The organism is Glycomyces niveus (assembly GCF_017592475.1).
In the GTDB taxonomy this organism is placed as follows: domain Bacteria; phylum Actinomycetota; class Actinomycetes; order Mycobacteriales; family Micromonosporaceae; genus Glycomyces; species Glycomyces niveus.
This window is the reverse complement of the sequence record NZ_JAGFNP010000005.1, coordinates 1-55362: the sequence shown is the minus strand read 5'-3', so window position 1 is coordinate 55362 and position 55362 is coordinate 1. Positions and strand designations below refer to the sequence as shown.

The following is a 55362-nucleotide window of genomic DNA, read 5'->3' as shown; positions in this document are numbered from 1 at the left end:
CGACTTCCTCGCCGCGCACCCGCGGCTCGTGCGGGAGGTCCCGTGCCCGGGCGACCCGCTCGACGTCGACACGCCCGAGGACCTGGCCGCGCTCATCCGTCCCACGTCACCGCCGAACCTGGTGGGCCGCAGCTGATCCCGTAAGAACTCCGTGCCGCTGCCAGCGTCGTCAGCGGCGCGGTCCTAAGACGCGAACCAGAGGTCGATCTCGCGCTTCGCGGATTCCTCCGAGTCCGAGGCGTGGATGAGGTTCTGCTGGTTCGACACGGAGAAGTCGCCGCGGATCGTGCCGGGCTCGGCCTTGCGCCCGTCGGTCGCGCCCGCCAGCTTCCGCACCACCGGGATCGCCTCGTCGCCCGAGACGACCAGGGACACCAGCGGCCCCGAGGTCATGAACGTCTTCAGCCCGTCGTAGTACTCGCGGCCCACGTGCTCGGCGTAGTGCGCGTCCGAGAGGGCCGCGTCCATCGTCCGCAGCCGCAGCTCCTCGACGCGCAGCCCCTTGCGCTCCAGGCGGGACAGGACCTCGCCGATGAGCCCGCGCCGGACGGCGTCGGGTTTGATCAGGACGAGCGTGCGCTGTTCGGCCACGGGAGGACTCCTCGAAAGTCTCGGTCGGATTCTGGCTGTCATCGTAAGGGATGTTGTGTCCGTTGCCTCACCCACGTACGATTCACGTTGCAACCCGGTTCTCCCAGTTGTGGATGAGGTGTCCCCGATGGCACGTGGCGGTAGCCAACCCCCGAGGCCGGCCCCGCGGCCTTCCAAGTCGCCCAGCAGGGGCGGCGCGAAAGGCGGGGCCGCGCGCGGCGGCGCGAAGGGCGGCGCCAAGGGCGCCGTCCCCAAGAAGGGCGCGCAGCCGGGCGCCCGCAAGGCCGCACCCGGCAAGGCGATGCCCCGCACCGGACGCCAGCCGACCGCCCGGGGCATGACCGCCGAGCAGCTCCGGCAGCAGCGGCTCCTGCTCGACCAGCAGCGCCGCTCCCGCGAAGCGCGCTGGTGGGCGATCAACCAGCACGCCATGAAGGACCTCCACGCCCGCCAGCACCACTCGGCCGGCGGCGAGGCGATCGGCACGACCCTCAACGGCGACAGGCGGATGCGGTGGCGCACCTCCCACGCGGTCGGCGCGATCACTTTACTGGTCGTCTCGCTCTTCCTGGCCTCCATGGCGGTCGGGGCGCAGAGCATCGTCATCGCCGTGTTCGCGTTCGCCTGCTTCGCGGGCTGCATCGCGTTCGTCACCGTCGAGCACTCGGCGCGGCGCTTCCCGCAACCGGTCCCGGTCCCGCCGCTCATCGGGCAGCACCGGCTCGAGGACCTCATCGTCGAAGACGACCCGCCGCGCCCCGCCGCGGTCAAGGAACAGGCGCCCGGCTCGCTGGACGACCTGTTCGAGCCGTCGCGCCCCGAGACCGCCCCCACGGCGACCGCGACCGCGCCGGTGGAGGAAGCGCTGAAGGTGCCGGCGCCGCAGCCCGAGCCGGTGCGCCCCCCCGAGCCGCCGCCCGCCGTCGTCATCGTCGAACCCGTTGAGCTCCAATCGGACACGGTCATCGCGGCCGCTCCTGGGCGGACGCTCATCACCGAACCGGTCGACGCCGAACTCATCGAGGAAGAGGAGGAGCCGCCGACCTCCGCGCCGCTCGCCGAGTCCGCGCCGCTGCCGAGCCCGCCGCCGAGCAGCCTGCCCGCCGGGGCGTTCACGCTCCCCAGCGAGCTGATCGGCGGCGACGCCAAGGGCGGCAACGGGAACGGCGGCACCGAGACCGCCGCCGCGCCGCCCGCGCCCGAACCGAGCCCCCCCAAGGGGCCGATCGCCGAAGCCGTCACGAAGCTGAAGGCCCCGACGCCGCCGCGCCAGCGCACCTCGGAGGAAGGCAGCAGCCTCGCCCAGGACCTGGCCGGCCTGCTCCTCTCCGAGCAGCGCATCAACGGCACCGACGTCACCGACGTGGCCGCCACGCTCGTCGTCGCCGACCTGCAGCGGTCCGTCGAGTTCTACACGGACGCTTTGGGACTCCACATCGCCGACCGCACCGACGAGGCCGCCGTCCTCGACGCCGGGTTCGGCAAGATCCTCCTGTGGGAGCGGCCCGACGCGCCGCCCGGCGAGACCGGGGTCATGCACCTGACCTTCGAGGTCGGCGACATCGACGCGACGTTCGCGGAGATGAACGAGGCCGGCGTCGAGTTCCTGCACCTGCCGCGCACCGCGCTGCTGGGCCAGAACTACCAGATGCGGGCCGCGGCCTTCCGCGACCCGGACGGCCACGGCCTCGCCATCACCGAACACCGGGAGCGCGACTAGCGAGAGCCTTCCCGCCCAATACGAACGGAGCGACCGCCCATGCTCGTCGTCGGCGAGATCCACACCGCCCTGCTGCCGCACTCGCGCCCGCTCACGCCCGAGGAGGCCCGCGCGGCCCTCTCGCTCGCGGTCGGCGAGAGCGTCGTCCAATGGGCGCGCCCCGTCCCGCACACCGCCTCCCCGGTGCTCCTGCACGGCGTCGACTGCCGGTTCCCGCTGGGCCCCAAGCCCGACAGCCAGCAGGGGGAAGCGGACGACCGCAACGGGTCGCTCCGCGCCGTCGGCTCCGTCGCCTCGCGCGCGGTCCTCACCGGCGGGCAGCTCCTCCAAGGGTCGGCGTGGGCGTCCGTGTCGCTCTCGCAGCACCCCCGCCGCATGCCCTGGTCGTACTACCTGTCGAAGCCCGGCACGCTCGAGACCATCGGGAAGTTCGACGCGCACCGCCTCGCCGAGGGGTACCTCATCGCCGAGCAGCGCGCCGACCGCGGCAAGCTCCTCGACACCGCCGCGGTCGCCCGGCACTCGATCCACGACGTGCTCGCCCGGCCCATGTTCGACCAGCGCCCGCCGATCAAGACCGGGTCCACCCGGCTGCGCTGGGCCGCGATCACCGACCCGTCGAAAGGCGAGACGGTGGCGTTCCGGCTGGCGGGCAACGACAGGCGGCGGCTGCGCATCGTCACCGGCCCGGTGGACCCCGAGCAGGTGGCGGCCGCCGCCGAGGACCTGGCCGTCCACGACTGGCTGCTCACCGCCGTCGCCGCGCGGGTCGCGCTCGCGAAGATCGGCGAGGACTCGCGGCACACGCTGCGCACGCTCCGGCCCGTCGTCGACCACCTCCTGCACCTGTGGTCGGCGGGCGCCCGCACCGCCCCGGAACTCGAGTTCGTTTGGGACGCACTGGAACGGCGGCCGGGCCTGACGCGGCAGTGGACGACGATGACCGAGCGCGTGCGCTCGCAGATCGACTACGGCGCGGCCGACCTCGCCGCGCAGATCCTCGACCTCATGGAGCAGCGGCAGCGGCAAGCGGGCGGCTCCGGCGGCGCGTACCGCTGAGATCTAAAGGGGCCCTTGGAAGATGTAGGAGAGGCGGTCGGTGATCTCGGCGGGGAGAACCAGGCCCTCCCGCTCCGCGGACTTGCGGATGATCTCGACCGCGCTCGCCTCGGGCCGCACCGAACCGCAGATGACCCGCACCGCGTGCTCGACCTCCAGGTAGTTCACCGAGAGGATCGAGACGGTCCGGTAGGCGGGGAACGGGAACGCCGTCGGCTCCAGCTGCAGGATCGGCGGCATCGCCTCCCACGTCTCGGGGAAGCGCGCCCGCGCGGGCCGGTCCGGGTCGTGGCCGTGCTCGTCGGGGACGACCGCTTCGACCGCCTCGGGCACGCCGATGCGGCGGCCCTGGTTGCGCAGCACGCCCAGGCGCAGCAGCTGCCACACCGCGGCGAGCATCGGGCAGGACCAGCGCCGGCCCTCCGCGCTGTCGCTCCACAGCTCGACGTCGAGGAACACCGAGTGGTCGCGTTTCGCGTTCTGGCTCGGCGGCTTCCACTCCCCCGGGCCGACCATCGCCACGCCCTTCGGCTTCGGGCTCGGCACGCCGTTGCACAGCCAGCCCGAGCGGGCCACGCTCGGCCGGGAGCCGTTCGCGCCCGGCGGCGGCTCGAACACGATCCGGTCGGCCACGAGCCCGGCGAGCTGGAGCGGGCCCATGGTGGCGCACGCGGACTCGCGGGCGAGGTAGTCGATGCGCAGCCCCGCGTCGGCGGCGGCCTCGGTGATGACGGCGATGAGCTCCTCGGGCGGGGGCATGCCCTGCTGGCTGTAGTCGTCGACGAGGTAGCAGGTGCTCACGCGCGGGCGGCGCCCGCCGAGCCGCTTCGAGAGGGCCTCGGTGGTGCCGTGGACCCAGGCGGCGGTCGAGGCCATCTCGGCCTTGAGCGTGTCGGGCCGGGCGAGGTCGTCGGCGTAGAGGTGGCCGACCTCGATCGACAGGTGCGACATGCCGAACCGCTCGGTCCGCTGCTTCGCGCTGGTCTCTTCGTACGTCATGGGTCCACTCAATCGATGCCGCGGGCGATGGCCTCGAGGCCGGGCACGAACAGCTCCTCGGCGGAGCGCACGGCCAGCTCTGAGAAGGCCCTGACGGTCTCCTGGTTGGCGATGTCGAGCGTGACGGTGTCGGCGTCGGTGATGATCTGCTCGCGCCATTGCAGGACCGGGTCGAGCGGGACCGACCCGAGCAGGTTCATGCGGCCCAGCTTGAGGCGGGCGGCCATCTGGTGCAGGTCGGCGTCGATCTTGCGCAGCCAGCGCACCTGGGTGGGCTTGAGGCCGGAGAGGTCGGCGCCGTCGGGGTCGACGACGGCGGTGCGCACGTAGCGGATCGAGGCGAGGAGCTTGCGCTGGTAGTCCTCGCCGAGGGCCTTGCCGGTCTCGACGAGGCCGCGTTCGCCGTAGACGAGGGAGTGGGCGGCGATCACGTGCTGCTTGGTCCAGCGGTGGTAGACGATCCAGCGCCAGGGGAGGTTGGCGAGCTCGGGGCGGGCGGTGGCGGCCATGACCATCTCGGTGGCGTGGGAGCGGCCCGCGGAGAGGTCGACGATGACGAGGTCGAATTCGCGCGAGAGCTCTTGGAGGAGGTTGACGCAGCGGTCGATCGTGGTCTCGTCGCCGGGGAACTCGGAGCCGTCGGCGTCGCCGGGGCAGAGGACGAGTTCGCCCGCGCCGTCGGGCCGGGCCCGGAGCTCGGCGCGGTCGCTGGTGGCCCATACGGAGTGGCGCTCGGGCTCGGAGGCGATGTCCTGGAGGTATTCGTGGATGCCGGCGCCGGGGGTGCCGTGCTCGAGGTCGTCGATGGCGAAGATCGCGCCCGCGGTCGGTGATCCGAAGTCGAAGTCCACATAGCATACGTTCGCGCCTTGGAGGGCGCGGCGGTAGGCCAGGTTGGAGGAGGAGACCGAGCGTCCGGTGCCGCCCTTGTCCGAGGTCGCGAACAGCAGCATCGTCACACTCCGGTCTCGGCGTCGCGCCCGGCGGCGATGAGCCGGTCGAGGTCGATGAGGGCCTTGACGCCGAGCGCGAACGCGGTGCCGGGGCGCTCGTCGACCACGTCCTTGGCGTGGCGGATGGTCAGGCCGACCGAGCGGATCTCCTGTGCGAGTGCGGGTCCGGCGGCGCCCGAGCCGCGCAGCAGCTCCTGGTCGTAGACGTGCTCGGCCTCGACGAGGAGTTCGTGCGCCAGGTCCTCCAGGCCGCGCGAGCGGGCGGGCTCGGAGGTCGCGAACTGGGCCGCGAGCACCATGGCCTCGACGACGCGGATGGTGAAGTGCCAGGAGGGGTCCTCGAACCAGTTGCCGAGCTCGCCGTAGACCTGCTTCGGCTGGTCCCACAGGCGGGCGGCCGCGCCTTCGCGGATGCGCCTGCGTGCCAGGTGGTCCCAGACGAGGTCGGCGACTTCGAGGAGTTCGGCGCGGGCCTCGATCGTCACGAGCAGGCTCGCGGCGTGGTAGAGGCGCTTGAGCAGCAGCGGCGCGAAGTCGACCATGTTCCAGACCATGGCCGGGCCGTCGAGCTTCTCGATGCCGGCGAGTTCGGCCTTCACGCCGGGGTAGTGCATCTCGATGGCGCGGTCCTCCCGGAGGGCGCGGCGGGTGATGCGGCCGCGGTTGCCGAGTTCGACGAGGACGTCGCCGAGGCGGATGAGGTCGTCGTCGCCGCCGCGGGAGGCCCCGAAGGTGTCGGTGGCGACCGCGCACACCAGCAGCGAGTAGTAGTCGTACTCGAGGGCGTCGGTGGTGCGCCAGGGGACGTCTTCGAGCGGCCACTTCGAGCCGCCGCCGAAGGAGGCGACCATGGCCCAGTAGCGGCGGGTGACGTCCATGCGCAGCTGCAGCGACTGCGCGAGGCGCTGCTCCTCCTCGGTGAGGAGGTTGCGGCGCATGACCCTGGCCGAGAACAGGGTCTGGATGGCCTCGAGGGCGACCACGGTGAAGTAGAGGTACGGGGCGTCCTCGGCGCGGCCGACGCGCTGCGTCGAGGTGTCGGATACGTCGGGGATGTCGGGGGCCTTCTCCACGACCGACCAGGACCAGCCGATCTCGAAGAGCTTCGTGGGCGCCTCGACGCCCGCCGTTCCGCCCGAGCCGACGGTGATGGTGCGCAAGGTGGCGATGATGTCGTCGGCGCTCTCGCGGAAGCGGCGCACGATCTTGCGGTCGGCCTGGCCGTCGACGTTGATGAGGGCGAGAAGCTGCTTGCCGAAGTCGTCGTCGGCGTCGAAGGTGGACACCGCGAAGGAGCGCAGCAGGCCGGTGATCGCGCCGAGGAGGCGCCGGTGGATGGCCTCCTGCACCTGCTCGAGCTCGCGGCCGAGGTCGCCGCGGCCCATGCGGTCCACCGTGGGCTGGAAGTCGGCGAGGAAGGAGAGGGAGGTCAGGCACAGCGGGATCGCGAGCGCGAAGCCTTCCGTGACGTCGATGGCGCGCTGCTCGGGGTTGGCCTTCTTGGTGCGGTCCTTGCGGTGCATGTTGGAGCCGCCGGAGTAGACGGGGACGCCCTCGGCGTCGACGTGCTTCTCCATGTACTCCTTGACCAGGCGCATGATCCGGATCGGGATCTCGACGGCGTCGCCGAGCCCGGCGAGGGCCTCGAGGACGGCGTCGCCGGTCGCGTCGGGGTCGGCGTAGTTGAGCTCGGGGAGCTCCTGGGCGGGGAAGAGCAGGCACAGCAGCTGCTGGGCGTCGCCCACGGCGTCGGACTGGTTGCGGCCGCCCCAGTGCCAGAACTTGCGCTTGCCGCCGTCCTCGGGCAGCCGCCAGCTGTAGGCCACCTGAGCACGCCAGATGTCGAGGAGCTGTTGCCGAGGCTGCATCTTCACAGGGGATCACCGCCGAGCGCTCGCAAGGGCCGAATCGGACAGGTCCACTATCGCACGCCCATGTGACGCGAATAGCCTCGCAGAACGCGTTTTGTCGCTTACCCGACAGATCCCGGGCGTCCGCTGGAGCGGCTTCGAGCGTCCTATGAGTAGGGTCGGCAAACCGGGCGTACCGGTACCCTTCAGGCGCAAGGAGTCGCGATGGTCGAACTGGTCCTGGCAGGCGTCATCGTCGCCACCGTCGGCGCCGCGGCCCTCATGACGGGTGTCCGCGACGCCCGCCGCCGCCGGGCCGAGCGCCTGGCGGCCGCAGCGGACCGCGAACGGCGCGGAGAGCCGATCCCCGGCGGCTGGCCCGGCAGCGGCGGCGCGGGGGCCCCGCCGGTGGCGCCGCGCCGCTAGCCTGGAGTTTCGCCCCCCACACCCCCAAGGAGGACCGATGAGCGGGTTCGCGGTGTTCATCATCGTCGTCGGCGTCATCGCGCTCGTGGCCGGGTTGGCCTCGGCCGGCGGCAGGTCGCACGACCCGGCGGTGCAGGCGTCCCGCCGCGCCGCACGCCAGCAGCGCGGCCGACGGCTCGACGCAGGCGGCCACGGCATGGGCTGGAGCAACAGCTCCTACAGCACGCCCGACGGCGGTACGAGCGGCTCCAACGACTGCGGTCCCAGCGGCGGCGATTCGGGCGGCGGGTTCAGCGGCTTCGGCGGAGGCGACTCCGGCGGCGGCTTCAGCGGCGGGGACTCCGGCGGCGGCTCGAGCTGCTAGAGCGGCGCCTTGAGTTCGTAGACGCTGCAAGGGACCTCGAAGCCCGGGACCACGGTCTCGCGCTCGAGGCTCATGCCCAGCTTCTCGGCGACGCGGACCGAGGCGGCGTTCTCGGTGTGGATGCAGGAGACGACGCGGTCGAGTCCGAGTTCGCCGAACGCGAAGCCGACGACGGCCCGCGCGGCCTCGGGCGCGTAGCCGCGGCCCCACCGGTCGCGGCCGATGCGCCAGCCGACCTCGGTCGCGGGCAGGATCTCCGGCAGGAACGACGGCGTCGCGAGGATGCCCAGGCCCACCAGATCGCCCGTGTCCCGCTCGCGCACCGCGAACGCGCCCCAGCCGTGCGCGTCCCAGTGCGCGGCCACCTTCGCCACGAGCGCTTCGGTCTGCGCGAGGTCGCGGGCCCCGCCGTTGCCGATGTAGCGCATGACCTCCGGGTCGGCGTTGATCGCGGCGAGCTCGACGGTGTCGCCGGTCGCCAAGGGGCGCAAAAGGAGCCGTTCGGTCTCGAGTTCGAGGGTCATCGTTTCGGCGGCTTCCCCAGGGCGATCTTGACGTACCAGCAGTAGGCCCACACGAGTCCGAAGACGACCCCGGCCACGCCGAGCGCCCAGTGGATCGGCCAGCACGCGATCACCGCGACCTGCAGCACCGCGCCGGCCTGCCACACCCACGGGCGCTTCGCCATGCCCGCCAGGACGATGCAGGCGAGCACCAGGACGAGGATCGCGACGATCGCGAACGTGCTGTCGTCCAGGATCATCCGCATCGGGACGATCGCCAGCAGCAGCGCCAGCGCCTCGAAGCTGAGCGCCATCGCCGCGAGGCTGCGGGCCGCGCGGGCGGGGTCCTTCAAGCCGGACCGGTCGTCCTGCGGTTCGGTCCAAGGGGCCTCGGCCTCTTCGCCGTGCTCGGGGTGCTCGTGCTCGGCCGGCTCAGCCACGGCGGCCCACCAGGAGTTTGCGGGCGTCGGCGACGGTGAAGACCGAGCCGGTGACGAGGACGCCGCCGCCGGACTCGTACAGGTCGTCGGCCTCCTCGGCGAGCTCGATGCCGCGCGCGAGCGCGTCGGTCAAGTGCGGGAGGACGGTGACGCGCTCCTCGCCGAAGACCTCCTTGGCGATCCTCGCGAGCGTCGCGGCGGGCATCGCCCGGTCCGAAGAGGACTTCGTGATGACGATCTCGTCGAGCAGCGGTTCGAGGAGTTCGAGCATGTGGTCGGTCTCCTTGTCCGCGAGCATGCCGACGACGCCGACGAGCTTGCGGAAGTTGAACTCCTCTTCGACGGCCTTGACCATGGCCTCCATGCCCGCCGGGTTGTGCGCGGCGTCGAGGATGACCGCCGGGGCGCTGCGCACGACCTCGAGGCGGCCGGGCGAGGTGAACTCGGCGAACGCCTGGCCGACCACTTCGGCGTCGAGGGCCTTCGGCTCGCCCGCGCCGAGGAGGACTTCGACCGCGGCGAGCGCGAGGGCGGCGTTGTGGGCCTGGTATTCGCCGTGGAGCGGCAGGAACAGGTCCTGGTAGCGGGCGGCGCGGGTCTCGATGGTGATGAGCTGCCCGCCCACGGCCACTTCGCGGGCGGTGACCTCGAAGCCGCGGCCCTCGGGCACGAGCTTCGCGCCGACGGCGTTGGCGCGGCGCAGCAGCGGCTCCATCGCGGAGCGCTCCTGCACGGCGGTGACGAGGGTCGAGCCCTCGTGGACGATCCCGGCCTTCATCGTGGCGATCTCGGCGAGGGTCTCGCCGAGCCACTTGGTGTGGTCGATGCCGATGGGGGTGATGACCGCGACCTCGGCGTTGAGGACGTTCGTGGAGTCGGTCTCGCCGCCGAGGCCGACTTCGACGACGCCGACGTCGATCGGCGTGTCGGCGAACGCGCCCATGGCGATCGCGACGGTCATCTCGAAGTAGGTGAGCGGCTCGGAGGCCTCGCGGTCGACGAGCTCGGCGAGCGGCGCGATCTCGTAGTACTGGGCGGCGAGCTTGTCGGGGGCGATGGGCTCGCCGTCGATCGAGATGCGCTCGTTGACGCTGTTGAGGTGCGGCGAGGTGAACAGGCCGGTGCGCAAACCGTGCCCGCGCAGCAGCCGCTCGATCATCCGCGAGGTCGAGGTCTTGCCGTTGGTGCCCGTGATGTGCACGGAGCGGAAGGACCGCTGCGGGTCGCCCATCATGTCGAGCAGCTGTTTGATGCGGTCGAGCGTGAAGTCCCAGCGGGAGAACCCGCGGGCTTCGAGGAGCGCTTCGACTTGCGCCAGTTCGGCGTTCAATTCATCCCCCTACTCGGCGACGCCTGCGCACGCACGCGGGCGCCGGTGCCGCGGCCGCCTTCGAGCGGCCGCGGCCTACCGTATTACGCCAGTCGTTCGAGCTGCGCGGTGATGCGCGCGATGTCCGCTTCGGCGGTCGCCTTGCGCGCTTTGATCTTGTCGACCACGTTGTCGGGCGCCTTGGCGAGGAACGCCTCGTTGCCGAGCTTCCCGTTCGCGCCGGCCAGCTCCTTCTCGGCGGCCTTGAGGGCCTTGTCGAGGCGGGCCCGCTCGGCGTCCACGTCGATCGAACCGGACGTGTCGAGCGCGACCGACAGCTGGTCGGAGACCGCGAGTTCGGCGGTGGGCGCGAAGCCCTCGCCCGCGGGCTCGAGCTTCACCAGGCCGCGGATGAACGGCTCCTCGTCGGCGAGGCCGACCGCGTCGAGGCCCGACAGGCGGGCCGGGAGCGGCAGGCTCTGCTTGAGGTCCTGGTCGGAGCGGAAGCGGCGCACCTCGGTGACGAGGTGCTGGAGGGCGGCCACGGCCCGCTCGGCGTCCTCGTCGGTCCCGGCCGAGGTCGGCCAGGCGGCGACGGTGAGCGAGTCCCCGCGCTCCTCCCCGCCGGTGAGGGTGAGCCACAGCTCCTCCGTCACGAACGGGATCACCGGGTGCAGCAGGCGGAGCAGCTGGTCGAAGACGTGGCCGATCACGCGGCGGGTGTCCTCCGCCCGCTGGCCGCCCGCGGCGAGCACCGGCTTCGTCAACTCCAGGTACCAGTCGAAGACGTCGTCCTTCGCGAAGTGGAAGAGCACGTCGATCGTCTTCGCGAACTCGTACTGCTCCAGGTACGCGTCGGTGGCCTCGATCGTCTTCGACAGGCGCGAGAGCACCCACCGGTCGATGAGCGAGAGATCGGTGGGCAGGTCGCCTTCGACGGTGGCGCCGCTCATGAGCGCGAACCGGGTCCCGTTCCACAGCTTGTTGCAGAAGTTCCGGGAGAGCTCGGTCAGCTCGATCGAGGCGATGCCGTCGGCGCCCGGGTTGGCCTCGCGCGCCAGCATGAACCGCAGCGCGTCCGCCCCGTACTGGTCGACCACCTCGAGCGGGTCGATGCCGTTGCCCAGGGTCTTCGACATCTTCACGCCGTTCTTGTCCCGGAGCAGCCCGTGCAGGACCACCTCCGAGAACGGCGCCTTGCCCATGGCGTAGGTCCCGAACATCATCATCCGGACCACCCAGAAGAAGATGATGTCCCAGCCGGTGATGAGCGCGGCCGTCGGATAGAACTTCTCCAGCGCCGGGGTCTCCTCCGGCCAGCCGAACGTGGAGAACGGCCACAGCCCCGAGGAGAACCACGTGTCGAGCACGTCCGGGTCCTGCACGTACCCCTCGGGCGCTTCCTCGCCCGGGCCCACGCAGACCTCTTCCCCGTTGGGGCCGTACCAGATCGGGATGCGGTGGCCCCACCACAGCTGGCGCGAGATGCACCAGTCGAGCAGGTTGTCCACCCACGAGAAGTAGCGCTTCTCCATCTCCGGCGGGTAGATCTTCGTCTCGCCGTTGCGCACCGCGTCACCGGCCGTCTTGGCCATGCGCTCGACCTTCACGAACCACTGCAGCGACAGGCGCGGCTCCACCGTGGTGTCGCACCGGTCGCAGTGGCCGACGGCGTGCACGTACGGGCGCTTCTCGGCCACGATCCGGCCCTCGGCGCGCAGCGCGGCGGCGATCGCCGAGCGGGCCTCGAACCGGTCGAGCCCCTGGAACGGTCCGTGCGCGGTGATCACGCCGCGCTCGTCCATGATGAGGATCGAGTCCAGGTGGTGGCGCTGGCCGATCGCGAAGTCGTTCGGGTCGTGCGCCGGGGTCACCTTCACCGCGCCGGTCCCGAACTCGGGGTCGACGTGCGCGTCGGCCACGATCGGGATGCGGCGGCCCGTGAACGGCACCTCCACAGTGGCGCCCAGCAGGTGCCGGTAGCGCTCGTCGTCGGGGTGGACGGCCACGGCCGTGTCGCCCAGCATCGTCTCGAGCCGGGTCGTGGCGACCACGATCGACTCGTCCCCGTCGCCGTACCGCATCGACACGAGCTCGCCCGCGTCGTCCTGGTGCTCCACCTCGGCGTCCGAGAGCGCGGTCATGCAGCGCGGGCACCAGTTGATGATGCGCTCGGCGCGGTAGATCATGCCGTCGTCGTACATGCGCTTGAACATCGTCTGCACCGCGCTCGACAGGCCCTCGTCGAGCGTGAACCGCTCGCGGTCCCAGTCGACGCCGTCGCCGATCTTCTTCATCTGCGAGGTGATGCGCTCGTGGTAGGCGTCCTTCCACTCCCACACCTTCGCCACGAACGCCTCGCGGCCCAGGTCGTGGCGGGACAGGCCCTCCTTGTCGGCGAGCTGGCGCTCCACCGCGTTCTGCGTCGAGATGCCCGCGTGGTCGGTGCCCGGCAGGAACAGGGCCTCCTTGCCGCGCATGCGCTCGCGGCGCACCATCCAGTCGATCAGGGTGTGGTTGAGCGCGTGGCCCAGGTGCAGCTGGCCGGTCACGTTCGGCGGCGGGATCACGATCGCGTAAGGGTCGCGGTCCGAGTCGTCGGCAGCCTTGAAGCGACCGTCGGCTACCCACTTCGCGTAGCGTCGCGCCTCTACCTCTACGGGCGCGTACGTCTTCGGCAGATGGGTTTCCATGTCCGGTGTCTTCTTCGCTGCGTCTGTCACCAGTCAAGTGTAAGGAGGGCGCGGGCAGGCACGCGAAGCGGTTTACGCGGTGTCGCCCAGAACCCTCCGGGCCGCGCTCGCCACATCCGTCTCACCGTTCGCCACCGCCTCCGCCAGCGCCTCCGGCACGGCGAACCGGGCGCGGAGCTCGGCGTCGACGCGGGCGCGGATCTCCGCCGCGGCGCGGCGGCGGCGCTGCTCGGCGAGGTGGTCGCCGCCCGCGAGCCAGTCGCGGTGCTTGCCGATCGCGGCCACCAGGTCGTCGATCCCCTTCGCCTCGGAGGCGACGGTGGTGCAGATCGGCTGCCGCCACTCGCCGGGCTCGCGGCGCACGAGGCTCATGAGCGCGCGAAGGTCCCGCACCGTGCCGTCCGCGCCGGGCCGGTCGGCCTTGTTGACCACGTACACGTCGGCGATCTCCACGACCCCGGCCTTGACGGCCTGGATGCCGTCGCCCATGCCGGGCGCGAGGAGCAGCAGGGTGGTGTCCGCGAGCGCCGCGATCTCGACCTCGGCCTGGCCGACGCCGACGGTCTCGACGATGACCACGTCGAAGCCGACGCCCTCGAGGACGCGCACCGCCGCGCCGGTGGTGGCCGCGAGGCCGCCGAGGTGCCCGCGGGTGGCGATGGAGCGGATGTAGACGCCCGGGTCGAGGGCGTGGTCGGCCATGCGGACGCGGTCGCCGAGGATCGCGCCGCCGCTGAACGGGCTCGAGGGGTCCACGGCGAGCACGCCCACGCGCAGGCCCTGCTCGCGCCAGGCGGCGATGAGCGCCGACACGAGCGTGGACTTGCCGACGCCGGGCGAGCCGGTGACGCCGACGACCGTGGAGTCGCCGCCCTTGACCAGGCGCGCGACCTCAGGGGCGGCGGGGGTGCCGTTCTCGACGGCCGTGATGAGGCGGGCGGTGGCCCGGCGGTCGCCCGCCCGGGCCGCCGCCACCAGGTCGGCGACCGACATCAGGCTCCCTTGAGGACGATCGCGTCGCCCTGCCCGCCGCCGCCGCACAGGCCCGCCGCACCCAGCCGGCCCGGGCCGAGCTGGCGGGCGAGCGTCTGGACCAGGCGCGCCCCCGAGGCCCCGATCGGGTGACCGAGCGCGATCGCGCCGCCGTCGGGGTTGACGAGTTCGAGGTCCACGCCGAGCGTCTCGGCCGAGGCGAGCACGACGGCCGCGAACGCCTCGTTCATCTCGACCGCGTCGAGGTCGGCGGCGGCGACGCCGGCCGCCGCGAGCGCCTTCGCGATCGCGTTGGCGGGCTGCTCGAGCAGCGAGTTGTCGGGCCCGGCGACCGTGGCGTACGCCAGGATCTCGGCGGTCCAGGACCAGCCGTTCGCGATCGCCGTGGACTTCTTGGCGAGCACGAGCGCAGAGGCGCCGTCGGAGATCTGCGAGGCGCTGGCCGCGGTGATCGTGCCGTTCTCGGCGAACGCGGGGCGCAGCTGCGCCAGACCGGCCGCGGTGGAGTCGGGCCGGACGCCCTCGTCGGCGGTCACGAGGCCTTTGCGGGTCTCGACGGAGGTGATCTCCTCGGCGAGCCGGTCGGCGGCCTTGGCGGCACGCTGGTGCGAGTAGGCGGCGAAGGCGTCCTGGTCCTCGCGGGTGATCGAGCGGCCCTTGAGGTGGCGCTCGGTGGACTCGCCCATCGAGATGCCGTCGTAGGCGTCGGTGAGGCCGTCGTAGGCGAGGTGGTCGAGGAGCACGGCCTCGCCGTACTTGAAGCCGCGGCGCGAACCGGGCAGCAGGTGCGGGGCGCGGCTCATGGACTCCATGCCGCCGGCGACGATGACGTCGGCCGCGCCGCCGCGCAGGAGCTGGTCGGCCAGGCCGACGGCGGTGAGGCCCGAGAGGCAGACCTTGTTGACCGACAGGGACGGGACGCTCATCGGCAGCCCGGCCGCGACGGCGGCCTGGCGGGCGGGGTTCTGGCCGCATCCGGCGGGCAGGACCTGGCCCAGGATCACCTGGTCCACGCGCTCGGGGGCGACCCCGGCGCGTTCGAGGGCGGCTCTGATCGCGGTCCCGGCCAGGTCGGTGGCGGGGATGTCGGCCAGCGCGCCGTTGAAGCGCCCGATGGGTGTCCGGGCACTGGCGAGGATGACGGTGTTGTCGTCGTTCATGGGAGACCTCCGTTGGTCGATACCCTGATCGTATGACGTTCACTGAGGGAATCGGCTTGCGGCGCATCGATCACGTCGGGATCGCGGTCCCGGACCTGGATGCGGCCTTGGAGTGGTATGCGGGGACGCTCGGCGGGACCGAGGTCCACCGCGAGGTGAACGAGGCGCAGGGCGTGGTCGAGGCGATGGTGGCCTGGCCCGAGGGCGGCGCGCAGGTCCAGCTCCTCGCGCCCCACGGGCACGGCTCGCCGATCGCGAAGTTCATCGACACGAAAGGGCCGGGGCTGCAGCAGCTGGCGTTCACGGTCGAGGACGTGGAGGCGGCCGCCGCGGCTCTGCGGGCAAAGGGGTGCCATCTGCTGTATGACGAAGCACGCCAAGGGACCGCGGGCGCCAAGATCAACTTCGTGCACCCGCGGGACGCGGGCGGCGTCCTGGTCGAGCTCGTCGAACCCGCCTAGGCACCAGGGGAAGTGGCCGGGAGTGTCGGATAGGTGACGCCGTTCGGGTGACACCTGGAGGACACTGAAACTTCACCGCGCACGAGTTCCGTGTCGTTTCAAGGATTTCGACCGTTTTGCGGCTAGTGTTGCGGGTGGTTCGCCCTCCACAAACCCCTGACCTTGCTGTCGACATTCCCAGTCGCGTCTGCGAGTATTGGTCCATGTCGCAGCAGCCCTCCAGCAGTACCTTTTTCGACAACGACCAATCGGTGCCGGAATTCCCCGTCCAGCTGCGGGGTTACGACCGGCACCAGGTGGATGAGTTCATCCAGAAGAACCTCGGCAAGCTGAAGCAGACCGAGTCGCAGCGCACCGAGGCCGAGCAGCGGATGACGGACGCCCAGCGTCGTCTGCGCCAGGCCGAGCAGCGCATCCAGGGTCTCGAGCAGCGCCTCGCGGAGCAGCAGAAGCAGCTCGAGGAGAACACCCGCCCGACGCTCTCCGGGCTCGGCACCCGGGTCGAGCAGATCCTGCGGCTCGCCGAGGAGCAGGCCAACGAGCACCGCGCCGAGGCCAAGCGCGAGACCGAGGGCATCCTCTCGGCCGCCCGCCTCGAGTCCCGCGAGATCACCGACGCCGCCCGCGGCGAGGCCGGCTCCCTGAAGCAGAACGCCGAGCGCGAGGCGAACACCCTCCGCACCCAGGTCGAGCGCGAGGTCGCCGAGCTGCGGACCAACGCCCGCCGCGAGTGCGAGACCCTGCGCGCCGACGCCGAGCGCGAGACCAAGCAGCTGCGCACCGCAACCGGCCACGAGGTCGCCGAGCTCAAGGCGTCCGTCGAGCGCGAGGTCGCGACCCTCCGCGCCACGGCGGACCGCGAGATCACCCAGCTGCGCGCCAAGGCCGCCCGCGAGGCCGAGGAGAAGCGCGCCGAGGCCGCGAAGCTCTTCGCCGAGGCGAAGGAGAAGCGCGACAAGGACCTCCAGGCCCTCGACCTCGAGCTCGCCGAGCGCAAGGAGAAGGCCGAGCGCGAGGAGTCCGACCGCCACACCCGCGCGGTCGCCGAGACCCAGAAGCTCGTCTCCGACGCCGAGAACCGCGCCCGCGACGCCGAAGAGCGCGCCAAGGCCGCGGAGACCCGCGGCGAGGAGAAGCGCTCCGAGGCCGACAACTACGCGCAGGAGACCACCTCCAAGGCGAAGAAGGACGCGCAGAAGCTCGTCGCCGACGCCAAGGCCGAGGCCGAGCGGCTGCTCGCCGACGCCAAGTCGGACGCCGAGCGCGTCACGACCGACGCCGAAACCAAGGTGGCCGAGCTCACCGCGAAGCGGGACCAGGTGCAGGAGACCCTGCGGAACCTCAGCGGTCTGGTCAGCGGCGCCCTCGGCGGTGCCCTTGGGCAGCAGGGCGACGACAAGTAGAAAAACAGGACGACAAGTAAACCTGGCGAATCCGCGTTACCGTCGAAGTCTGCGACAGTGAAGAATGATCGCAGGCGTCGGTCGACGGTGGAGGAACCACAGCTTCGGCCGCGTCCCGTCACATCCGGTCCCTTGCCGGGTGCGGCGGGGCGCGGCTTACGTGAGGATGAGGGTATGGCGCGTGAAGACAGACTGGACGACTCGGAACTGCTGACCGGATTCAACGAGGGTGGACCCGTCGAGTACGAGTTCGAGACCGCCTTGCGCGGATACGACAAGGGACAGGTCAAGCGGTTCCTGCAGCAGATGCAGCTCCAGATGGACACCCTCGCCGGCGAGCGGGCCGAGGCGGTCGCCCAGATCGACCGGCTGGTGATCCAGATCCAGCAGCTCCAGGCCCAGATCCAGGAGCTGCGGCGGCGCAGCGCCGCCGGCGACAAGGCCTCCTACCGGCATCTCGGCGTGCGCATCGAGCACATGCTGACCCTCGCCGAGGAACAGGCCGAGGAGATCAAGGCCAACGCGCACGCGCAGACCCAGCACCTGCACCACCACGCGGACAACCGCCTCCGCGAGGCCGAGGCCCAGATCGAGCAGGCCCGCAAGGACTTCGAGACCACGTTGAAGGCGCGGCGGGCCGCCGCCGAGAAGGCCGAGGCCGACCGGCGCGCGATCATCGACGCCGAGATCAACAAGCGGGCCCGCGAGGCGCAGGCCATGGTGGACCAGGCGAAGGAGCGCTCGGCCGCCCTCGTGGCCGAGGCCGAGCAGGACGCCGAGAACAAGCGCGCCGCCGCTGACGAGCAGACCCGGCAGCTGGTCGCTCACGTCGAACGCCTGCGCGCCGAGGCGCAGCAGCTCAAGGACGACGCCGCCCTCGCGGCCGAGCAGGCCGTCACCGAGGCCCGCGAGAAGGCCGACCGGATCATGGCCGAAGCCGAGGCCGAGGCCGAGCGCAAGCGCGCCGAGCACGAGGCGGAACTGCGGGACCTGCGCACCGAGGCCGTCGAGAACCTCGAGAAGTTCAAGCAGGAGACCGAGACCTTCGCCCAGACCGTGCGCACCGACGCCGAGAACGAGGCCACCCGCCTGCGGGCCGAGGCCGCGGACAACGCGACCCTGACGCGCACCGAGGCCGCCGACGAGGCCAAGCGGCTCCGTCTGGACGCCCAGCGGCGCCTGGAGGAGGCCGAGGCCGAGGCGCAGCGGCTCACCGCCGAGACCGACGAGAAGGTCGCGAAGCTCACCGCAGAGGCCGCCGAGGCCGCGCGCCTGGAACGGGAGGCCGCCGAGGCCAGCGCCCTGCGCATGGCCGAGGAGACCGAGCGCGAGACGCAGCGCCTGCGCGAGGAGGCCGCCGACGCGTCCCGTCAAGAACGCGAGGCCGCCGAGGCCGCCGCCCGGAAGCTGACCGAGGAGACCGCCGCCGAGGTGCAGCGCCTGCGCGAGCAGGCCGCCGCCGAAGCCGAGCGTGTCACCGCGGAGGCGGCCGCTGAGGCCGCGAAGCTGCGCGAGAACGCCGACAGGGCGCGCGTGGAGGCCGAAGCCGAGGTCGAGCGCGCCCGCGCCGAGGTGGCCGAGATCGAGGCCGAGCGCGAGCGGCTGCTCGCCGACGCCAAAGCCGAGGCCGCCCGCATCCTCGAGCAGGCCGGCCTGGAGGCCGAGCAGATCCGGGCCGAGCGCGACCAGTACGTGTCCGAGGCCGAGAAGAAGGCCGAGAACGCCAAGCGCCGCGCCGAGGAGCTCTCGAAGAGCGCCAAGCAGACCGCGCGTCGCGACTCCGAGGCGATCCTCGCGACCGCCCGCGCGCAGGCCAAGAAGCTCGTCGAGGAGGCCCGCGCGGGCCGCGCCGAGGAGCAGCCCGCCCAGCCCGAGCCGGCCGCCAAGACCGAGCAGGCCGCCCAAGAGGGCGCGCCCGCATCGGACGCCTCCGCGGTCGACAAGCCCGCCAACGGCCGCAAGCGCCCCCAGGGCGGCGGCAAGCAGACCAGCGAATCGGCCGAGAAGGTCAGGACCACCTAAGGCGACGCGAAGGCCCGGTGCGGATCGCCGCACCGGGCCTTCGCCGTTCCCGGACGTCGCCGCGTCGCCCCCTCACACCTTCGGGTGACACCGCCGCCGCGGAGCCCCGATTTTGTCGGACCCCCACGGAACGCTGGACAGTATCTTCCCCTCTAGTGGTGGGCGGGGGCTTGTGGACGGCCGAACGCGAAAGGGCCCGCAGCGCTGGCGCGCTGCGGGCCCTGCTCCTTGTACCGTCGGCCGACTACGAGATCGGCTTGTCGTCGGTCGTGGCGCTGACCGTGCCGGCCTTCGTGGAGCCCGCGTCGACGCCCTCCTTGGCCTTGCGCTTCGCGTCGCCCGAACCGCCCGGCGTGGTGCCGACGATCGGCGGCATGAGGCCGCCGCCGGTGGCGCGCTTCTTGTTCCACACGTCGAACAGCACGGCGGCGAGCACGACCAGGCCCAGGATGATCTGGACCGTGTCGGTCGCGATGCCCAGGACCTGCATGCCCTGGCGCAGGACGCCCATCACGAGACCGCCGATGACCGCACCGATGATGGTGCCGACGCCGCCGGTGACCGAGGCGCCGCCGATGAACGAGGCGGCGATCGCGTCGAGTTCGAACGCGTTGCCCGCGCCCGGCGTCGCCGCGTGCAGGCGGGCGGTCACGATGACGCCGGCGAGGCCGGACAGCGCGCCCATGATCACGAAGACCCAGAACGTGGTCTCCTTGGTCTTGACGCCCGAGAGCATCGCGGCCTTCTCGTTGCCGCCGCCCGCGTAGACGTGGCGGCCGAACACCGTGCGGTTCGCGATGAACGTGAACAGCAGCACCAGGCCCAGCAGGATCCAGCCGATGATCGGCAGGCCCTTGTAGGAGTAGAACGTGTAGGCGGCGGCCAGCATGACGGCGGCGATCGCCGCGGTCTTGAGCAGCCACGTCGTCTGGGACGACGCGGCGATGCCGGCCTTCACCTGGCGGTTGCGGCTGCGCACGGCGAAGAACACGAAGAGGGCCGCACCCAGGATGCCGACGACGAGGGTCGGCACGCGCAGGTCGACGCCCAGGAAGTGGTAACCGGAGGCGAGCTCGTTGAAGGTGCCGGTGGTGCCCTTGGTCTCGGCGTCCAGGACCTTCAGGGTCAGGCCGCGGAAGATGAGCATGCCGGCGAGGGTGACGATGAACGCCGGGATGCGCACGTAGGCGATCCAGAACGCCTGCCACACGCCGATGACGGCGCCCAGGCCGATCGCGAACAGCACCGCGACGTACCAGGGCCAGTTCCAGTCCGAGAGCGCGATCGCCGACATGGCGCCGCAGAACGCGAGGACCGAGCCGACCGAGAGGTCGATGTGGCCGTTGACGATCACCAGCATCATGCCGATCGCGAGGATCAGGATGTACGAGTTCTGCAGGATCACGTTCGTGATGTTGAGCGGCGTGATGAAGTTTTCGTTCTGCAGGGTCACGTTGAGGACCTGGAACAGGATCATGATCAGCACGAGGGCGATGATCATGCCGTAGGCGCGCAGGTTGATGTTGCGCACTGCCGAGATCAGGCTCGGCCGGGTCTTGGTCGGGACGGTGGTCATTGGCGTTGCTCTTCTCCCCCGCTGGCGGTCTCAAGGGTCATGAGACGCATCAGCTCTTCCTGTGTGGCGTTGGCCCGTTCGATCTGCCCGGTGATGTGGCCGGCGCTCATCGCGTAGATGCGGTCGCACATGCCGAGCAGCTCGGGCAGTTCGGAGGAGATCATGAGAACTCCCTTGCCCTGGTCGACCAGCTTGTGGATCAGCTCGTAGATCTCGTACTTCGCGCCGACGTCGATACCTCGCGTCGGCTCGTCGAGGATGAGCAGCTCGGGTTCGGTGAAGACCCACTTCCCGAGCACGACCTTCTGCTGGTTGCCGCCGGAGAGGTTCCCGGCGAGCGAGTAGACCGACGGTGCTTTGACGCCGAATTCGGTGCGCAGGCGCTCCGAGACGGAGTTGACCTTGTCCTGGTCGACGACGCCGCGCTTGGAGAGCCGGTCGAGGCCGGGGAGGGTGAAGTTCTCCCGCAGGTCGTAGTCGAGGTGCAGGCCGTAGTGCTTGCGGTCCTCGGTGGCGTACGCCAGCCCGGAATCGATGGCCTCGGGGACGTTGCGCAGGTGGAGGCGCTTGCCGTCCATCGTGGCCTCGCCGGAGATGTTGGCGCCCCAGCTGCGGCCGAAGACGCTCATCGCGAACTCGGTGCGGCCGGCGCCCATGAGCCCGGCCAGGCCGACGATCTCGCCGCGGGCGACGTTGATCGACGCCTTGTTGACGATGACGCGGTCGCGCTGCTCCGGGTGGTAGACCGTCCAGTCGTTGATCTCGAAGAAGACCTTGCCGACCTTCGGCTCGTGCGGCGGGTACAGGTGCTCGAGGTCGCGGCCGACCATGGACTTGATGAGCCGGTCCTCGGTGACGGCGCCGGCGTCGGTCTCCATCGTCTCGATCGACTTGCCGTCGCGCAGCACCGTGATCCGGTCGGCGACCGACAGGACCTCGCCCAGCTTGTGGGAGATGATGATGCTGGTGACGCCTTCCTCGCGGAGCTGGCGGAGCAGTTCCAGGAGGTTCTCGGAGTCGGAGTCGTTGAGCGCGGCGGTCGGCTCGTCCAGGATCAGCAGCTTGACGTCCTTGGAGAGGGCCTTGGCGATCTCGACGAGCTGCTGCTTGCCGACGCCGATCTTCTCGACCAGGGTGGCGGGGTTGTCGTGGAGGCCGACCTGCTGCATGAGGCGGGCGGCCTCACCGTTGGTGCGGTCCCAGGAGATGACGCCGCCGCGCTTGCGCTCGTTGCCGAGGAAGATGTTCTCGGCGATCGAGAGCTCTCCGACGAGGGCGAGCTCCTGGTGGATGATGACGACGCCGGTGGCCTCGGAGTCGCGGATGTTCTTGAACTGCGCGGGCGATCCGTCGAACTCGATCTCGCCTTCGAAGTCGCCGTAGGCGTAGACGCCCGACAGGATCTTCATCAGGGTCGACTTGCCGGCGCCGTTCTCGCCGACGAGCGCGTGGATCGTGCCCCGCTTGACCCCCAAGTCGACCCCGGACAGTGCGAGCACGCCCGGGAACCGCTTGGTGATCCCCCGCATTCGGAGGATGTCTTCAGACATTGCTTAGTCCTATTTGAAAGATTGGACAGCTCTGGGGAGAGGTTCAGGGACGCCCGTGGCGGGCAAGGGCGTCCCTGAGGAAGGTCTGGATCTCGCGGGCTAGGCCAGCTCGGAGGCGTCGATGTACCCGGAGTCGACGACGACTTCCTGGTAGTTGTTGACGTCCACGCTGACCGGCTCGAGCAGGTAGGCCGGGACGACCTTCACCCCGTTGTCGTAGGTCTCCTCGTCGTTGACCTCGGGCTTGCCGCCGTCGAGGACCGCGACGACCATGTCGACCGTGGTCGCGGCGAGCGCGCGGGTGTCCTTGTACACGGTCATCGACTGCAGGCCGTCGATGATGTACTTCACAGACTCGACCTCGGCGTCCTGGCCGGTGATCACGGGCATCGTGGTGTAGCCGCTGCCCTGGAGCGAGGCGATGATGCCGCGGCTGATGCCGTCGTAGGGCGCGAGGACCGCGTCCACGATCGAGCCGTCGTTGTAGAAGTTGGACAGGATGTTGTCCATGCGCTCCTGCGCGACGGCGCCGTCCCAGTTCTCGGTCGCGATCTGCTCGAGCGCGGTCTGGCCGGACTTCACCACGAGCTTGCCCTCAGTGACGTAGGGCTCCAGCACCTCCCAGGCGCCGTTGAAGAAGTACTTGGTGTTGTTATCGGTCAACGCGCCGGCGAAGAGCTCGATGTTGAACGGGCCGGGCGCGTTGGCCAGGTCGAGCGCCTCGACGATGTAGGTGCCCTGGAGGGTACCGACCTTGGTGTTGTCGAAGGACGCGTAGTAGTCGACGTCCGGCGTGTCGAGGATCAGGCGGTCGTAGGCGATGACCGTGATGTCCTGGCCCTTCGCCTGGGCGAGGACGCCGCTGAGCGACTTGTTGTCGATCGCCGCGATCACCAGGACGTTGACGTTCTGGCCGACCATGGTCTCGATCTGGCTCACCTGGTCGGCGGCCACATCGTTCGCGTACTGCAGCGTGACCTCGTAGCCCTCGTCCTCGAACGAGGCCTTGAGGTTGTCGCCGTCCAGAATCCAGCGCTCGGAGGTCTTGGTGGGCATCGAGATGCCGACCTTCTTACCGCCCGAGCCGTCCCCGCCGCCGTCTTCAGAGGCGCAAGCGGAGGCGACCATGGCGACTGCTGCCGCGCCGATGGTGCCGGTCATCAGGTGACGTCGGTTGACGTTCATTAGTACTCCTTCGTACCGGGCGGTTTCGGTGCATGACCTACGTCGCCCTGGGGTCAAGACGGAATCGATAGTTCAACGTTTTTCCACAACCGTCAACAGCGGATGCGTCTCGTGTCCGAATCGTTGCTTTCCAACTGCGCCGAATTCCGACACTCGGTTCCCTCCGTGCACATCGAACGCTCGATACCCCAACGATTATGACGGTCCGTATTCAATTCCTCACCCGATCGTGCCACATACCTACAGCCGACTACCACTCGACCGATCGGATGGGATAGCCTCACATTTAGTGCCAAATCACGACACCGAACAGCTGACCCCCCGGAGGAGGTGAGGATGTCGACCACCCAGACCATCGGTCCCGCCGCCGTGCACCGTTTACTGCACCGGGACACGGTGTGCAGCGTCTTCAGCGGCACCGTCGAGACGGGCCCGACCGATCTGCTGTGCGTCACCGTCGCCCATGAGCGCGTCGACGGCTCCCGGCGCGAGGTGTTCCTCGAATGGGCCGCGAAACTCACCGGCCTCCCCACCCACCCCCATCTGTCCCCCTGCACCGCCGTCGGGCTCACCGAGAACGGCCGCCCCTACCTCGCGGTGGGCACCGCCCGCCGCAGCCTCGCCGACCTGCTCGCCGACCAGGGGCCCATGCCGCCCGGGCAGGTGCGCGCCCTCGGCGTGGCCTTGAGCGACGCCGTCGCCGTCTACCACCGCGCCGGCCTCATCCACGGCGCGATCCAGCCCTCCCACATCCTCGTCGGGACCGGCCACCACCTGCAGCTCACCGCCTACGACGTCACCGCCCCCGTCCTGGCCGCGCCGCTCCCCCCGACCCCGTACACCGCCCCCGAGCACCTCGACGCCGCCGTCGCGGGCGAGGTCGCGGCCAGCCCCTCCGGCGACGTGTACGCCCTCGCCACGGCCCTCTACGCCGCGCTGGGCGGCCGCCTCCCCTGGGTCAGGCACGCCCGCGAGGAGGCCGCCGACCCGCTGCTGCGCGCCGCCCCCGTGCCGCACATCCCCGGCGTGGACGCCGAGCTCACCGACCTCATCGGCGCGGCCCTCAGCCCCGACCCCCGCCGCCGCCCCACCGCGGACGCGTTCCGCGAGCAGCTCACCAGGCTTTCACTGACCGGCCCGCGCGCCCACGGCGCGCGCCCTGACACCGTCGCGAACGGGCTCCTCCCCCGGCGCGGCCTGCGGCCCGTCACCGTCGCGGTCTCGACCGAGCTCGCCCCGTACCGGCCCGGCCGCGAACGCGTGGGCCTGCGCCCGCGCCTGCGCTCCATCGCCACGGCCACCGCCGGGGTCGCGCTCACCGGAGCGCTCCTGGGCGGCGCCGCGCTCGCGACGTACGCGGCCACGAACCCCGAGAGCACCGGGACGGTCTGCTCCGACCCGAACGTGCTGGGCGGCCGAATCGACGAGCAGCTGGAGGACGGCCGGATCGTCGACAGCTGGTGCGCCGGGGAGGGCGACTACGTGGCCGCCACCGTGGACTACCCGGGCGGTTCCGGAGGGGACGGCGACGGCCCCACCGAGCGCAAGGTGTGGCGCATCGAAGGCGAGAACCTGGTCGCGGTCACCGACTGCGCCGACGCGGCCCTCCCGGCCGCGATCGCCGACTTCCTCGAGTGCGCTTAGTCCCGTTCGGGCTTCGGCAGGAACCCTCCGAAGGCCGCCACGGTCTTGTTGGCGTAGGCGGAAGTGTCGCCGCGTTCCATGGGACCGTCCCAAGTGGTCGGCAGCGGGGCGTGATCGGGGAGGATGCGGGCCACGATGCGGTCCAGGGCCTCTTCGGCCTTGCCGACCCACAGGTGGCTGCCGTTCGCGATCTCGACGACCTCGGCCTGGGGCACGGCCGCGAAGCGCTGCTCGGCCTCGGGGTACTGGAGGTAGTCGTCCTGCTCGGGGATGAGCGCGAGGAGCGGGCGGCCGTCCTCTGACCAGCGCGCCAGGTCGTCCTCTTTGGAGTATCGCAGGGGCGGCGAGAGGAGCACGGCCCCTTCGACCCCCGGCTCGAGGCCGTACTTGAGGGTCAGGTCGGTGCCGAAGGACCAGCCGACCAGCCACACGCGCGGCAGCTCCGCGAACTCCGCGTACTCGACCGCGGCGGCGAGGTCGTAGCGCTCGCCCACGCCGTTGTCGAACGCGCCCTGGCTCGTGCCCTGCTGGGACTCGGTGCCGCGGGTGTTGAACCGCAGCACCGCCATGTTCGCGAGCGCGGGGAGCCGCCAGGCGGCCTTGCGGAAGATGTGCGAGTCCATCATGCCGCCGTGGGTGGGCAGCGGGTGGACGCAGATGATCGTCGCCTCCGGTTCGCGGTCGGCGGGCAGGGCGAGTTCGCCGACGAGCTGGAGTCCGTCGGCGGTTTCGAGGGTGAGCGCTTCGCGTCGTGCGGGAAGCATGCTCGCGGATCTGATGACAGCCACGCCGGAATTATCCCCGGAATCGGCGGAAGGCGATAGGACGTGTGGCGCACCTTAAGCGCGGACTGCCGTCCCCAGCCCTCACCCACCCTGGGGACTGTAGTGGCCAGCGTCCCGCGCGGGTACGACGAGAACGGGGTCCTGCGGCCCGCTTGTCACCCGAACGTGTCAGGGTGCATCGCGGGGCGGGGCCGTTCGGCCCCGCCCCGCGATGCGTTCGTTCGTCAGCGCCAGCGGCCGGGCTGGCGGCGGCTCCTGGCGTTCCAGCAGCCGGTGTGCCAGTGGCGGCGGTCGTCGCCGTCGCCGTCGTCGGCCCAGGCGACGACGTGCGGGGTGCCCGGCTGGATCTCGAGGTCGCAGCCGGGGCAGCGGTAGACCTTCTCGGCGTTGGAGCCGGGGATGCGGCGGACCCGGACTGGTCCGTCCGGGCCGTCGATGAGGCTCGGATCCTGGGCACCGGAGGTCGGCCGCCGGGGTTCGCTCTGGCGGCGGTTCTTGCGCGGCATGGTCGGGCCTTAAGCGCGGGCGGGGTCGTCTCGCCCGGCGTCGGTCGCCGCGGCGGCCTCCGCCTCGGCCGCTTCGCGCGCCACCCGCTCGTTCAACCGCCGGACGTGCTTGTTCATCCCCCGGATGAGGAGGATCGTCACGACGACGAGGAAGACCGTCACGAACAGCCCGAGCGGCCCGGCCATCGCCTGGTCGCGCTCCGGCCCGAACTCTTGCTGCGCCAGGATCTCGATCACGGTTCAACCGTATCCCGCGGCCCTAGGCCTCCTGCAGCGCCGGAAGCCGCCAGTCGACCGGCTCACCGCCCTGCGCCTTGAGGAGCTCGTTGGCGCGGCTGAACGGCTTGGAGCCGAAGAAGCCGCGGCGGGCGCTCAGCGGGGACGGGTGGGCCGATTCGATCGAGGGGATCGAGCCGAGGAGGCCCTTGAGTTCGCGGGCGTTGTTGCCCCAGAGGATGGCGACCGCCGCGCCGCCGCGTTCGCTGAGCGCGCGCACGGCCTGCTCGGTGACCGCTTCCCAGCCCTTGCCCTTGTGCGAGGCGGGCGTGCCGGGGGCGACGCTCAGGGAGCGGTTGAGCAGCAGGACGCCCTGCTCGGCCCACGGGGTGAGGTCGCCGTTGGCGGGGAGCGGGTAGCCGAGGTCGTCGCGGTACTCGTTGAAGATGTTGACCAGGCTCTTGGGGAGGGGGCGCACGTCGGGGGCTACGGCGAAGGAGAGGCCGATGGCGTGGCCGGGGGTCGGGTAGGGGTCCTGGCCGACGATGATGACCTTGACGTCGTCGAAGGGCTGCTGGAAGGCGCGGAGGATGTGCTCGGAGGCGGGCAGGTACTTGCGTCCGGCGGCGACTTCGGCGCGGAGGAACTCGCCCATCTTGGCGACGTCGTCGGCGACGGGGGCGAGGGCCTTGGCCCAGCCGGGCTCCATCAGTTCTTCAAGAGTTTTCTGCATGAGTCAGATGCTAGGACCCTCCACCGACACGAAATACCCCGCGTCGCGCAGGGCCGCAACGATTTCGGTCGCGTGTTCGGATCCACGGGTCTCGATCGAGAGGTCCACGGCGACTTCGCCCACGGAAAGGCGCGGGTCGCTGCGCTGGTGGTAGACGTCGACGATGTTGCCGCCGTAGGCGCCGACGAGCTGGAGGATCGAGGCGAGGGCGCCGGGGCGGTCGGCGCAGCGGAGGTTGGCGCGCATGAAGCGGCCGGAGGCGCCGAGGCCGTGTTCGATGAGCCGCATGAGCAGCAGCGGGTCGATGTTGCCGCCGGAGAGGACGGCGACGGTGGGGGCGTCGTACTCGACGGAGTAGTTGAGGAGCGCCGCGTAGGCGGTGGCGCCGGCGGGTTCGACGACGAGCTTGTTGCGCTCCAGGAGGGAGAGGAGCGCGCGGCTGATGTCCTCTTCGGTGACGGTGACGATCTCGTCGACGAGCCGCGCGACATGGGCGAAGGGGACGTCGCCGGGGCGGCCGACCTTGATGCCGTCGGCGATGGTGTTCATCTTGTCGAGGCGCACGGGCCGCCCGGCGGCGAGCGAGTGCGGGTAGGCGGCGGCGCCTTCGGCCTGGACGCCGATGATGCGGATGCCGGGCTTGAGCTGCTTGGCGGCCGCGGCGATGCCGGCGATGAGCCCGCCGCCGCCGACGGCGGTGACGATGGTGCCGGTCTCGGGCATCTGCTCGAGGATCTCGAGGGCGATGGTGCCCTGCCCGGCGACGATGTCGCGGTGGTCGAAGGGGTGGATGAGGGTCGCGCCGGTCTCGGCGGCGAAGCGGTGGGCCGATTCGAGGGCGTCGTCGACGGTGTGGCCGCCGAGGATGACGTGGGCGCCGTATCCCTTGGTGGCGGCCACTTTCGGGAGCGGCGCGGACTCGGGCATGAACACGGTGCAGCGGATGCCGAGCGTGGAGGCGGCGAGGGCGACGCCCTGGGCGTGGTTGCCCGCGGAGGCGGCGACGACGCCGAGGGCGCGTTCGGCCGCGCTGAGGTGGGAGACGCGCATGTAGGCGCCGCGGATCTTGAAGGACCCGGCGCGCTGCAGGTTCTCGCATTTGAGGTGGACGCCGTCGAGGACGGGGTCGCGGGAGGGTTCGAGGGGGGTGCGTCGCACGATCCCGGCGAGGTCTGCCGCCGCGGCGCGGACGTCGGTGAGTGTCACGAGTTCCGTCACGCCTCGATCGTAGTGCCCGCCCGGGGGCGGTCCCGGGACGCCGCCGGGGTGGGGCCGCGACGGGCCGCACCGAGTCGTACAACCGTGCCGGAAAGCGGTTACTGTAGACCGATATGCCGACCTTGAGCCCGCGTGGGCGTCCCGTGCGACCCACTGAAACCGCAGGTGGCACCAAGTGTGAACGCGCGTTCGCGTCTCGCGGAAACGGGTGACCGCCGTTACCCATCGAATAAGGAAGGCTTAAGCTACGAAGGGTCAATCCTTAACCAGGAAGAAGCCCGCGAGCCATGTGCGGCCGCCCGGACGCCCGCATTGCCCGCCTCGAACACCGCTCAATCCATCCCCTTAGAACCCCTGGAGTCAACGGTGACTGCTGTCACGCTGAAGAACGTCTCGAAGGTGTTCCCCGGCGAAACCCTGGCCGTGGACTCGCTGAGTATGGAAGTCAACCACGGCGAATTCCTCGTCCTCCTCGGTCCGTCCGGTTGCGGCAAGTCCACTGTGCTCCGAATGGTGGCCGGCCTCGAGACGCCGTCCGACGGCGAGATCCTGCTCGACGGCGAATACGCGAACGACCTGCCCCCGCGGGACCGCAACGCCGCCATGATCTTCCAGACCTTCGCGCTCTACCCGCACATGTCCGTCGCCGACAACATCGGCTTTCCCCTCAAGCTCGGCAAGCAGAACGGCGCCCAGTCCGTGCCCGACGCCGTCGGCGACATGGCCAGCGCCCTCGGCATCTCGGACCTGAAGGACCGCAAGCCCAACCAGCTCTCAGGCGGCCAGCAGCAGCGCGTCGCCATGGGCCGCGCGCTGGTGCGCCGCCCCAAGCTGTTCCTCATGGACGAGCCGCTGTCCAACCTCGACGTGGGCCTGCGCGCGGAGCTGCGCACCGAGATCTCCTCGCTGGTGCGCCGGCACGACGCGACGACGCTGTACGTCACGCACGACCAGACCGAGGCCCTGACGATGGCCGACCGGGTCGCGGTGATGCGCAAGGGCGTCCTGCAGGACGTGGGCACCCCGGACGAGGTGTACGAGCGCCCGGCGACGATGTACGTGGCCGCGTTCCTGGGCACGCCGCGCATGAACCTCCTCGAGGCGCGCGTCAACGTCTACCTCGACCGCTATGTGGCCCTTGACTTCGGCGAGCAGGAGCTGCGGCTGCCGTGGCACGACCTGCGCGGGCGGGCCGTGGCCCGCTACCACGGGGAGACGATCGTGGTCGGGATGCGGGCCGAGGCGCTGGCGCCGGTCGCGGAGGGCCACCCGGGCCAGTCCATCCAGGGCCGGGTGCGCTTCTACGAGCACCACGGCCACGAGACGCTGGTGTTCCTCGACATCGGCGCGACCGCGGTGGTGCCCGACGGGATCGGCGACAAGCCGGACCTGGCGCGCAGCGGCTCGAAGCCGCGACGCCGCCTCGGCGGCCTGTTCTCCGGGTTCGGGCAGTCACAGGTCGAGCACCGCGAGGCGGACACGGGCCCGATCCGCAAGCCCGCGGACCTGGTGTTCCGGCTCCCTCCGCACATCCCGGTCTCGGCGGGGCAGCCGATCACGGTCGCGGTGCACATGGACGCGCTGCACTACTTCGACAAGTACGGCAAGCGAATCGACGTCGGATGGTCGGCTCGCGCGTAGCAGACGAGAACGCCGCGGGCACCTGTGCAGGTGCCCGCGGCGTCGTCGTCTGCGCACTTATCCGTGCATCAGCCGGCCTCGGCAAAGCTTGCGAGCCGTACGTTAGCCCAAGAACTTCTCGGCGTCGATGATCTTCACCGAGATCTCGGTGTCCCGAGGGGTCTTGTAGGCGACGGTGTCGCCGACCTTGTGACCGAGGATGGCGGCGCCCAGCGCGGAGTCGGGGCTGTAGACGGTGAGGTCGGTGGTGGCGGCGATCTCGCGGGAGCCGAGGAGGAACTTCTCGGTGTCGTCGGGGTCGCCGTCGAAGGCGATGGTCACGACGGTCCCGATCTGGATCTCGTCGCTGTCCTTCGCCTCGCCGACCTTCGCGTTGCGCAGCAGGTCCTCGAGCTGGCGGATGCGACCCTCCTGCTTGCCCTGCTCGTCGCGGGCGGCGTGGTAGCCGCCGTTCTCCTTGAGGTCGCCTTCTTCACGGCGCGCGTTGATCTCGGCGGCCATGGCGGGACGGTTCGCGATGAGCTCGTCCAGTTCGCTTTTGAGGCGGTCGTAGGCCTCTTGAGTGAGCCAAGTGCCCTGGTTAGCGTCGGTAGCCATGTGATCCATATCCTCCGAATAGTGCGATCCGTACTGCGGGGTGCGGTCTTTCGTGATCGTCCCCGCGTCCCGGGTTACGACCCCGGATAGCGAAAGGCCCGCCGACCGAAACGCGGTGCGACGGGCCGAAAGTCAAGAGATTCAGTCCGTCTGCCAACACCTCAGGACCTCGCCGGTGTTGGGCACGCCCTCGACTGCGAGGGGGTACGACATCACCACACGGGTGGCATCGTCCGCCGGGATCTCGACCTCGGCGTACCCGATCTCGGCGCCCGCGAGGTCGCGGGACCTGACGGCGCAGACGGCGCCTGCTCCGGCCGGCTTGTAGACCTCGAACTCGACGGTGACCTGGCCCGGGACGGAGTCGTCGAAGCCGCGCAGGCGCTCGGAGACCTCGGTCTGGCCGTACAGTTCGGTGAGGCGCCAGGCGGCGACGAGCCCTGCCAGGACGACTCCGATCGTGAGGGCCGCGGTCACCGCCGGGCGGCGGCGCTGCGGTTCGCGGCGGCGACCGTAGCGACCGTCGGGAAAGGTCACGTCGGCCGTCACCGGCGCGCGCCCATCCGTGGTCTGCATCTCAGTCATTGCGTCGCTTTCCTTCGCGAACAGCGGTTTCACGCTGCGAGCCGCGGTTCTTGGCAGAACCGGGAAGTAATGATTATCGAGTATCGTTGCACAGAATGCCAGAGCCGACAACTACCGCAGTGCGCGAGTCGGTTCCAGTGCGCCGAGCCTTACCACCAGAAGCACCCGCCTGTGAGGTTGACCGACGTGACGAACCAGAGCAAGCTGCGCCTGATGTGCGTGCACGCCCACCCCGACGACGAGTCGAGCAAGGGCGCCGGCATGATGGCCCGCTACGTGCGCGAGGGCATCGAAGTGCTCGTCGTGACCTGCACGGGCGGCGAGCGCGGCGATGTGCTCAACCCGAAGATGGACCGGCCGGAGGTGCAGGAGAACCTGCCGCGCATCCGCAACGAGGAGATGGCCCGCGCCCGCGAGATCCTGGGCGTCGAGCAGCACTGGCTGGGCTTCATCGACTCCGGACTCCCGGACGGGTGGCTCCCCGACTCCGGGACCGAGCTGCCGGAGGACGCCTTCTACCTCGTGCCCACCGAGGAGGCCGCCGCGCCGCTCGTCGAGGTCATGCGCTCGTTCAAGCCGCACGTGGTCACCACGTACGACGAGGAGGGCGGCTACCCGCACCCCGACCACGTGAAGACCCACGAGATCTCGGTCGCGGCGTTCGCCGCCGCGGGCGACCCCGAGCGGTACCCGGGGCTGGGCGAGCCGTGGCAGCCGCTGAAGCTCTACTACAGCCACTCGTTCGGCAAGGCGCGCATCGAGGCCCTGCACTACGCGATGGTCGAGGCCGGGCTCGACTCCCCTTACAAGGAGTGGATGGACGCGGGCGACTGGACCCGCGACAAGAGCGAGCGCGTGACGACCCGCGTCGAGTGCGCCGAGTACTTCGACATCCGCGACGAGGCGCTGAAGGCCCACGCGACCCAGGTCGACCCTGACGGGTTCTGGTTCGCCGTGCCGCGCGAGATCCAGCAGAAGGCCTGGCCCACCGAGGATTACGAACTCGTCGAGACGCGCATCGATTCGCGCCTGCCCGAGGACGACCTCTTCGCCGGGCTCCGCTGACGACTCCGGCACCACTGCTTCACAACGGCCCCAGGGAACCCCTGGGGCCGTTCTTCGCACGCCAGACCACTGTGGCCACTTTCGTAGGCGCTCCCGCACCGCATCGTCGGGCCCCGTGCACCCTCAGTGAGGAAACAACTGTCGGGCTCCCGACACCACGGTGTATTTCCTCGGAAAGTGCGGGAACCTTGCTGCAAGCGCGCCCCCGCGGGTTACCGTGCCGGGAGAACCGGGCCGAACCCGAGCCGGGGACGGATTCGCGGAGGCGGGCGCAGAACGGAGGTGGACCCATGGTCAGTCGCGAAACAACACCGGCGCGCACCAAGTCGTTCGTCGGCAGTCTCCTCGTCGCCACGCCCACGCTGCAGGACCCCAACTTCGACCGCACGGTCGTCATCGGCGTCGGGCACGAGTCGGACGGGGTGCTGGGCGTGGTCCTCAACCGGGCCACCGAGCGGAAGGTCGTCCACTACCTCGACCAGTGGGCGGACCTGGCGGGGCACCCCGCGGTCCTCTTCGAGGGCGGCCCGGTGCAGCCTGACGCGGCGATCGGACTGGGCTGGCGGAAGGCCGACGCGCCCTTCAACGACGCGTTCCGGCCCGTCCTAGGACGCCTGGGCACGCTCGACCTGGCCCGCGACCCCGACGAGGTCGCGCCGCTCCTGGAGGGGATGCGGGTCTTCACCGGCTACGCCGGCTGGGCGCCGGGGCAGCTCGAGGCCGAGATCGACGCCGGCGCCTGGATGGTCTTCGACGCCCTCCCCGCGGACCCGTTCTCGGCCAACCCCGAGGAGCTGTGGGGCATGGTGTGGAAGCGCCAGGGCGGCATGCTCTCGGCGGTCGCGCAGTTCCCCGCCGACCCCGTCCTGAACTAGTCCCCCGGACTCGGCCCAGGCCGCGAGGAGCCGTGGATCAGCCTCCCGGCCGCCAGGCCATGAGGATCACGACCACGGCGTAGAAGACGAGGTTGAGCCCCGAGAGCGCGAGCAGGCGCCCGCGGTGCTGCTCCAGCAGTTCGCCGTCCATGGTGCCGTGCCCGTCCTGGAGCTCCTTGCCGATGCGCGCGAGCACGCCCGGGATGACGGCCGCGCCGTTGACGACCCCGACCGCGTACAGGGTCGAGGCGATGATGACCCACGGGTCCGCGAACGAGTACCACTCGCTCGTCATCATCGTCAGCACCCCGAACAGCGCCGCCGCGAGTGTGAGCGCGTTGAAGGCCATGCAGCGCCGCCCCGCGCGGTGCACGCGGTCGCCGTCGCGCTCGCGCAGCGCCCGCTCCGCCAGCCACGGCGTCAGCATGGCCGGACCGACGAACACCACGACCAACAGGACGTGCATGACCGACATCAGAGTGTGCATATTGTGATCTTACGGACAAATCACTCAGGGTCGTGCTCGACTCGGGCGCATGTACGGCACGAAAAAGGCCCGGACGTTTTCGCGTCCGGGCCTCTATGGCCGTGGAGCTGCAGGGAATCGAACCCTGGTCCTCCGCTGCATCTGTGAGACTTCTCCGGGTGCAGTCCGCTGTGCCTTTTATCGAGCCCCACCGATCACGCGGACGAGACGGTGTGGCGGGCTCTAATCGCCGAAGATCTCGGCCGGACGTCCCAGCGATCAAGACGTCGGCCCAGCATCCTTAAATGATGCCGCGAACCCAGAGCGGATGCGCCCCTGGAGCGGCAACTTCACGGTCGCTTAGGCAGCGAGAGCGAAGTCAGTGCGTTTTGCGTTGGCACTTATTGGTTTCCAACGTTGGTTTACGAGACAGCGTTGGCTTCCTCGACCCGCTTCCCTCACCTCAACATACGGAGTCGAAACCGATCAGCCCCGAGATTGGTGAGTGAGTGTTTCACCCTGTTCAGTTGTGCTGTGGAATTCTAACCCAGTCCAACGGCGGGCGTCGAACCGATATTCCCCGGCTCACTTCCCGCCGCGCTTGGCGGCGCGGCCCATGGCCCGCTCGATCTCGCGGTCGGACTCGCGCTTGGCGATGGCCTGGCGCTTGTCGTAGTTCTTGCGGCCCCGGGCCAGCCCCAGCTCCATTTTGGCGTACCCGTTGAGGAAGTACACCGAGAGCGGGACGAGCGTAATGCCCGACTCGTCGAGCCTGCCCGCGAGCTTCGCGATCTCGCCGCGGTGCAGCAGGAGCTTGCGGATGCGCCGGGGCGGGTGGTTGGTCCACGTCCCGTAGTCGTACTCCGGGATGTGGAAGTTGTGGACGCGCGCCTCCCCGTTGTGGATCTCGGCGAACGCGTCGACGATGTTCCCCCGGCCCTGGCGCAGGGCCTTGACCTCGGTCCCGGACAGGACCATGCCGGCCTCGTAAGTGTCCAGGATCTCGTAGTCGTGCCGGGCCTTGCGGTTGGTGGTCACCACCGAGCGCTCGGGACCCGAGTGCTTGACCTTCTCCTGCTGCTTCTTGGACACGCAGCAAGCTTAACGATCGAACAACTGTCTGTCGAAACCAATTCGCTCCTAGGCGAATCACTACCGGCAGAGGCACCCGGGCAGATACCCCACCGGGTTGACGCGCTCGCCGTGGACCCGCACCTCGAAGTGCAGATGCGGCCCGGTGCTGTCGCCGGTGCTGCCGACCGCGCCGATGCCCTCGTCGCGGTCGACGCGCTCGCCGTCGTTCACCCAGATCTCCGACTGGTGCGCGTAGCAGGTCGAGACGCCGCCGCCGTGGCTGATGCACGTCAGCTGCCCGTAGCCGGAGCTCCAGCCGGCGTAGACGACCGTGCCGGAGTCGGCGGCATGGATCGTCGAGCCCGTGCCGGCGGCGAAGTCGGTGCCTCCGTGGAGGCGGGTCGTGCCGTAGATCGGGTGGCGCCGCCAGCCGAAGTCCGAGGACTTCCAGCCGTCGACCGGCACCACGAAGCCCCCGCCACCGCCACCACCGCCGGAGGACGAGCCGCCGCCGGAGTCGTTGTCGTCGTCGTCCTCGCGGGCCGCGGCCTGGCGCAGCTGCTCGGCGATGCGCTCGGACTCGGCCTCGAGCTGGTCGTACTCGGACTGCGCCTCGTCGCGGGCGTCCTCGGCGACCGCGAGCGCGGCCTCGTGCTCGCCCACCAGCTCCTCCACGGCGAGCTGGGCGGACTGGGCCTCGCTGTAGCGGACCTCGGCCGCGGCGAGCGCGTCAGCGGCGGCCGCCTCGGCCGCCTCGGCCTCGCTCTCGGCGAGGGACGCGGCGTTCTCGGCGTCGGCGGCCTCGCGGCGGGCCTGCGTCACCTCTTCGACCGCCTGGTTCTTCCCCTCCATGAGGAACTCGAGGTAGGTCAGGCCGTCGACGGCGGTCTGCGGGTCGCCCGAGGCGAGCACCGCGTCAAGTGTGAGCAGTTCGGCGCCGCGGGCGGTCGCGCGGAACAGGGCGGCGCGGGCCTCGCGGGCGTCCTCGACGGCCGCGCGCGCGGCCTCGTACTCGGCCGCGACCGCTTCGAGGGCCTCGCGGGCGGCGTCGGCCTCGCGCTGCGCCTGGGCGGCCTCGGCCTGGGCCGCCGCGACCCGGCCTTCGGCGACGTCGACGGCGTGCTCGGCGCCGGGCAGTTCGGCCTCGGTCTGGGCGAGGACCTGGCCCGCGGCGCGCACCTCGTCCGAGGCGTCCTCGAGCTGCGCGGCCATCTCGGCCTTCTCGCGCTCGACCTTGTCGAGGTCGCGCTGGGAGACCCCGAAAGCGGGACTGCTCGCGGTCCCTGCCAGGAGCAGGGCCGCGAGCAGCCAGCCGATTCGCCTCATAAGGCCCGAATGTAGTCCATCTGCGACAGACGTTCAGGCCATTCGGGACATAGGTCCCTATCGATATAAGGTCAGACCTTGATGTTGAAGCGCAAGGTGATCCACGCCGTGATCGCGCTGATGACCGCCGAGACGCCGACGAGGATCGGCAGCTGGATGAGGATCGCCTGCATCGTGATCGGGGGCATGAGCTTGAACAGGTCCGCGAACTGGCCGTCGATGACCAGGAACTTCGCGGCGATGAGCGTGCCGAAGGCGAAGATCGAGCCGATGACGCCGGCGAAGACGGCCTCGAGCACGAACGGCGCCTGGACGAACCAGTTCGGCGCGCCCACGAGCTTCATGATCGCGACCTCGCGGCGCCGCGAGTACGCGGCGACCTGGATCGTGTTCGCCACCAGCATGAGAGCGGCGACGCCCTGGACGAGCGCGATGATGAGCGTGAGGCGCTGTGCCCCGCCGAGGATGTCGAAGACCTGCTGGAGGATCTCACGCTGGTTGGTGACCTGGAAGACGCCCTCGCGGCCCTCGAACTGCTTCTGGAGCTCCGGCGCGTCGGCGATGTCCTTCATCTTGACGCGGAACGCGGGCGGCAGGGCCTCGGCGTCCACGGACTTGACCAGGTCGGGAGTGTCCTCGAAGGTCTCCTGGAAGCGCTCGTAGGCCTCTTCCTTCGACTCGTACTGGACCTCGGCGACGAGGTCGCTCTCCTTGAGCTCGGCGTTGATCTGGTCGGTCGTGGCCTGGTCGATGTCCTGCTGCAGGTAGACGACGACTTCGAGGTTCGTCTGGTAGTGCCGCTCGATCACGTCGACCTGGTTGTACAGCAGGAGGCCCGCGCCGAGCATCGTCAGCGAGACGGCCATGGTGATGATCATGGCGATCGTCATGGAGATGTTGCGCCACAGTCCGAGGAAGACCTCGGACATCACGTACTTCGCGCGCATGTGCTCTGTATCTGCCTTCCGCTAGCCGTAGACGCCGCGAGCCTGGTCGCGGACGATCTGGCCGTTCTCGATCTCGATGACGCGACGGCGCATCTGGTTCACGATGTTGGAGTCGTGGGTGACCATGAGGATGGTGGTGCCGGTGCGGCTGATCCGGTCGAGCAGCCGCATGATCTCGATCGAGGTGTCGGGGTCGAGGTTACCGGTGGGCTCGTCGGCCAGCAGCAGGAGCGGCCGGTTGACGAAGGCGCGGGCCACCGCGACGCGCTGCTGCTCGCCGCCGGAGAGCTCGTGCGGGTAGCGGTGCTCCTTGCCGCCGAGGCCCACGAGTTCGAGCACCTCGGGGACGACCCGGCGCGCGACCGAGCGCGGCTTGCCGATGACCTCGAGCGCGAACGCCACGTTCTCGGCGGCCGTGCGGTTCGGCAGCAGCCGGAAGTCCTGGAACACGCAGCCGATGCTGCGCCGGTAGGCGGGGACCTTCCACCGGCGGAGCCTCGTCACGTCGGTGTCCCCGACGGTGATCTTGCCCTTGTCCGGAACCTCTTCGCGCAGCAGGAGCTTGATCATCGTGGACTTCCCCGCACCGGTCGGACCGATGAAGAAGACGAACTCTCCCTTGTCGATGAAGACGTTCACGTCCTCGACCGAAGGGCGGTTCGACCGGGGGTAGTGCTTGGTTACACCCTCAAGCTGAATCACGAGCCGGAGTCTAGCCGCCGGACCTCGGCGCCGGTCGGGCGGCTCCAGTACAAGCGTGGCATATTCCGCAGATTCAGCCCCATATGTCACGGCCGTGCAAGGGTTACGACGCGATTTCAGCCGAACGGTGGAAGCAGCTATGGTCAGGCGGCCCATCGATGCTCGGCGGAGCGTCATCGGGCGGCCACGAGCCGTCCACAGCGGATCGCACATCCTATAGGACGGGACCTGCGACGCGCCTAGTCGGCGCTCTTCTCGCCGCTCTTGCGCCAGCGGATGCCGGCCTCGAGGAAGCCGTCGATGTTGCCGTCGTAGACGCCCTTGACGTCGGCGGTCTCGAAGCCGGTGCGCAGGTCCTTGACCATCTGGTACGGGTGCTCGACGTACGAGCGCATCTGGTCGCCCCACGAGGCCGTGGCCGAGCCGCGCAGCTCGTCGACCTTGGCCCGCTCCTCGTCGCGCTTGCGCTGGAGCAGCTTGGCCTTGAGGACGCCCATCGCGGTGGCCTTGTTCTGCAGCTGCGAGCGCTCGTTCTGGCAGGAGACGACGATGCCGGTCGGCAGGTGGGTCAGGCGCACCGCCGAGTCGGTGGTGTTGACGCCCTGGCCGCCGGGGCCGGAGGAGCGGTAGACGTCGACGCGGATCTCGTCCTCGGGGATGTCCTCGATCTCGTCGGTCTGCTCCAGGGCGGGCACGACCTCGACGGCCGCGAAGCCGGTCTGGCGGCGGCCCTGGTTGTCGTATTTGCTGATGCGCACCACGCGGTGCGTGCCCTGCTCGACCGAGAGGTGGCCGTAGGAGTAGGGGCCCTTGACGGCGAAGGTCGCCGAGCGGATGCCGGCCTCTTCGGCGTAGGAGATGTCGTACACCTCGGTGCCGAAGCCGTGGGCCTCGGACCACCGCAGGTACATGCGCATGAGCTGCTCGGCGAAGTCGCAGGCGTCGGCCCCGCCGGCGCCGGAGCGGACGGTGACGACCGAGTCGCGCTCGTCGTACTCGCCGGAGAGGAGGGTGCGCACCTCGAGCTCGTCGACGGCCTTGCGGATCGAGTCGAGCTCGGCGGCGGCCTCGGCGGCCGCGCCCGGGTCGGACTCGTCGTCGGCGAGCTCGAACAGGACTTCGACGTCGTCCATGCGCTCGTGGAGGGCGGCGAGCTTCTTGAGCTCGGCCTGGACGTACGACAGGCGGGAGGTGATCTTCTGGGCCTGCGCGGTGTCGTCCCACAGGCCGGGGTCGGCGGCCGCTGCCTCGAGTTCGGCCAGCTCGCGCCGGAGCGCGGGCAGGTCGAGCACGGCCTCGACGCTGCTGAGCGTCGCCTTCAGGTCACGGAGATCGGCGGAAACATCGACACTGGTCACAACAGATCAGACTACGCCTGTATTCGGGCTCATACGAAACGGGACGCGAGCCCCCGCTGGGGCCGCGTCCCGTTACGTGCTTGATCGTCGTTTCCCGGGTCAGGACCCGGGCACTGCCGCTACCGCTTCTTCAGCCAGCTGAGGGCGGAGCGGTGGTAGCCGATCGCGAACTCCATCGCGATCGCCGCGTTCGGGTCCTCGTCCGCGTAGTCCTTCGCAGCGGCGCGGGCCTCTGCCAAGGCCTCCTGGTGCTGCTCGGTCGCGTCGGCGAACATCTCCTCGGCGGTGTCCTTGGAGAGGTAGTCGAGGAAGGCCGTGCGCAGCGCGACGGGGTCGCGCAGCTGGCCGATGCGGGCCGGCTCGTTGAGCCAGCGCGTGAACGCCCGCTTGCCGTTGGCGCTGATCGTGTAGGGCACCGAGGCGCGCGGCCCCGGCTTCCCGACCCGAACGAGGCCGCCTTCGGCGAGGGCGGGGAGTTCGCGGTAGACCTGGGAACGCGTCATGGTCCAGTACGGACCGAGGCGACGGGTCGCCTCCGCCATGAGTTGTCCGCCGGTCATCGGTCCTTCGTGCAGCAAGCCCAGCAATGCTGCTGAGGTTGCGTTGAGTTCTTTTCCTGCCATGCCCGACAGGATGCCATGTAGATGCCCGCATGACAAGTGGACAGCTCCAATGTGTCGATAGACCGTTACCGATACTTGACTGGGTGGGTTCACGGATTACGCTGCAAGCCTTGCGAAACGGCCGGAGTGGTCCACAGGATTGCAACGCCTGTTTCGAGAATTCCAATCGTGTGATCCCGATCGCGCCATGGGTTGCGATGACTCGGCGTTGCCCGGCGGTCACGGATCATTATCGACTGTCGCTATCGCTTTCAGTTGTCGGGCATGGGGGATCCGATGAGATCGGATCCGGGCGAGTCGTCGTCGGAACCGCCCTCAGTGGAATCATCGCCGTCGCCTTCCGATTCGGACATTTCATCCGAATTCCGGTCAGGTGATTCGCTTTCGGCGTCCGGCCCTTGAGGAGTGGCCGTCTCCTCACCGGGCGTCGCGCTCGGCTCGGGACTCGTTTCCGTTGCGTCGGGTGAGGTCTCGTCCTCCACGGGCGCAGACTCGCTCGTGCTCGGGGACGGATCGGCCACATCGTCCTCATCCGGGAGATCGGGGCGGGTGACGACCAGAAAGGCCCATACGGCCGCGATCACGACGAAGCCCGCCGCGGCGGCGAGGCCGATGATCCAGCCGCGCCCGAGTCTGTCGCCGTCCTTGCCGTACACCGCGCCCGCGCGGTCCCCGCCCGCGGACTCGGCGGCGAGCATCGCGCCGATCGCGCCCACCTCGACCTCCGGCGCGTTCGGGGTCACGGGGTCGTAGGTGAACGTCGCGGTCGCGTCCCGCTCGCGCAGCTCCGGCACGATCGGCGCGGTCGCCCGGTTCGACAGGCGCGGCGCGAGGCGGCGCAGTTCGGCGGCGACCGCGTCGAGGTCGCCGCGGGCGCGCGGGTCGAGGGCGAGCAGCATCTCCACGGTCCGCCACAGCTCGGCGTCCACCGCGGCCGGCTTGACCGGGATCTGCGTCAGGTGCCGCTCGACCACGTCGGTGATGGAGCCGCCGCGGTAGGCGCTGTGGGCGGTGAGCGCCTCGTAGAGGACGAGCCCGAGCGCGTAGTTGTCCACGCCGGGGCTCGCGGAGTCGCCCGAGGCGACCTCCGGGGCGATGTACTCGGGCGTGCCGTGCGAGGGCACGGTCTTGGACGCGGCCGCGCGCGCGATGCCGAAGTCGATGAACTTCAGGCCCTCGGTCCCGGACAGCATCAGGTTGCCGGGCTTGACGTCCCCGTGCCGGTACCCGGCGCGGTGGATCGCGGCCAGCGTCTCAGCGGCGCCCGCGCAGCGGCGCGCGGCCTCGGCGGCCGGGAGCGGCCCGTGCAGGCGCAGGTGCTCGCGCAGGTCGAGGCCCTCGATGAACTCGAGCACGACCGCGCACACCGTGTCGGTGACGATGAAGTCCTTGACGGACACGACCCCGGGGTGGTCGAGCGTGCGCAGGATGCCCGCCTCGGCGCGGAAGCTCTCGAAGATCTCCTCCTCGCCCCGCAGCTCCGGGCGGAGGACCTTCACGGCCACATGGTCGCCGGTGACCTGGTCGAGGGCCCGCCACACGACGCCGACCGCGCCGCGGGCGATCTCGTGCTCCAGGACGTACCGGTCGGCCAGAACCGTCTGCATGGGTGCTCCTAGGGGGCTGGCGAAGCGGGCTGAATCCACTGTAAAGGGGACGTCCTCGCAGCTCAGCACCGGCATGGCAGGCTGGCACGAACGGGGGATACACGCAGGTGCGGGCGGGGCGGGGCGCACCGGGATCAAGGGTCGGCAGCGGAGAGTGTCGGGACACTACACTTGCGCCCATGTCCCTCGAACGGCCAAGCTTTGAACAGACAGCCGAATCCCGGTGCGGAATCAGTGGTGATCGCCTGTGACCGAATTGCGTTGGCGCTACGGCGCCGCGACCGACGTGGGCAAAGTCCGCGACCTGAACGAGGACTCCCACCTCGCGTCGCGGCGGCTGCTCGCCGTCGCCGACGGCGTGGGCGGCGCGGCTGCCGGCGAGGTGGCCAGCGGGGTCACCATCGCCGAGGTGACACGGCTGGCCCGCCGCTCCCCCGTCGAGGCCTCCGCCGAGCTCGGCGCGGTCGTCGACGCCGCCCGCGACCGCATCAGGGCGGCGGTCGCCGAGAACCCCGAATCGGAGGGCATGGCGACCACACTCACCGGACTCTGGCTGGGCGACAACGCGGTCGACATCGTCCACATCGGCGACTCCCGGGCCTACCAGGTGCGCGGCGAGGACTTCGTGCAGGTGACCGTGGACGACTCCTACGTCCAGCACCTCGTCGACGAAGGCGCGATCACCCCCGCCGAAGCCCAGGACCACCCGTACAAGTCGGTGGTCACCCGCGTGCTCCAGGCCAACCCCGCCCCCGCGCACTTCGAGACCCGCCCGGCCCTCATCGGCGACCGGTACATGCTCTGCTCGGACGGGCTCAGCGACGTCGTCGACGACGCCGTCATCGAGAACGTCCTGCGCGACTTCGCCGACCCGCAGGCCGCCGCCGACGAGCTCGTGCGCCTCGCCCTCGAGGGCGGCGGGCCGGACAACGTCACGGTCGTCGTCGGCGACGTGGCCGAGCACAAGCCGGTTCGGCGCTGGCCGTGGGCGATCGCCGCGATCGGCGTGGTGCTCGTGATCGCGGCGATCGTGGTGGCGCTGGCGCTCAGAGGTTGAGCCGACTGGTGAACACGGCTTCGCCGCGTTTACCGGTCAGCTGCGGTGGTGGACGTAGGTGCCGCCCTCGCTCGGGTAGGTCAGGGTGAGCGTGTCGGCCTCCTGGTCGAAGACGAGTTCGACCTCGATGTACGTGCCGCTCTCGGGCTCGGTGCCCTCGAAGCGCTGCGGGTCGCCCTCGCTGAGGAAGACCTGACCCTCGAAGTCGCCGGTCTGGCTCGCGAAGGAGCGCAGTGTCGCGGTGCCGTCCTCGTTGATCGTGAGGGTCGAGCCGTGCGGGCCGACGTCCTCGTAGTCGGCCTCCCAGGTGCCGGCGGCCGCTTCCAGGACCGGGTCGACCTCGGCAGAGGGTGTCTCGGAGACGATCTCCCCCGCCCCGTTCGTGACCGTGGGGCTGACGTGCCCGTCCGATGCTTCTGGGCCGCAGGCGGACAGGCCCGCGAGGGCGATGACGGCGGCGGCGATGAGCAGTGGCTTGCGCATGATGCGCTCCTTTTCGTCAGCGGTGTGCTTGCCCTATCCAGACGAAAGGTCCGGCCGGTCCCCGTATCCCCGGATCGTGCCATGTCCTGCTGCGACACCGCCCTTTCAGCGGAACGCGAGTCCGAGCTGCGCGCCTTCGGTGCGCGCGGTGTGGTCGAAGAAGAGGGCGTCGTCGGCGGTGACGTTGGCGAGGTGGCCGTGCAGCTCGTAGCCGATGATGCCGACGAGGCGGTTCCAGGCGAGGATGAGCCGGGCGGTCTCGTCGGGGGTGAACGCCTCGTCTTCCAGGAGCACCAGCATCTCCGGGGTGATCGCTTCGGGCGGGCAGACCGGTCCCGCTGGGGGCGTGAGGTTCCCGTCCCGCTTGGCGGCGGCGGCGATGCGCGCGAGGGTGAGCGGCATGATCCCCGCGACCTCGACGGTGATGTGCGGGGCGACGTAGCCGGGGACGGGCGTGCCGAAGATGAGCGCGTACTCGTGGCGGTTGCCCAGGGACCAGGCGCGCGCCGCCCGCCAGACGGCGAGCCAGCGCTCCTCGGGCGCGGCGCCGGGGTCGTCGGCGCCTTCGGCGGCCTCGCCGATCTCGGTGTAGGCCTGGACTATCAGGGCGGTGAGGAGGTCGTCGCGGCTGGCGAAGTAGCGGTAGACGGCCGATGACGCCATGCCGAGCTCGCGGGCGACGGAGCGCAGGGAGAGCTGGGCGGTGCCGCTCTCGCGGAGCTGGCGGCGGGCGGCGGCGAGGATCTCGGCGGTGAGCTCGGCGCGGGCCCGCTCGCGGGCGGTTTTCGGCGCGTTCATCGGGCCAGTGTACCGAAACGAGAGCACCGCTCTTGCATTGTCGACGGCGATGTGCAATCATTGCTCTCAACAGAGAGCACTGCTCTCGAGTTTGAGCAGTGAACCCCCAAGGAGCAGACATGACCGTCCCCCAGACCCGCCAGGACCCCCGAGCCCGCATGGGCGCCTTGGCTTTCGCGCTCGCCGGCGTCCTGTTCGCGATCTACGAGGCGGCCGCCCCGCGCCTCGACCAGACCACGCTGGAAGGGGCCGAGTCCTGGACGAGCGTCGGCTGGACCGTGGCGCACCTCGCCGCGATCGTCGGCCTCATCTTGATCCCGCTCGGGTACGGCGCGCTGCGCGGCCACCTCGAGGGGACCCGCAACGAGAAGACGGCTTTCACGGCCGCGACGATCGGCTACATCGGCTCGGCCCTGACGATCTCGTACTACGGCGCGGAGGTCTACGGCCTCAAGGCGATCGGCGAACGGGCCGTCGCGGACGGCGACGCGACCCTGACCGAGGTGGGCGACGCGTTCCGCTACGACCCGACCGCCATGACCGTTTTCGCGATCGGCCTGGCCCTCATCGCGGTCGCCGCCGTGCTCGCGGCCGTGGCGGTCTGGCGCTCGGGCACCCTGCACAAGTGGAGCGGTGTGCCGCTCGCCGCGCTGCTGGCGACGATGCTCCCGCAGTACTTCCTCCCCCACGCCGGCCGCATCGCCTGGGGCGCACTGGTCACGGTCGCGGCCCTGTGGCTCGCAGCCGAGATGTGGAAGGCCGCGAAGCGGTCGTGACGGCAACGCGACGGCGGCGCCCGCGCCATACGCGGGGGCCGCTGTCGTTTCGTCTACGCGGACAAGGCGATGCCGTCGAGGATGTCGTGCTCGGAGATGAGCACCGAGTCGATGCCGCTGCGCTCCATGATGGTCCGCAGGACGAGTGCGCCGCCGATGATGACGTCGGCGCGGCCCGGGTGCATGACCGGGATCGCCAGGCGCTCCTCGTGGTCCGCGGCCGCGAGGTCGGCGGTCACCTGGGCGACCTGCTCGTAGGAGAGGCGCGTGCCGTCGATCGCGTCCGCGTCGTACTCCTTGAGCCCCAAGGCGATCGCGGCGATCGTGGTCGCCGTGCCGGCCACCGCGACGAGCTCGGTCGCCTCGCGGTCCGCGTCGGCCACCGCCAGCGCGCCGTCGGCGATGCCGGTGATGTCGGCGACGGCCCCGGCGATCTCGCCTGCGTGCGGCGGGTCGGATTGCAGGTGCCGTTCGGTCATCCGCACGCAGCCGACGTTCACGGAAATGGCCGCGACCACGTCGGCGCCGGTGCCGCGCACGAACTCCGTGGAGCCGCCGCCGATGTCGATGAGGAGGCGCTGTCCTTCGTGGACCGGCAGGGTCGCGACCGCGCCGGTGAAGGAGAGGCGGGCCTCTTCGTCGCCGGTGATGACCTCGGGATCCTGGCCGAGGACGGCCGTGACCATGGACTTGAAGTCGGCGGCGTTCTCGGCGTCGCGGCTCGCGGAGGTCGCGACCATGCGCACCGCCTCGACACCGTGCTCGCGGATCTGGGCGGTGTAGTCGGCCAGCGCGACGCGGGTGCGTTCGAGGGCCGCGTCGGAGAGGCGGCCGGTGCGGTCGACGCCTTCGCCGAGGCGCACGACCTCCATGCGGCGCACCACGTCGTGGAGGCGCCCGGTGTCGTCGATGTCGGCGATGAGGAGGCGGATCGAGTTGGTGCCGCAGTCGATGCCTGCTACGCGGCGGGTCATGCGCCGTCCTCCTGGGGTTCGGTGTGCCCGGTGGCGCAGCTGCCGCGCTGCCACCATTCGGGGAGCATGTCGATGGCCTCGTCGCCGAACGGGCTGACGCCGGGTCCGGCGGCGAGCGAGTGGCCGACGAGGGCGTGCAGGCACTTGACGCGGTCGGGCAGCCCCCCGGCCGAGATGCCCGCGATCTCGGCGACGTCGCCGAGCTTGGCGCGGCGGGCGAGGTAGTCCTCGTGGGCGGCGCGGTGCCGGGCGGCGAGGTCGGGGTCGGCGTTGAGGCGTTCGTTCATGTCCTTCATGACCCCGCCGCCTTCGAGCCTGCCGATGGCCGAGGCGGCTTTCGGGCAGGTCAGGTAGTACGTGGTCGGGAAGGGGGTGCCGTCGGGCAGGCGCGGTTCGGTCTCGATGACGGCGGGCTGGCCGCAGGGGCAGCGCCAGGCGACGGCGTGGGCGCCGCGGATCGGGCGTCCGAGCTGCTTGCGGACGGCTGCGGCGTCGGCCTCGGTGACCGGTTCCGGCTGCTGGGGCCATTCCGCGGGCTTCACCGGGCGCCGCCCTGCTGCGCCGTCTTCACTGCCGCGTGTCGTGGTTGCACAGCCTTCACTCCGCTGGTTCCTCTGTTTCGTCTGGTTCGAGCCGGTCGGCGTCTGCAAAGGTATCGGCCAGCTCGTCGTACCAGGTCCGGTCCTCGGCGGCTTCGTCGTCTGCGCCACCGGTGTGCTTGGGGTCGTCCTCGTCGATGACGATGACGAGGTCTTCGCCGGGGGGCACGAGGAGGAGGCTGGAGCGGATCTGGGCCTTGACGTACTCGGGGTCGTCCCATTTGACGCGTTCGGCCTCGAGCTCGTCGATTCGCTCGGACTGGGCCGACTGCTCGGCTTCGAGGCGGTTGATCTCGATGCGCTGCTCGACGTAGGTGCGGAGGGGGTAGGCGTAGGCGAGGGCCAGCGCGGAGAGGACGAGGGCGAGGATCGCGGCGCGGCGGGAGACCTTGCGGGCGGGGCGGTAGCGGACCCGCTTGACCTCGGCGCGGCCGGTCGTCCCGGGGGCGGGGCGGCGGGCGGCACGGGTGCGGCCGGGACCGGTGGATCGTCCTCCCGGGTGGCTGGGTCGGCGGCTCGCGTTCACGGGCCCAGCCTAGTCGATGCCTCCCGGTTCCGCGGCGCTCGAAGGCCCCCGCGCCATCGGCGCGGGGGCCTTCGATTCGCGAGCGGCTGCAGCCGCCTTCAGCTCCGCTTCAGGTTCACGTCGCTACGGTTGCAACCGGGGGACCTTTCCCAGCTGCCGGCGGCGCTTCCGGCGTGCGCTGAGTCGGCCGGTTCGCTACTTGCCGAACTTCGGGAAGGCCGAAGCGCCGGCGTAGCGGGCGGCGTCGCCGAGGTCTTCCTCGATGCGGAGCAGCTGGTTGTACTTGGCGACGCGGTCCGAGCGGGCCGGGGCGCCGGTCTTGATCTGGCCGCAGGACATGGCGACGGCCAGGTCGGCGATCGTGGTGTCCTCGGTCTCACCGGAGCGGTGGCTCATCATGCAGCCGAAGCCGGCGCGGTGCGCCATCTCGACGGCGTCGGTGGTCTCGGTGAGCGTGCCGATCTGGTTGACCTTGACGAGGAGGCCGTTGGCGGCCTTCTCGTCGATGCCGCGGCGGATGCGCTCGGGGTTGGTGACGAACAGGTCGTCGCCGACGATCTGGAGGCGGTCGCCGACCTTGGCGGTGAGCGCGGACCAGCCGGCCCAGTCGTCCTCGGAGAGCGGGTCCTCGATGGACACGAACGGGTAGGCGGCGATGAGCTCCTCGTAGTAGGCGCTCATCTCCTCGCCGGTCTTCTTCTGGCCCTCGAAGAGGTAGGCGCCGTCGGTGTAGAACTCGGTGGCGGCCACGTCCATCGCGAAGGCGATGTCGGTGCCGAGCTTGTAGCCGGCCTTCTCGACGGCGACCGCGATGAGGTCGAGCGCGGCGCGGTTGGACTCGAGGTTGGGGGCGAAGCCGCCCTCGTCGCCGAGGCCGGTGGAGAGGCCGCGCTCCTTGAGGACGGACTTGAGCGCGTGGTAGGTCTCCGCGCCCCAGCGCAGGGCCTCCTTGAAGGTGGGGGCGCCGATCGGGGCGATCATGAACTCCTGCACGTCGACGTTGGAGTCCGCGTGGGAGCCGCCGTTGAGGATGTTCATCATCGGCACCGGGAGCAGGTGCGCGTTCGGGCCGCCGATGTAGCGGTAGAGCGGCAGCTCGGCGGAGTCGGCGGCGGCCTTGGCGGCGGCCAGGGAGGCGCCGAGGATCGCGTTCGCGCCGAGGTTGGACTTGTCCGGGGTGCCGTCTGCGTCGAGGAGGGCCTGGTCGACGAGGCGCTGCTCGGAGGCCTCGATGTCGATCAGGGCCTCGCGGATCGGGCCGTTGACGTTGTCGACGGCCTTCTCGACGCCCTTGCCGAGGTAGCGGCCCTTGTCGCCGTCGCGCAGCTCGATGGCTTCGAAGGCGCCGGTGGAGGCGCCGGACGGGACGGCCGCCCGCTGCAGCGTGTCGTCGTCGAGCAGGATCTCCACTTCGACGGTGGGGTTGCCGCGGGAGTCGAGGATCTCCCTTGCCCGGATGTCTTCAATTGCAGCCACTGTCACTCCTGAAATAGCCGAATCTGACGATCGGCCCCGATTACGGGGCCGTGTCCGAAGGATTTCGGCCGACCCGACACTGCGTCGGCCACAGCTCCCGAGGATACGCCCCACGCCGCCCGACCATGCCTCCGAGCCGCGAAAAGGCCGCGCGGCGGCTCCACGTCGCCGAGAATTGGTGTTGCCCGCGACGTGGGCGCTCGTGTTACATGGGCCGTGGACGGACCGCTATAGGGTGGAGTCCTATCTCAGATCAGACACCTGTGCTAGGCGTGCCCCCCGGATGCCGGCCTCGGCGATGCTTGCGAGCCATAGATTTGCGCAGGCGCAACGGCTATCCCCCTCGCCTGGCGCAATGGAAGTGGAGCCCCATGATCCTGCAGAACCCCCTGCGGCGCTGCGCAGTACTGAGCGCGGCGGCGCTCCTGGCCCTCGCCGGATGCTCGGAGGGCGCGGGCGGCGACGAAGCGGCCTCGGAGGACCAGGCCGCGCTCACCGAGTTGAGCGGCCGCCTCGTCGAGGGCGACCAGCCCGCCTACACCGCCGAGTACCTCATCGAGGGCTCGGAGGAGTCGGTGCTGGTCGCGGTCGACCCCGAGGCGGGCACCGCGGCCGTCGTCGTCGGCGACCGGCCCAGCCTGTGGGCGGGCGACGACGTGGCCGGACTCACGGTGTGGCTGGACCAGGAGCTCGACGGCGTCCTGCCCTCGGAGGAAACGGTCGCCTCCTGGCTTTCGGCGACCGCCGTGGACTCGTCGGCCTCGACCGTGTTCTCGAACACCACGCTCGCGGGCGAACTGGCCGACTGCGTCGACGTGCAGGGCGCCGAGGACTCGCCGGTGGGCGCGTACGAGGTGTGCGTGACCACGGTCGGCGTCATCGCCAGCGTCACCGCCAAGGTCGGCGACAAGGCGTACACCGCGAAGCTCGTCAACTACCACGACGGCGTCGACACCGCCTGGCTCGACGAGATCACCGGTCAGGCGAGCACGGCCAACCAGTAGGATCCGCCGCCGTTCGCCGGCGGATCGCGTTACAGTCGCTCGGCGGGCCGAGGCCCGGCGCCACGGGGGTTCACCTGAGAAGGTGTCGGCGCCGGCCCGGCCCGCACCCGTTTCGGAGGCGCCCCAGGGTAGGCCGCGTCACAAGCGGTATCCCGGTTGCGGGACCCCCGCATCCTCCATGTAGAGTTGTCGTCGTTGCCGCGGCAAGCCGCGATCGACAAAGGCCAAGCTCCCGTCGTCTAGGGGCCTAGGACGCCGCCCTCTCAAGGCGGAAACGGCGGTTCGAATCCGCTCGGGAGTACCACAGTCAGACCACTTGAAGCCTCGGTTCACGCCGGGGCTTCCGTGTTTTTCACGCATGGTTCGCGTGTGGGGTGGCCGGGGTCCGAGGACCCCGGCCGTCTCCTTTCAGATGCTGGGCCATTCGGTGGTGTTCTGGCGGGCGCGGCGGAGCATGAGCCAGCCGGCCAGGGCTGCGGTGAGGGCGATGGCGGCGAGGGTGGCGTAGAGGATTGCGGAGCCGCCGGTGACGGGGAGGGCCGTGCCGGGCGAGGCGGCGGGGTCGGACGGGTTCGGGCCGGAGGGGCCGGGGCCGGAGGGGTCTTCGGAGGCGCTCGGTGTCGGGTCGACCGGGTCGGGGCCGGTGTTGGTGAGGGTGCACCTGATGTCCTGGCCGACTGCGACTTCCACTTCGAGTGAGGTGCCGTCGCCGGTCGGGAGGTCGGCGTCGGGCTGGCCGTGGTCGGTGCAAGCCCAGTCCTGGGTGTAGTCGGCGAGGTCGGTGCCGCCTTGCGCGATCTCGGAAAGGGTGAAGTCCCGGCCGCCGAGGGCGGCGAGGACCGTCTCGGACTCGATCGTGCCGGAGTCGCCGCCGCCGGTCGAGCCCTCGCCGATGACGTTGTCGTCTTCGTCCACGATGGACATGCCGAAGGAGTCGGTGTCGTTCACCTGGTTCACCACGGTCTTGTCCATGCCGACCTTGGCGGTGAGGACGCCGAAGGCCACGCCCTGGACGGCGTTCGCGGTGCGGTCGAGGAAGCCGATCGTCGCGGTGGAGGGGGCGACGGCGTAGAGGACGATCTCGTCGACGGGGAGGCCGCCGGCAGTGTCGCCCTTGCAGGTGACCGTGGTCGTGCCGAGCCCGGAGTACTCGCCGCCGCAGGCGGGCTGGGCATCCGGCATCGTGGCGCGGGTGAGCTCCTGGATCGGCTCGTCGGAGGTGAAGGTGAGGCCTTCGCCGCGGTTGGTGGTCTCGGCGTCGGCCATGACGATGCCGTAGCCGTTGAGGGGCGCGCCGGACGGGCCGGTGACGACGAGGTCCTCGATCGTGAGGGTGCCGAGGTCGCCGGAGGCGCCGGTGCCGGCGTTGACCTGCTGGTAGAGCGCGGGCTTGCCGGGCGTGCCGGTGTAGGTCGTATTGCCGATCGGGGCCTTGCTGTACGTCGGGAACGCGGTCGCCTGGAGCACGCGGTACCCGTTCGCGCCCGGATCGACCTTGAAGGTGAACGACATCGTGTAGTCCGGGGTCAGCTCGATCGTCATCGGCTGCCCGGCCGGGGTCATGGCGGTCGCCTGGTCGAAGCCGGTCATGTCGATCCAGCAGATCGTGCTGGCGAGGTCGCCGCCGGAGCCGTACCCGCACCCGTCGAGCTGCGCCGACGCCGGGGTCGCGAGCAGGACGCCCGCGCCGATGACGGCGGAGGCCGTCGCCAGTCTGGCAAAAGTCTTCACTGTGCATTCCCTGCGTGATCGCTGGAGAGAAACGAGACGCCGACTCCAGCGGCAACAAATGTCGCTTTTGTACAGTCGGCTGGGTCAGCTTAAGGGACGGCCGCGGCATGACCGGTGTCGCGAAACGCGAAGGGCGCGCCTCCGCGGTGGAGACGCGCCCTTGCAAGTGGTGCTAAGCGGCGAGGTGCTTCTCGAGGTCGTCGAGGATCAGGCCGGCGGCGGTGACGCCGATGCCGGTCATCCAGATCTCGTCGTCGACCGGGTAGGCCTTGCCGCCCTGGACCGCCGGGATCGACTGCCACAGTTCGCCGGCGGTGTACTCGGCGAGCATGGCCTCACCGTCGGTGCCGTACGCGCAGTAGAAGACCACGTCGCCGCCGACGGTGTCGAGCTCCTCCGCGGAGACCTCGCCGAAGCGGCGGTCCTCGGCGCCGTTGAGCTGCTGGAGCTCGGGGCGGGCGAGGCCCACGTCGCCGAGCACGATGCCCGAGAACGAGTCCGGGCCGTAGTAGCGGATCTGGTCGGGCATGAAGCGGACCAGGCTCACCTGGGTGGCGAGCGCGTCGCCGAGGGACGCGCCGAACTCGGCGGCGCGGGCCTCGTACGCTTCGAGGAGCCCCTTCGCCTCCTCGCCCTTGCCGAGCGCGTCGCCGTCGAGGAGGAAGTTCTCCTTCCAGGTGACGCCGACCTGCTCGGTGAACACGGTCGGGGCGATCGCGTTCAGCTCGTCGTAGAAGGCCTCCTGGCGGAACTTCGATCCGAGGATGAGGTCGGGCTCGAGCGCCTCGATGGCCTCCAGGTCGGGCTCGGCGGTGGTGCCGACGACCGCGACGCCGGAGAGGTCGCCGAGGTAGCCCGGAAGTTCGGCCTCGCTCGCGCGGGCCGCGCCGATCGGGGTGACGCCCAAGGAGAGCGCGGTGTCGATCTTGTCGGTGTCGAGCACGACCACGCGCTGGGGCTCGGCCGGGATCTCGGTGGCGCCCATCGCGTGCTCGATGGTGCGGGTCTCGCCTTCGGCCTCGTTGCGTTCGGCGGCGGGGTCAGAGGTCCCGCACGCGGCCAGCGCGAGCGCGCAGGCGGAGGCGGCTCCAAGGACCAGGAGTCTGCTTCTCATTTCGGGTTCCTTTCGTCAGCAGCAGGTAGATGAGGTAGACGCCGCCGAGCGCGGCGGTGAGGACGCCGGCGGGCATCTGGTAGTCGCCGAACGCGGTGCGGCCGATCCAGTCCGCGAGGACGAGGAGCACGGCGCCGGTGAGGGCCGAGGCGAGCAGCGGCGGGCGGGAGGTGCGGGCCAGGCGGCGCGCGATCTGGGGTGCGGCGAGGGCGACGAACTCGACGGCGCCGACTTGGGCGACGGCCGCGGAGGCGAGGACGACGCCGAGGACGGCGAGGGCGATGCGCTGGCGGGTGACGCGGACGCCGATGCCGGTCGCGGTGGGGTCGTCGAGGTCGGTGGTGTCGAGGGCGCGCTGGGCCCAGACGAGGGCGGGGAGGGCGAGGAGGAGGAAGGCGCCGAGGAACGCCGCTTCGGTCCAGCCGCGTCCGGCGAGGGTGCCGATGAGCCAGATCTGGGCGCGCTGGGCGTCGATGGCGTCGGCGGCGAGCAGCAGGATCTGGGTGCCGGACTTGAGGAGCACTGCGACGGCGACGCCCGCGAGGACGAAGCGGGGCGCGGAGAGCGAGCCGCGGGCGGCCGCGAGGAGGACGAGCGCGGCGGCGGCGAGGCCGCCGGTGAGGGCGGCGGGCGCGAGGAGGGCGTAGGCGAGTCCGGCGGTGAGGGCGAAGGTGGCGGCGAGGCCGGCTCCAGCGGTGACGCCGATGATGTCGGGGCTGGCGAGGGGGTTGCGGGCGACGGACTGGATGAGGGCTCCGGCGATGCCGAGGGCGGCTCCGGCGGCGACGGCGAGGACGGTGCGGGGCAGGCGCAGGACCTCGATGGTGCGGTCGTATCCCGTGGTGCCGGTGAGGGTGGCGATCGTGTCCGCGAAGGTGATGTACGTGTCGCCCAGGCAGAGTGCGGCGGTGACCGCGCCGAGGAGGGCGATGAGGAAGAGGGCGCAGACGAGGGCGCTGCGGCGGTGGACGGTGATGGAGAGGTCGCCGGAGCGGAGGACGGTGCGGCCGGGGAGCGGCAGTGTGCGGGGCTCGGACCGCTGGAGTTCGGTGCGGGTCATGCGGTCACCGCCGAGCGGCGGGTGGCGCGGGCTCCGGCGCGGTCCGTCGACATGCGGGAGGGCGCGTGGCGGGTGCGGGTCATGCGGTCACCGTCCTTGCTCTGCGCACCAGGATGATCAGGAGGGGCGCGCCGATCACGGCGCAGATGATGCCCGCGGGGGCTTCGCCGGGGACGATGACGCGGCCGATGACGTCGGCGGTCAGGAGCATGCAGGGGCCGAGCATGAGGCTCAGGGCGATCTGGCTGCGGTGGGCCGCGCCGACGGTCCAGCGGGCGAGGTGCGGGATGGCGAGGCCGATGAAGCCGATCGGTCCGGCGGCGGCGACGGCCGCGCCGGTCAGGAGGGCGACGGTGATCGCGGCGATGGCGCGGGTGAGGCCGACGCGGTGGCCGAGTCCGGCGGCGGCTTCGGCGCCGAGTTGGAGGCCGTCGAGGCCGCGGGCGGCGAGGAGCGCGAGGGCGATGCCGCCCAGGAGGAACGGGGCCATGCCCCACGCGACTTCGGCGTCGCGTCCGGCGAGGGAGCCGACGGCCCAGAAGCGGTACTGGTCGAAGGAGTGCACGTCGGTGGCGAGCACGGCGTAGACGATCGCGGAGAGGCTGGCGTCGAGCGCGGCCCCGCAGAGGGCGTAGGTGACGGTGCCGCCGCCGGTGTTCTTGGCGGCGACGGTGGAGACGGCGTAGCCGACGAGTCCGGCGGCGAGGGCGCCGGCGATGCCGAGCCACACGTACTGGCCGATGCCGGTGAGGCCCAGGACGCTGAGGCCGATGACGACGCCGAGGCCGGCGCCGGCGGCGACGCCGAAGATGCGCGGGTCGGCGAGGGGGTTGCGGGTGAGGGTCTGCATGAGGACCCCTGCGACGGCGAGCCCGGCGCCGGCGAGGAGGCCGACGGCGGTGCGGGGGACGCGCTGGTCCCACAGGACGGCGGCCGCGATGGGGTCGGTGCGGGTGAGGCCGTGCCAGAGTTCGGCGGGGGTGAGGTCGCGGGCGCCGAAGGCGAGCGAGGCGATCACGATGAGGCCCAAGGCGATCGCGGCGGCAATGATCGTGAGTGTCCGCCCGCGCGCGGTCCGGGCGGGGCGCGGGAGGGCGGCGGGGAAGGGCACGCACTAGAGCATAGGCGAGCCTAACCTAATGGGGAAGCGTCGTGTGCGGAATGTGACGTGTGTGCCGGAGTCGCAGGTCATTCGGGGTAGCGGATGCCTTCGGCGACGGCTTTGACCGCTTCGAAGCCCTTGCGCTCGAAGGGGTCGCGGACCTCGACGGCGAGGCCGGGCTCGATGAGGCGGGCGATCTCGCGCTCGCTCGCGAAGCCGTCGTCGCCGAAGTCGGTCGGGACCCAGTCGTCGCCGCGCTCGTGGTACTCGATGAGGAACGCCTTGAGGGCCTTGACGTCCTGGAGGCGGGGCGCGCGCATGACCTGCACCTGGAGGTCGACGCGCCACGAGCCGGGCTGGACCTCGGTCTCCCACACCCGCTGGGTGCAGTCGACGCCCTCCCACTCGGTCACGAAGTCCGAGGGGGTGCCGAGGTCCTCGGGCAGGTAGGTGAGGGCGAGGCCGTCCAGGCGCGATTCGGTGCCGCTGATCGTCATGCGGCGATCGTACCCAGTGGTCCGCCTCCGAAACCGGACTTGGCGGGACGCATGCCGCGCGAGCCCGGATGTCCACATGGGGATGATTTCGTAAGTTTGCAATGACCTGTAGGTAAAAGATGGCCTTCGCCCCTTGCGCTCCAATGACATCCCATGATTCGATGATTCGCGAGTGAACATCGCATTCGCGTGCGCCGTTCCCGCCCGTCCCCCTGAATCCGTCGGTCACTCCCCCACAGGAGCCTCCATGCAAGCAGTCAAGCGCGCCGCGAAGCGTGCCGTCGCCACCGCCGCGGCCGCATCGCTCGCCGTCCTCACCGTGCTCGTCCTCGACACCGCCCCCGCCGAGGCCGTGCGGCCCCCGGGCATCCCCTCCCTCTCCACCGTCCAGTCCGAGCTCAACCAGCTCACCGTCAGGAACGAGGCGAACGGCGACTCCTACGACCGCGACCTCTTCCCGCACTGGTCCTCGGTCGGCGGCGGCTGCACCGCCCGCCAGTACGTCCTCAAGCGCGACGGCCAGAACGTCGTTACCGGCTCCGACTGCCAGCCCGACTCCGGCCGCTGGCAGTCCGACTTCGACAACACCTGGACCACCACGGTCTCCAACGCCACCGTCGACCACGTCGTGGCGCTCTCCGAGGCCTGGGCCTCCGGCGCGAGCCAGTGGACCACCGCAGAGCGCGAGGACTTCGCGAACGACGTCAGCTCCCCGCAGCTGTGGATCGCCACCACGTCGATCAACTCCGCCAAGGGCGACAAGGACCCTGCCGAGTGGATGCCGCCGAACACCTCGGTGCGCTGCGACTACGTCAAGGCCTGGACCCACGTGAAGTACCTGTACGGCCTCTCCGTGAACTCCGCCGAGAAGACCGCGATCCATTCGCACCTGAACACCTACTGCTAGACGCGACGAGAACGGCGGCCGACTCGATCGAGT

At 70.5% G+C, this 55362-nt stretch carries 55 protein-coding genes, 1 tRNA gene and 1 other RNA gene (1 of these 57 only partly in view); 17 read left to right on the top strand and 40 right to left on the bottom strand.

Going from position 1 to position 55362, the window contains the following annotated elements; genetic code table 11:
- Positions 1-136 carry the end of a nucleotidyltransferase family protein gene (locus tag J5V16_RS10815; RefSeq protein ID WP_208496237.1) on the top strand. 473 nt of this gene lie to the left of the window's left edge, so 136 of the gene's 609 nt are visible here — the last part of the coding sequence; its start codon lies beyond the left edge, outside the window; the stop codon is at positions 134-136.
- 47 nt (positions 137-183) lie between these two features.
- Here J5V16_RS10815 and ndk read toward each other — a convergent pair whose 3' ends face one another.
- On the bottom strand, positions 184-633 hold the full coding sequence (gene ndk / locus J5V16_RS10810; RefSeq protein ID WP_208496236.1) for a nucleoside-diphosphate kinase: 450 nt from the start codon (positions 631-633) through the stop codon (positions 184-186).
- A gap of 85 nt (positions 634-718) precedes the next feature.
- Between ndk and J5V16_RS10805 the strand changes: the two genes are divergently transcribed.
- Together J5V16_RS10805 and J5V16_RS10800 are read left to right on the top strand one after the other, a co-directional pair.
- Positions 719-2311: a VOC family protein gene (locus tag J5V16_RS10805; RefSeq protein WP_208496235.1), complete on the top strand. Its 1593-nt coding sequence runs from the start codon at positions 719-721 to the stop codon at positions 2309-2311.
- Between the two features lie 39 nt (positions 2312-2350).
- Positions 2351-3370 carry an SCO2521 family protein gene (locus J5V16_RS10800; protein ID WP_208496234.1) on the top strand — a complete coding sequence of 340 codons (1020 nt, stop codon included), beginning with the start codon at positions 2351-2353 and terminating at the stop codon, positions 3368-3370.
- Positions 3371-3373: 3 nt separating this feature from the next.
- Here the strand turns inward: J5V16_RS10800 and J5V16_RS10795 are convergent, their stop codons facing one another.
- The 3 genes from J5V16_RS10795 to J5V16_RS10785 are packed head-to-tail and all read right to left on the bottom strand — an operon-like array spanning position 3374 to position 7190.
- Positions 3374-4369, bottom strand: coding sequence for an SCO2522 family protein (locus J5V16_RS10795; RefSeq protein WP_208496233.1), 996 nt, complete (start codon positions 4367-4369; stop codon positions 3374-3376).
- Positions 4370-4377: 8 nt separating this feature from the next.
- Positions 4378-5322 carry an SCO2523 family variant P-loop protein gene (locus J5V16_RS10790; RefSeq protein WP_208496232.1) on the bottom strand — a complete coding sequence of 315 codons (945 nt, stop codon included), beginning with the start codon at positions 5320-5322 and terminating at the stop codon, positions 4378-4380.
- A 2-nt stretch (positions 5323-5324) separates the two neighbouring features.
- On the bottom strand, positions 5325-7190 hold the full coding sequence (locus J5V16_RS10785) for an SCO2524 family protein (RefSeq protein ID WP_208496231.1): 1866 nt from the start codon (positions 7188-7190) through the stop codon (positions 5325-5327).
- Positions 7191-7397: 207 nt separating this feature from the next.
- Between J5V16_RS10785 and J5V16_RS10780 the strand changes: the two genes are divergently transcribed.
- On the top strand, positions 7398-7598 hold the full coding sequence (locus J5V16_RS10780; protein ID WP_208496230.1) for a hypothetical protein: 201 nt from the start codon (positions 7398-7400) through the stop codon (positions 7596-7598).
- Positions 7599-7635: 37 nt separating this feature from the next.
- Entirely contained in the window at positions 7636-7962 is a 327-nt protein-coding gene (locus J5V16_RS10775) for a hypothetical protein (RefSeq protein ID WP_208496229.1), read from the top strand.
- Here the strand turns inward: J5V16_RS10775 and J5V16_RS10770 are convergent.
- The 6 genes from J5V16_RS10770 to J5V16_RS10745 form a co-directional block, all read right to left on the bottom strand.
- Positions 7959-8486: a GNAT family N-acetyltransferase gene (locus J5V16_RS10770; RefSeq protein ID WP_208496228.1), complete on the bottom strand. Its 528-nt coding sequence runs from the start codon at positions 8484-8486 to the stop codon at positions 7959-7961. The genes J5V16_RS10775 and J5V16_RS10770 overlap by 4 nt on opposite strands.
- Complete coding sequence (locus tag J5V16_RS10765; protein ID WP_208496227.1) at positions 8483-8905, bottom strand: DUF4233 domain-containing protein; 423 nt, start codon at positions 8903-8905, stop codon at positions 8483-8485. The genes J5V16_RS10770 and J5V16_RS10765 overlap by 4 nt, the downstream gene beginning before the upstream one ends.
- Positions 8898-10235 (bottom strand): bifunctional folylpolyglutamate synthase/dihydrofolate synthase, encoded by a 1338-nt coding sequence (locus J5V16_RS10760; protein WP_243901047.1) that lies wholly within the window; start codon positions 10233-10235, stop codon positions 8898-8900. The genes J5V16_RS10765 and J5V16_RS10760 overlap by 8 nt, the downstream gene beginning before the upstream one ends.
- Before the next feature lie 83 nt (positions 10236-10318).
- Complete coding sequence (locus J5V16_RS10755; RefSeq protein ID WP_408612414.1) at positions 10319-12940, bottom strand: valine--tRNA ligase; 2622 nt, start codon at positions 12938-12940, stop codon at positions 10319-10321.
- A gap of 39 nt (positions 12941-12979) precedes the next feature.
- Positions 12980-13900 carry a methylmalonyl Co-A mutase-associated GTPase MeaB gene (meaB, locus tag J5V16_RS10750; RefSeq protein ID WP_208496226.1) on the bottom strand — a complete coding sequence of 307 codons (921 nt, stop codon included), beginning with the start codon at positions 13898-13900 and terminating at the stop codon, positions 12980-12982.
- The gene (locus J5V16_RS10745) at positions 13900-15060 is read right to left on the bottom strand and encodes an acetyl-CoA C-acyltransferase (RefSeq protein WP_208496225.1); all 1161 of its coding nucleotides are present in this window, start codon (positions 15058-15060) and stop codon (positions 13900-13902) included. Before J5V16_RS10745 ends, meaB begins: the two co-directional genes overlap by 1 nt.
- A 32-nt stretch (positions 15061-15092) precedes the next feature.
- Between J5V16_RS10745 and mce the strand changes: the two genes are divergently transcribed.
- The 3 genes from mce (at position 15093) to J5V16_RS10730 (ending at position 18946) form a co-directional block, all read left to right on the top strand.
- Entirely contained in the window at positions 15093-15521 is a 429-nt protein-coding gene (gene mce, locus J5V16_RS10740; protein WP_208496224.1) for a methylmalonyl-CoA epimerase, read from the top strand.
- A 203-nt stretch (positions 15522-15724) separates the two neighbouring features.
- Entirely contained in the window at positions 15725-16924 is a 1200-nt protein-coding gene (locus J5V16_RS10735; RefSeq protein WP_208496223.1) for a DivIVA domain-containing protein, read from the top strand.
- A 174-nt stretch (positions 16925-17098) separates the two neighbouring features.
- On the top strand, positions 17099-18946 hold the full coding sequence (locus tag J5V16_RS10730; RefSeq protein WP_208496222.1) for a DivIVA domain-containing protein: 1848 nt from the start codon (positions 17099-17101) through the stop codon (positions 18944-18946).
- A gap of 244 nt (positions 18947-19190) precedes the next feature.
- On the opposite strand, the gene mmsB is transcribed toward J5V16_RS10730, so the two are convergent.
- The 3 genes from mmsB to chvE form a co-directional block, all read right to left on the bottom strand.
- Positions 19191-20522: a multiple monosaccharide ABC transporter permease gene (mmsB, locus tag J5V16_RS10725; protein WP_208496221.1), complete on the bottom strand. Its 1332-nt coding sequence runs from the start codon at positions 20520-20522 to the stop codon at positions 19191-19193.
- The gene (mmsA, locus tag J5V16_RS10720) at positions 20519-22072 is read right to left on the bottom strand and encodes a multiple monosaccharide ABC transporter ATP-binding protein (RefSeq protein WP_208496220.1); all 1554 of its coding nucleotides are present in this window, start codon (positions 22070-22072) and stop codon (positions 20519-20521) included. Before mmsA ends, mmsB begins: the two co-directional genes overlap by 4 nt.
- A 99-nt stretch (positions 22073-22171) precedes the next feature.
- Positions 22172-23257, bottom strand: coding sequence for a multiple monosaccharide ABC transporter substrate-binding protein (gene chvE, locus J5V16_RS10715; protein ID WP_208496219.1), 1086 nt, complete (start codon positions 23255-23257; stop codon positions 22172-22174).
- 336 nt (positions 23258-23593) lie between these two features.
- Between chvE and J5V16_RS10710 the strand changes: the two genes are divergently transcribed.
- Positions 23594-24901: a protein kinase domain-containing protein gene (locus J5V16_RS10710; protein WP_208496218.1), complete on the top strand. Its 1308-nt coding sequence runs from the start codon at positions 23594-23596 to the stop codon at positions 24899-24901.
- On the opposite strand, the gene J5V16_RS10705 is transcribed toward J5V16_RS10710, so the two are convergent.
- The 5 genes from J5V16_RS10705 to ilvA form a co-directional block, all read right to left on the bottom strand.
- Complete coding sequence (locus J5V16_RS10705) at positions 24898-25665, bottom strand: alpha/beta hydrolase (RefSeq protein ID WP_243901082.1); 768 nt, start codon at positions 25663-25665, stop codon at positions 24898-24900. The two genes, J5V16_RS10710 and J5V16_RS10705, sit on opposite strands and share 4 nt — an antisense overlap.
- A gap of 245 nt (positions 25666-25910) precedes the next feature.
- On the bottom strand, positions 25911-26192 hold the full coding sequence (locus J5V16_RS10700) for a hypothetical protein (RefSeq protein WP_208496216.1): 282 nt from the start codon (positions 26190-26192) through the stop codon (positions 25911-25913).
- Positions 26193-26201: 9 nt separating this feature from the next.
- Complete coding sequence (locus J5V16_RS10695) at positions 26202-26429, bottom strand: hypothetical protein (RefSeq protein ID WP_208496215.1); 228 nt, start codon at positions 26427-26429, stop codon at positions 26202-26204.
- Between the two features lie 22 nt (positions 26430-26451).
- Positions 26452-27141, bottom strand: a complete 690-nt coding sequence (locus J5V16_RS10690; protein WP_208496214.1) for a uracil-DNA glycosylase — start codon at positions 27139-27141, stop codon at positions 26452-26454.
- A gap of 3 nt (positions 27142-27144) precedes the next feature.
- The gene (gene ilvA, locus J5V16_RS10685; RefSeq protein WP_208496213.1) at positions 27145-28359 is read right to left on the bottom strand and encodes a threonine ammonia-lyase; all 1215 of its coding nucleotides are present in this window, start codon (positions 28357-28359) and stop codon (positions 27145-27147) included.
- Between the two features lie 366 nt (positions 28360-28725).
- Here ilvA and J5V16_RS10680 point away from each other — a divergent pair, with 366 nt between their 5' ends.
- Positions 28726-30000, top strand: a complete 1275-nt coding sequence (locus J5V16_RS10680; protein ID WP_208496212.1) for an ABC transporter ATP-binding protein — start codon at positions 28726-28728, stop codon at positions 29998-30000.
- A 102-nt stretch (positions 30001-30102) separates the two neighbouring features.
- On the opposite strand, the gene greA is transcribed toward J5V16_RS10680, so the two are convergent.
- Together greA and J5V16_RS10670 are read right to left on the bottom strand one after the other, a co-directional pair.
- The gene (gene greA / locus J5V16_RS10675; protein WP_208496211.1) at positions 30103-30597 is read right to left on the bottom strand and encodes a transcription elongation factor GreA; all 495 of its coding nucleotides are present in this window, start codon (positions 30595-30597) and stop codon (positions 30103-30105) included.
- 141 nt (positions 30598-30738) lie between these two features.
- Positions 30739-31182: a DUF4307 domain-containing protein gene (locus J5V16_RS10670; protein WP_208496210.1), complete on the bottom strand. Its 444-nt coding sequence runs from the start codon at positions 31180-31182 to the stop codon at positions 30739-30741.
- A 213-nt stretch (positions 31183-31395) separates the two neighbouring features.
- Here J5V16_RS10670 and mca point away from each other — a divergent pair, with 213 nt between their 5' ends.
- Positions 31396-32247: a mycothiol conjugate amidase Mca gene (gene mca, locus J5V16_RS10665; RefSeq protein WP_243901079.1), complete on the top strand. Its 852-nt coding sequence runs from the start codon at positions 31396-31398 to the stop codon at positions 32245-32247.
- Between the two features lie 290 nt (positions 32248-32537).
- Complete coding sequence (locus J5V16_RS10660; RefSeq protein ID WP_208496208.1) at positions 32538-33122, top strand: YqgE/AlgH family protein; 585 nt, start codon at positions 32538-32540, stop codon at positions 33120-33122.
- Positions 33123-33159: 37 nt separating this feature from the next.
- On the opposite strand, the gene J5V16_RS10655 is transcribed toward J5V16_RS10660, so the two are convergent.
- From J5V16_RS10655 to J5V16_RS10615, 9 genes are all read right to left on the bottom strand, one after another.
- Positions 33160-33609, bottom strand: a complete 450-nt coding sequence (locus tag J5V16_RS10655) for a DUF2269 family protein (protein WP_208496207.1) — start codon at positions 33607-33609, stop codon at positions 33160-33162.
- A gap of 99 nt (positions 33610-33708) precedes the next feature.
- Positions 33709-34082: a transfer-messenger RNA gene (gene ssrA, locus J5V16_RS10650) on the bottom strand.
- A gap of 91 nt (positions 34083-34173) precedes the next feature.
- On the bottom strand, positions 34174-34680 hold the full coding sequence (smpB, locus tag J5V16_RS10645) for an SsrA-binding protein SmpB (protein ID WP_208496206.1): 507 nt from the start codon (positions 34678-34680) through the stop codon (positions 34174-34176).
- A 60-nt stretch (positions 34681-34740) separates the two neighbouring features.
- The gene (locus J5V16_RS10640) at positions 34741-35988 is read right to left on the bottom strand and encodes a M23 family metallopeptidase (protein ID WP_208496205.1); all 1248 of its coding nucleotides are present in this window, start codon (positions 35986-35988) and stop codon (positions 34741-34743) included.
- Between the two features lie 71 nt (positions 35989-36059).
- The gene (gene ftsX / locus J5V16_RS10635) at positions 36060-36935 is read right to left on the bottom strand and encodes a permease-like cell division protein FtsX (protein ID WP_208496204.1); all 876 of its coding nucleotides are present in this window, start codon (positions 36933-36935) and stop codon (positions 36060-36062) included.
- A gap of 21 nt (positions 36936-36956) precedes the next feature.
- A complete protein-coding gene (gene ftsE, locus J5V16_RS10630; protein ID WP_205326604.1) occupies positions 36957-37637 on the bottom strand; it encodes a cell division ATP-binding protein FtsE in 681 nt (226 codons plus the stop codon).
- A gap of 239 nt (positions 37638-37876) precedes the next feature.
- On the bottom strand, positions 37877-38995 hold the full coding sequence (gene prfB, locus J5V16_RS10625) for a peptide chain release factor 2 (protein WP_208496203.1): 1119 nt from the start codon (positions 38993-38995) through the stop codon (positions 37877-37879).
- A gap of 119 nt (positions 38996-39114) precedes the next feature.
- Positions 39115-39618 carry a PadR family transcriptional regulator gene (locus tag J5V16_RS10620; protein ID WP_030155315.1) on the bottom strand — a complete coding sequence of 168 codons (504 nt, stop codon included), beginning with the start codon at positions 39616-39618 and terminating at the stop codon, positions 39115-39117.
- Between the two features lie 251 nt (positions 39619-39869).
- Entirely contained in the window at positions 39870-41225 is a 1356-nt protein-coding gene (locus J5V16_RS10615; RefSeq protein ID WP_208496202.1) for a protein kinase domain-containing protein, read from the bottom strand.
- A 247-nt stretch (positions 41226-41472) separates the two neighbouring features.
- Between J5V16_RS10615 and J5V16_RS10610 the strand changes: the two genes are divergently transcribed.
- Positions 41473-42282: a PP2C family protein-serine/threonine phosphatase gene (locus J5V16_RS10610; RefSeq protein ID WP_208496201.1), complete on the top strand. Its 810-nt coding sequence runs from the start codon at positions 41473-41475 to the stop codon at positions 42280-42282.
- A gap of 36 nt (positions 42283-42318) precedes the next feature.
- On the opposite strand, the gene J5V16_RS10605 is transcribed toward J5V16_RS10610, so the two are convergent.
- Together J5V16_RS10605 and J5V16_RS10600 are read right to left on the bottom strand one after the other, a co-directional pair.
- Positions 42319-42765, bottom strand: coding sequence for a hypothetical protein (locus tag J5V16_RS10605; RefSeq protein WP_208496200.1), 447 nt, complete (start codon positions 42763-42765; stop codon positions 42319-42321).
- A 105-nt stretch (positions 42766-42870) separates the two neighbouring features.
- On the bottom strand, positions 42871-43563 hold the full coding sequence (locus tag J5V16_RS10600) for a TetR/AcrR family transcriptional regulator (protein ID WP_208496199.1): 693 nt from the start codon (positions 43561-43563) through the stop codon (positions 42871-42873).
- Between the two features lie 119 nt (positions 43564-43682).
- Between J5V16_RS10600 and J5V16_RS10595 the strand changes: the two genes are divergently transcribed.
- The gene (locus J5V16_RS10595) at positions 43683-44339 is read left to right on the top strand and encodes a hypothetical protein (RefSeq protein WP_208496198.1); all 657 of its coding nucleotides are present in this window, start codon (positions 43683-43685) and stop codon (positions 44337-44339) included.
- Positions 44340-44392: 53 nt separating this feature from the next.
- On the opposite strand, the gene J5V16_RS10590 is transcribed toward J5V16_RS10595, so the two are convergent.
- The 4 genes from J5V16_RS10590 to eno form a co-directional block, all read right to left on the bottom strand.
- Complete coding sequence (locus J5V16_RS10590) at positions 44393-45313, bottom strand: Ppx/GppA phosphatase family protein (protein ID WP_208496197.1); 921 nt, start codon at positions 45311-45313, stop codon at positions 44393-44395.
- Positions 45310-45855, bottom strand: a complete 546-nt coding sequence (locus J5V16_RS10585) for a DUF501 domain-containing protein (RefSeq protein WP_208496196.1) — start codon at positions 45853-45855, stop codon at positions 45310-45312. Before J5V16_RS10585 ends, J5V16_RS10590 begins: the two co-directional genes overlap by 4 nt.
- A gap of 55 nt (positions 45856-45910) precedes the next feature.
- A complete protein-coding gene (locus J5V16_RS10580; RefSeq protein WP_208496195.1) occupies positions 45911-46438 on the bottom strand; it encodes an FtsB family cell division protein in 528 nt (175 codons plus the stop codon).
- A gap of 195 nt (positions 46439-46633) precedes the next feature.
- Positions 46634-47914 carry a phosphopyruvate hydratase gene (gene eno / locus J5V16_RS10575; RefSeq protein WP_208496194.1) on the bottom strand — a complete coding sequence of 427 codons (1281 nt, stop codon included), beginning with the start codon at positions 47912-47914 and terminating at the stop codon, positions 46634-46636.
- Between the two features lie 371 nt (positions 47915-48285).
- On the opposite strand from eno, the gene J5V16_RS10570 reads away from it, so the two are divergent.
- Together J5V16_RS10570 and J5V16_RS10565 are read left to right on the top strand one after the other, a co-directional pair.
- Complete coding sequence (locus J5V16_RS10570) at positions 48286-48918, top strand: hypothetical protein (RefSeq protein ID WP_208496193.1); 633 nt, start codon at positions 48286-48288, stop codon at positions 48916-48918.
- Between the two features lie 228 nt (positions 48919-49146).
- Positions 49147-49222, top strand: a tRNA-Glu gene (locus J5V16_RS10565).
- A gap of 104 nt (positions 49223-49326) precedes the next feature.
- Here the strand turns inward: J5V16_RS10565 and J5V16_RS10560 are convergent.
- The 5 genes from J5V16_RS10560 to J5V16_RS10540 form a co-directional block, all read right to left on the bottom strand.
- Positions 49327-50649, bottom strand: coding sequence for a CshA/CshB family fibrillar adhesin-related protein (locus J5V16_RS10560; protein WP_208496192.1), 1323 nt, complete (start codon positions 50647-50649; stop codon positions 49327-49329).
- Between the two features lie 172 nt (positions 50650-50821).
- Positions 50822-51763 (bottom strand): ABC transporter substrate-binding protein, encoded by a 942-nt coding sequence (locus tag J5V16_RS10555; protein ID WP_208496191.1) that lies wholly within the window; start codon positions 51761-51763, stop codon positions 50822-50824.
- The gene (locus J5V16_RS10550; RefSeq protein WP_208496190.1) at positions 51690-52823 is read right to left on the bottom strand and encodes a FecCD family ABC transporter permease; all 1134 of its coding nucleotides are present in this window, start codon (positions 52821-52823) and stop codon (positions 51690-51692) included. Before J5V16_RS10550 ends, J5V16_RS10555 begins: the two co-directional genes overlap by 74 nt.
- A 79-nt stretch (positions 52824-52902) precedes the next feature.
- Entirely contained in the window at positions 52903-53934 is a 1032-nt protein-coding gene (locus J5V16_RS10545) for a FecCD family ABC transporter permease (protein WP_208496189.1), read from the bottom strand.
- A 77-nt stretch (positions 53935-54011) separates the two neighbouring features.
- Positions 54012-54422, bottom strand: a complete 411-nt coding sequence (locus tag J5V16_RS10540) for a hypothetical protein (protein ID WP_208496188.1) — start codon at positions 54420-54422, stop codon at positions 54012-54014.
- A 247-nt stretch (positions 54423-54669) separates the two neighbouring features.
- Between J5V16_RS10540 and J5V16_RS10535 the strand changes: the two genes are divergently transcribed.
- Complete coding sequence (locus J5V16_RS10535) at positions 54670-55329, top strand: HNH endonuclease family protein (protein WP_208496187.1); 660 nt, start codon at positions 54670-54672, stop codon at positions 55327-55329.
- The last annotated feature ends 33 nt before the right edge of the window (positions 55330-55362 follow it).

Coding starts and splice junctions, on each gene's coding strand:
- ndk (WP_208496236.1), bottom strand. CDS start 633: ATGACAGCCAGAATCCGACCGAGACTTTCGAGGAGTCCTCCCGTGGCC.
- J5V16_RS10805 (WP_208496235.1), top strand. CDS start 719: ATGGCACGTGGCGGTAGCCAACCCCCGAGGCCGGCCCCGCGGCCTTCC.
- J5V16_RS10800 (WP_208496234.1), top strand. CDS start 2,351: ATGCTCGTCGTCGGCGAGATCCACACCGCCCTGCTGCCGCACTCGCGC.
- J5V16_RS10795 (WP_208496233.1), bottom strand. CDS start 4,369: ATGACGTACGAAGAGACCAGCGCGAAGCAGCGGACCGAGCGGTTCGGC.
- J5V16_RS10790 (WP_208496232.1), bottom strand. CDS start 5,322: ATGCTGCTGTTCGCGACCTCGGACAAGGGCGGCACCGGACGCTCGGTC.
- J5V16_RS10785 (WP_208496231.1), bottom strand. CDS start 7,190: ATGCAGCCTCGGCAACAGCTCCTCGACATCTGGCGTGCTCAGGTGGCC.
- J5V16_RS10780 (WP_208496230.1), top strand. CDS start 7,398: ATGGTCGAACTGGTCCTGGCAGGCGTCATCGTCGCCACCGTCGGCGCC.
- J5V16_RS10775 (WP_208496229.1), top strand. CDS start 7,636: ATGAGCGGGTTCGCGGTGTTCATCATCGTCGTCGGCGTCATCGCGCTC.
- J5V16_RS10770 (WP_208496228.1), bottom strand. CDS start 8,486: ATGACCCTCGAACTCGAGACCGAACGGCTCCTTTTGCGCCCCTTGGCG.
- meaB (WP_208496226.1), bottom strand. CDS start 13,900: ATGTCGGTCGCCGACCTGGTGGCGGCGGCCCGGGCGGGCGACCGCCGG.
- J5V16_RS10745 (WP_208496225.1), bottom strand. CDS start 15,060: ATGAACGACGACAACACCGTCATCCTCGCCAGTGCCCGGACACCCATC.
- mce (WP_208496224.1), top strand. CDS start 15,093: ATGACGTTCACTGAGGGAATCGGCTTGCGGCGCATCGATCACGTCGGG.
- J5V16_RS10735 (WP_208496223.1), top strand. CDS start 15,725: ATGTCGCAGCAGCCCTCCAGCAGTACCTTTTTCGACAACGACCAATCG.
- J5V16_RS10730 (WP_208496222.1), top strand. CDS start 17,099: ATGGCGCGTGAAGACAGACTGGACGACTCGGAACTGCTGACCGGATTC.
- mmsB (WP_208496221.1), bottom strand. CDS start 20,522: ATGACCACCGTCCCGACCAAGACCCGGCCGAGCCTGATCTCGGCAGTG.
- mmsA (WP_208496220.1), bottom strand. CDS start 22,072: ATGTCTGAAGACATCCTCCGAATGCGGGGGATCACCAAGCGGTTCCCG.
- chvE (WP_208496219.1), bottom strand. CDS start 23,257: ATGAACGTCAACCGACGTCACCTGATGACCGGCACCATCGGCGCGGCA.
- J5V16_RS10710 (WP_208496218.1), top strand. CDS start 23,594: ATGTCGACCACCCAGACCATCGGTCCCGCCGCCGTGCACCGTTTACTG.
- J5V16_RS10705 (WP_243901082.1), bottom strand. CDS start 25,665: ATGCTTCCCGCACGACGCGAAGCGCTCACCCTCGAAACCGCCGACGGA.
- J5V16_RS10700 (WP_208496216.1), bottom strand. CDS start 26,192: ATGCCGCGCAAGAACCGCCGCCAGAGCGAACCCCGGCGGCCGACCTCC.
- J5V16_RS10690 (WP_208496214.1), bottom strand. CDS start 27,141: ATGCAGAAAACTCTTGAAGAACTGATGGAGCCCGGCTGGGCCAAGGCC.
- greA (WP_208496211.1), bottom strand. CDS start 30,597: ATGGCTACCGACGCTAACCAGGGCACTTGGCTCACTCAAGAGGCCTAC.
- J5V16_RS10670 (WP_208496210.1), bottom strand. CDS start 31,182: ATGACTGAGATGCAGACCACGGATGGGCGCGCGCCGGTGACGGCCGAC.
- mca (WP_243901079.1), top strand. CDS start 31,396: ATGTGCGTGCACGCCCACCCCGACGACGAGTCGAGCAAGGGCGCCGGC.
- J5V16_RS10660 (WP_208496208.1), top strand. CDS start 32,538: ATGGTCAGTCGCGAAACAACACCGGCGCGCACCAAGTCGTTCGTCGGC.
- J5V16_RS10655 (WP_208496207.1), bottom strand. CDS start 33,609: ATGCACACTCTGATGTCGGTCATGCACGTCCTGTTGGTCGTGGTGTTC.
- J5V16_RS10640 (WP_208496205.1), bottom strand. CDS start 35,988: ATGAGGCGAATCGGCTGGCTGCTCGCGGCCCTGCTCCTGGCAGGGACC.
- ftsX (WP_208496204.1), bottom strand. CDS start 36,935: ATGCGCGCGAAGTACGTGATGTCCGAGGTCTTCCTCGGACTGTGGCGC.
- J5V16_RS10620 (WP_030155315.1), bottom strand. CDS start 39,618: ATGGCAGGAAAAGAACTCAACGCAACCTCAGCAGCATTGCTGGGCTTG.
- J5V16_RS10615 (WP_208496202.1), bottom strand. CDS start 41,225: ATGCAGACGGTTCTGGCCGACCGGTACGTCCTGGAGCACGAGATCGCC.
- J5V16_RS10605 (WP_208496200.1), bottom strand. CDS start 42,765: ATGCGCAAGCCACTGCTCATCGCCGCCGCCGTCATCGCCCTCGCGGGC.
- J5V16_RS10600 (WP_208496199.1), bottom strand. CDS start 43,563: ATGAACGCGCCGAAAACCGCCCGCGAGCGGGCCCGCGCCGAGCTCACC.
- J5V16_RS10595 (WP_208496198.1), top strand. CDS start 43,683: ATGACCGTCCCCCAGACCCGCCAGGACCCCCGAGCCCGCATGGGCGCC.
- J5V16_RS10590 (WP_208496197.1), bottom strand. CDS start 45,313: ATGACCCGCCGCGTAGCAGGCATCGACTGCGGCACCAACTCGATCCGC.
- J5V16_RS10570 (WP_208496193.1), top strand. CDS start 48,286: ATGATCCTGCAGAACCCCCTGCGGCGCTGCGCAGTACTGAGCGCGGCG.
- J5V16_RS10555 (WP_208496191.1), bottom strand. CDS start 51,763: ATGAGAAGCAGACTCCTGGTCCTTGGAGCCGCCTCCGCCTGCGCGCTC.
- J5V16_RS10550 (WP_208496190.1), bottom strand. CDS start 52,823: ATGACCCGCACCGAACTCCAGCGGTCCGAGCCCCGCACACTGCCGCTC.
- J5V16_RS10540 (WP_208496188.1), bottom strand. CDS start 54,422: ATGACGATCAGCGGCACCGAATCGCGCCTGGACGGCCTCGCCCTCACC.
- J5V16_RS10535 (WP_208496187.1), top strand. CDS start 54,670: ATGCAAGCAGTCAAGCGCGCCGCGAAGCGTGCCGTCGCCACCGCCGCG.